The organism is Hallerella porci, from assembly GCF_003148885.1.
GTDB lineage: Bacteria > Fibrobacterota > Fibrobacteria > Fibrobacterales > Fibrobacteraceae > Hallerella > Hallerella porci.
In genome coordinates this window covers 1-57,671 of sequence record NZ_QGHD01000005.1, presented here as the reverse complement: position 1 = coordinate 57,671, position 57,671 = coordinate 1, and the positions used below count along the sequence as shown (strand labels likewise).

General features: G+C 45.5%; 55 protein-coding genes and 1 tRNA gene (1 of these 56 running past the window's edge). 15 read left to right on the top strand and 41 right to left on the bottom strand.

Annotated elements, in window-relative coordinates; all coding sequences use genetic code 11:
• The 4 genes in view from recJ to B0H50_RS04025 are tightly spaced (at most 9 nt apart) and all read right to left on the bottom strand, a layout consistent with a single transcriptional unit that may run on beyond the window.
• On the bottom strand, positions 1-1,260 hold the 5' portion of the coding sequence (gene recJ / locus B0H50_RS04040; protein WP_109587284.1) for a single-stranded-DNA-specific exonuclease RecJ. The gene continues 432 nt to the left of window position 1, outside the view; only the first 1,260 of its 1,692 coding nucleotides appear in the window; it begins with the start codon at positions 1,258-1,260; its stop codon lies beyond the left edge, outside the window.
• Entirely contained in the window at positions 1,257-2,378 is a 1,122-nt protein-coding gene (locus B0H50_RS04035; protein ID WP_106198065.1) for a DNA polymerase III subunit delta', read from the bottom strand. Before B0H50_RS04035 ends, recJ begins: the two co-directional genes overlap by 4 nt.
• Positions 2,375-3,595 (bottom strand): murein hydrolase activator EnvC family protein, encoded by a 1,221-nt coding sequence (locus B0H50_RS04030; protein ID WP_106198013.1) that lies wholly within the window; start codon positions 3,593-3,595, stop codon positions 2,375-2,377. Before B0H50_RS04030 ends, B0H50_RS04035 begins: the two co-directional genes overlap by 4 nt.
• Before the next feature lie 9 nt (positions 3,596-3,604).
• Positions 3,605-4,489 carry a cell division protein FtsX gene (locus B0H50_RS04025; RefSeq protein WP_109587283.1) on the bottom strand — a complete coding sequence of 295 codons (885 nt, stop codon included), beginning with the start codon at positions 4,487-4,489 and terminating at the stop codon, positions 3,605-3,607.
• A 76-nt stretch (positions 4,490-4,565) separates the two neighbouring features.
• Between B0H50_RS04025 and B0H50_RS04020 the strand changes: the two genes are divergently transcribed.
• Entirely contained in the window at positions 4,566-5,399 is an 834-nt protein-coding gene (locus B0H50_RS04020; protein WP_106198015.1) for a prepilin peptidase, read from the top strand.
• Here B0H50_RS04020 and B0H50_RS04015 read toward each other — a convergent pair.
• Positions 5,372-6,211, bottom strand: coding sequence for a Gfo/Idh/MocA family protein (locus B0H50_RS04015; protein ID WP_106198016.1), 840 nt, complete (start codon positions 6,209-6,211; stop codon positions 5,372-5,374). The two genes, B0H50_RS04020 and B0H50_RS04015, sit on opposite strands and share 28 nt — an antisense overlap.
• A gap of 40 nt (positions 6,212-6,251) precedes the next feature.
• On the opposite strand from B0H50_RS04015, the gene B0H50_RS04010 reads away from it, so the two are divergent.
• The 5 genes from B0H50_RS04010 to B0H50_RS03990 all read left to right on the top strand — a co-directional run bounded on the left by B0H50_RS04010 (position 6,252) and on the right by B0H50_RS03990 (position 9,422).
• Complete coding sequence (locus tag B0H50_RS04010; protein WP_106198017.1) at positions 6,252-7,196, top strand: FISUMP domain-containing protein; 945 nt, start codon at positions 6,252-6,254, stop codon at positions 7,194-7,196.
• Positions 7,186-7,887, top strand: coding sequence for a 2-C-methyl-D-erythritol 4-phosphate cytidylyltransferase (ispD, locus tag B0H50_RS04005; protein WP_109587282.1), 702 nt, complete (start codon positions 7,186-7,188; stop codon positions 7,885-7,887). Before B0H50_RS04010 ends, ispD begins: the two co-directional genes overlap by 11 nt.
• The gene (locus B0H50_RS04000) at positions 7,888-8,748 is read left to right on the top strand and encodes an NAD(P)H-hydrate dehydratase (protein ID WP_106198019.1); all 861 of its coding nucleotides are present in this window, start codon (positions 7,888-7,890) and stop codon (positions 8,746-8,748) included. It begins immediately after the preceding gene.
• A gap of 9 nt (positions 8,749-8,757) precedes the next feature.
• On the top strand, positions 8,758-9,276 hold the full coding sequence (locus B0H50_RS03995; RefSeq protein ID WP_106198020.1) for a hypothetical protein: 519 nt from the start codon (positions 8,758-8,760) through the stop codon (positions 9,274-9,276).
• A 72-nt stretch (positions 9,277-9,348) separates the two neighbouring features.
• A tRNA-Val gene (locus B0H50_RS03990) sits at positions 9,349-9,422 on the top strand.
• 473 nt (positions 9,423-9,895) lie between these two features.
• Here the strand turns inward: B0H50_RS03990 and B0H50_RS03985 are convergent.
• The 11 genes from B0H50_RS03985 to uvrB form a co-directional block, all read right to left on the bottom strand.
• Positions 9,896-11,512: an SLC13 family permease gene (locus B0H50_RS03985; RefSeq protein WP_106198021.1), complete on the bottom strand. Its 1,617-nt coding sequence runs from the start codon at positions 11,510-11,512 to the stop codon at positions 9,896-9,898.
• 103 nt (positions 11,513-11,615) lie between these two features.
• The gene (locus B0H50_RS03980; RefSeq protein ID WP_109587281.1) at positions 11,616-14,186 is read right to left on the bottom strand and encodes a DEAD/DEAH box helicase; all 2,571 of its coding nucleotides are present in this window, start codon (positions 14,184-14,186) and stop codon (positions 11,616-11,618) included.
• Positions 14,187-14,273: 87 nt separating this feature from the next.
• Positions 14,274-14,540: an RNA recognition motif domain-containing protein gene (locus tag B0H50_RS03975; RefSeq protein WP_106198023.1), complete on the bottom strand. Its 267-nt coding sequence runs from the start codon at positions 14,538-14,540 to the stop codon at positions 14,274-14,276.
• 140 nt (positions 14,541-14,680) lie between these two features.
• On the bottom strand, positions 14,681-14,983 hold the full coding sequence (locus B0H50_RS03970; protein ID WP_106198024.1) for a hypothetical protein: 303 nt from the start codon (positions 14,981-14,983) through the stop codon (positions 14,681-14,683).
• Positions 14,983-15,216, bottom strand: coding sequence for a DUF4258 domain-containing protein (locus tag B0H50_RS03965; protein WP_109587279.1), 234 nt, complete (start codon positions 15,214-15,216; stop codon positions 14,983-14,985). The genes B0H50_RS03970 and B0H50_RS03965 overlap by 1 nt, the downstream gene beginning before the upstream one ends.
• 42 nt (positions 15,217-15,258) lie before the next feature.
• Entirely contained in the window at positions 15,259-16,161 is a 903-nt protein-coding gene (locus tag B0H50_RS03960; protein ID WP_106198026.1) for a radical SAM protein, read from the bottom strand.
• Between the two features lie 93 nt (positions 16,162-16,254).
• Positions 16,255-17,241: a hypothetical protein gene (locus tag B0H50_RS03955; RefSeq protein ID WP_106198027.1), complete on the bottom strand. Its 987-nt coding sequence runs from the start codon at positions 17,239-17,241 to the stop codon at positions 16,255-16,257.
• 142 nt (positions 17,242-17,383) lie between these two features.
• Positions 17,384-17,689 (bottom strand): hypothetical protein, encoded by a 306-nt coding sequence (locus B0H50_RS03950; protein WP_106198028.1) that lies wholly within the window; start codon positions 17,687-17,689, stop codon positions 17,384-17,386.
• On the bottom strand, positions 17,674-17,922 hold the full coding sequence (locus B0H50_RS03945; RefSeq protein ID WP_106198029.1) for a DUF4258 domain-containing protein: 249 nt from the start codon (positions 17,920-17,922) through the stop codon (positions 17,674-17,676). Before B0H50_RS03945 ends, B0H50_RS03950 begins: the two co-directional genes overlap by 16 nt.
• Positions 17,923-18,033: 111 nt before the next feature.
• The gene (gene gpmI, locus B0H50_RS03940; RefSeq protein WP_106198030.1) at positions 18,034-19,668 is read right to left on the bottom strand and encodes a 2,3-bisphosphoglycerate-independent phosphoglycerate mutase; all 1,635 of its coding nucleotides are present in this window, start codon (positions 19,666-19,668) and stop codon (positions 18,034-18,036) included.
• A 92-nt stretch (positions 19,669-19,760) separates the two neighbouring features.
• Positions 19,761-21,917: an excinuclease ABC subunit UvrB gene (uvrB, locus tag B0H50_RS03935; protein WP_109587278.1), complete on the bottom strand. Its 2,157-nt coding sequence runs from the start codon at positions 21,915-21,917 to the stop codon at positions 19,761-19,763.
• A gap of 170 nt (positions 21,918-22,087) precedes the next feature.
• Between uvrB and B0H50_RS03930 the strand changes: the two genes are divergently transcribed.
• A complete protein-coding gene (locus B0H50_RS03930) occupies positions 22,088-22,570 on the top strand; it encodes a hypothetical protein (protein WP_106198032.1) in 483 nt (160 codons plus the stop codon).
• Here B0H50_RS03930 and recF read toward each other — a convergent pair whose 3' ends face one another.
• The 5 genes from recF to B0H50_RS03905 are packed head-to-tail and all read right to left on the bottom strand — an operon-like array spanning position 22,571 to position 27,571.
• Positions 22,571-23,680: a DNA replication/repair protein RecF gene (gene recF, locus B0H50_RS03925; RefSeq protein ID WP_106198033.1), complete on the bottom strand. Its 1,110-nt coding sequence runs from the start codon at positions 23,678-23,680 to the stop codon at positions 22,571-22,573.
• 1 nt (position 23,681) lies between these two features.
• Positions 23,682-24,341 (bottom strand): TetR/AcrR family transcriptional regulator, encoded by a 660-nt coding sequence (locus B0H50_RS03920; protein WP_106198034.1) that lies wholly within the window; start codon positions 24,339-24,341, stop codon positions 23,682-23,684.
• Between the two features lie 20 nt (positions 24,342-24,361).
• Positions 24,362-25,384 (bottom strand): hypothetical protein, encoded by a 1,023-nt coding sequence (locus tag B0H50_RS03915; RefSeq protein ID WP_106198035.1) that lies wholly within the window; start codon positions 25,382-25,384, stop codon positions 24,362-24,364.
• A gap of 1 nt (position 25,385) precedes the next feature.
• On the bottom strand, positions 25,386-26,969 hold the full coding sequence (locus B0H50_RS03910; protein ID WP_109587277.1) for a hypothetical protein: 1,584 nt from the start codon (positions 26,967-26,969) through the stop codon (positions 25,386-25,388).
• Between the two features lie 8 nt (positions 26,970-26,977).
• On the bottom strand, positions 26,978-27,571 hold the full coding sequence (locus tag B0H50_RS03905; protein ID WP_158275876.1) for a LolA family protein: 594 nt from the start codon (positions 27,569-27,571) through the stop codon (positions 26,978-26,980).
• Between the two features lie 134 nt (positions 27,572-27,705).
• Here B0H50_RS03905 and B0H50_RS03900 point away from each other — a divergent pair, with 134 nt between their 5' ends.
• Entirely contained in the window at positions 27,706-28,809 is a 1,104-nt protein-coding gene (locus B0H50_RS03900) for a hypothetical protein (RefSeq protein WP_146193671.1), read from the top strand.
• A 2-nt stretch (positions 28,810-28,811) separates the two neighbouring features.
• Entirely contained in the window at positions 28,812-29,870 is a 1,059-nt protein-coding gene (gene opgC / locus B0H50_RS03895; protein WP_109587275.1) for an OpgC domain-containing protein, read from the top strand.
• Here the strand turns inward: opgC and B0H50_RS03890 are convergent.
• The 13 genes from B0H50_RS03890 to B0H50_RS03830 all read right to left on the bottom strand — a co-directional run bounded on the left by B0H50_RS03890 (position 29,838) and on the right by B0H50_RS03830 (position 43,153).
• Complete coding sequence (locus tag B0H50_RS03890; RefSeq protein ID WP_146129137.1) at positions 29,838-31,286, bottom strand: DUF572 domain-containing protein; 1,449 nt, start codon at positions 31,284-31,286, stop codon at positions 29,838-29,840. The two genes, opgC and B0H50_RS03890, sit on opposite strands and share 33 nt — an antisense overlap.
• An 88-nt stretch (positions 31,287-31,374) precedes the next feature.
• Entirely contained in the window at positions 31,375-32,154 is a 780-nt protein-coding gene (locus B0H50_RS03885) for an SAM-dependent methyltransferase (protein WP_106198041.1), read from the bottom strand.
• 32 nt (positions 32,155-32,186) lie between these two features.
• The gene (locus tag B0H50_RS03880) at positions 32,187-33,026 is read right to left on the bottom strand and encodes a hypothetical protein (RefSeq protein WP_109587274.1); all 840 of its coding nucleotides are present in this window, start codon (positions 33,024-33,026) and stop codon (positions 32,187-32,189) included.
• Positions 33,026-33,715, bottom strand: coding sequence for a hypothetical protein (locus B0H50_RS03875; RefSeq protein ID WP_146129138.1), 690 nt, complete (start codon positions 33,713-33,715; stop codon positions 33,026-33,028). The genes B0H50_RS03880 and B0H50_RS03875 overlap by 1 nt, the downstream gene beginning before the upstream one ends.
• Before the next feature lie 114 nt (positions 33,716-33,829).
• Positions 33,830-35,098 carry a hypothetical protein gene (locus B0H50_RS03870; protein ID WP_106198044.1) on the bottom strand — a complete coding sequence of 423 codons (1,269 nt, stop codon included), beginning with the start codon at positions 35,096-35,098 and terminating at the stop codon, positions 33,830-33,832.
• A 224-nt stretch (positions 35,099-35,322) separates the two neighbouring features.
• A complete protein-coding gene (locus tag B0H50_RS03865) occupies positions 35,323-36,702 on the bottom strand; it encodes a mannose-1-phosphate guanylyltransferase/mannose-6-phosphate isomerase (RefSeq protein WP_109587304.1) in 1,380 nt (459 codons plus the stop codon).
• Positions 36,703-36,707: 5 nt separating this feature from the next.
• Complete coding sequence (locus B0H50_RS03860; protein ID WP_109587273.1) at positions 36,708-38,741, bottom strand: AAA family ATPase; 2,034 nt, start codon at positions 38,739-38,741, stop codon at positions 36,708-36,710.
• 11 nt (positions 38,742-38,752) lie between these two features.
• On the bottom strand, positions 38,753-39,205 hold the full coding sequence (locus tag B0H50_RS03855) for an arsenate reductase/protein-tyrosine-phosphatase family protein (protein ID WP_106198046.1): 453 nt from the start codon (positions 39,203-39,205) through the stop codon (positions 38,753-38,755).
• 27 nt (positions 39,206-39,232) lie between these two features.
• Positions 39,233-39,790, bottom strand: a complete 558-nt coding sequence (gene rfbC, locus B0H50_RS03850; protein WP_106198047.1) for a dTDP-4-dehydrorhamnose 3,5-epimerase — start codon at positions 39,788-39,790, stop codon at positions 39,233-39,235.
• Positions 39,791-39,795: 5 nt separating this feature from the next.
• Positions 39,796-40,929, bottom strand: a complete 1,134-nt coding sequence (locus B0H50_RS03845) for a dTDP-glucose 4,6-dehydratase (protein ID WP_106198067.1) — start codon at positions 40,927-40,929, stop codon at positions 39,796-39,798.
• Between the two features lie 22 nt (positions 40,930-40,951).
• Positions 40,952-41,836 carry a glucose-1-phosphate thymidylyltransferase RfbA gene (rfbA, locus tag B0H50_RS03840; protein ID WP_106198048.1) on the bottom strand — a complete coding sequence of 295 codons (885 nt, stop codon included), beginning with the start codon at positions 41,834-41,836 and terminating at the stop codon, positions 40,952-40,954.
• A 64-nt stretch (positions 41,837-41,900) separates the two neighbouring features.
• Positions 41,901-42,653 (bottom strand): acyl-[acyl-carrier-protein] thioesterase, encoded by a 753-nt coding sequence (locus tag B0H50_RS03835; RefSeq protein ID WP_106198049.1) that lies wholly within the window; start codon positions 42,651-42,653, stop codon positions 41,901-41,903.
• A 23-nt stretch (positions 42,654-42,676) separates the two neighbouring features.
• A complete protein-coding gene (locus B0H50_RS03830) occupies positions 42,677-43,153 on the bottom strand; it encodes a Crp/Fnr family transcriptional regulator (RefSeq protein WP_106198050.1) in 477 nt (158 codons plus the stop codon).
• A 47-nt stretch (positions 43,154-43,200) separates the two neighbouring features.
• Here B0H50_RS03830 and aroA point away from each other — a divergent pair, with 47 nt between their 5' ends.
• Together aroA and dacB are read left to right on the top strand one after the other, a co-directional pair.
• Entirely contained in the window at positions 43,201-44,541 is a 1,341-nt protein-coding gene (aroA, locus tag B0H50_RS03825) for a 3-phosphoshikimate 1-carboxyvinyltransferase (protein WP_106198051.1), read from the top strand.
• A complete protein-coding gene (dacB, locus tag B0H50_RS03820; RefSeq protein ID WP_106198052.1) occupies positions 44,538-46,721 on the top strand; it encodes a D-alanyl-D-alanine carboxypeptidase/D-alanyl-D-alanine endopeptidase in 2,184 nt (727 codons plus the stop codon). Before aroA ends, dacB begins: the two co-directional genes overlap by 4 nt.
• 6 nt (positions 46,722-46,727) lie before the next feature.
• Here dacB and B0H50_RS03815 read toward each other — a convergent pair whose 3' ends face one another.
• The 3 genes from B0H50_RS03815 to B0H50_RS03805 all read right to left on the bottom strand — a co-directional run bounded on the left by B0H50_RS03815 (position 46,728) and on the right by B0H50_RS03805 (position 48,172).
• Positions 46,728-47,147: a hypothetical protein gene (locus B0H50_RS03815; RefSeq protein ID WP_106198053.1), complete on the bottom strand. Its 420-nt coding sequence runs from the start codon at positions 47,145-47,147 to the stop codon at positions 46,728-46,730.
• 119 nt (positions 47,148-47,266) lie between these two features.
• Complete coding sequence (locus tag B0H50_RS03810) at positions 47,267-47,860, bottom strand: FISUMP domain-containing protein (RefSeq protein WP_106198054.1); 594 nt, start codon at positions 47,858-47,860, stop codon at positions 47,267-47,269.
• 18 nt (positions 47,861-47,878) lie between these two features.
• Positions 47,879-48,172 carry a hypothetical protein gene (locus tag B0H50_RS03805; RefSeq protein WP_106198055.1) on the bottom strand — a complete coding sequence of 98 codons (294 nt, stop codon included), beginning with the start codon at positions 48,170-48,172 and terminating at the stop codon, positions 47,879-47,881.
• A gap of 247 nt (positions 48,173-48,419) precedes the next feature.
• Between B0H50_RS03805 and dnaB the strand changes: the two genes are divergently transcribed.
• Genes dnaB through B0H50_RS03785 form a run of 4 tightly spaced genes read left to right on the top strand, consistent with a single transcriptional unit; the run spans position 48,420 to position 52,030 of the window.
• A complete protein-coding gene (dnaB, locus tag B0H50_RS03800) occupies positions 48,420-49,832 on the top strand; it encodes a replicative DNA helicase (RefSeq protein ID WP_106198056.1) in 1,413 nt (470 codons plus the stop codon).
• Positions 49,832-50,614, top strand: coding sequence for an MlaE family ABC transporter permease (locus B0H50_RS03795; protein WP_106198057.1), 783 nt, complete (start codon positions 49,832-49,834; stop codon positions 50,612-50,614). Before dnaB ends, B0H50_RS03795 begins: the two co-directional genes overlap by 1 nt.
• A gap of 10 nt (positions 50,615-50,624) precedes the next feature.
• A complete protein-coding gene (locus B0H50_RS03790) occupies positions 50,625-51,410 on the top strand; it encodes an ABC transporter ATP-binding protein (RefSeq protein WP_106198058.1) in 786 nt (261 codons plus the stop codon).
• Positions 51,411-51,424: 14 nt separating this feature from the next.
• Positions 51,425-52,030: a hypothetical protein gene (locus B0H50_RS03785; protein ID WP_146193670.1), complete on the top strand. Its 606-nt coding sequence runs from the start codon at positions 51,425-51,427 to the stop codon at positions 52,028-52,030.
• 67 nt (positions 52,031-52,097) lie between these two features.
• On the opposite strand, the gene B0H50_RS03780 is transcribed toward B0H50_RS03785, so the two are convergent.
• The 4 genes from B0H50_RS03780 to B0H50_RS03765 form a co-directional block, all read right to left on the bottom strand.
• The gene (locus B0H50_RS03780) at positions 52,098-54,629 is read right to left on the bottom strand and encodes an Ig-like domain-containing protein (protein WP_158256438.1); all 2,532 of its coding nucleotides are present in this window, start codon (positions 54,627-54,629) and stop codon (positions 52,098-52,100) included.
• A gap of 95 nt (positions 54,630-54,724) precedes the next feature.
• Positions 54,725-56,041, bottom strand: a complete 1,317-nt coding sequence (locus B0H50_RS03775) for a M23 family metallopeptidase (RefSeq protein WP_106198061.1) — start codon at positions 56,039-56,041, stop codon at positions 54,725-54,727.
• A 73-nt stretch (positions 56,042-56,114) separates the two neighbouring features.
• Positions 56,115-56,849, bottom strand: coding sequence for an FKBP-type peptidyl-prolyl cis-trans isomerase (locus B0H50_RS03770; RefSeq protein WP_106198068.1), 735 nt, complete (start codon positions 56,847-56,849; stop codon positions 56,115-56,117).
• A gap of 394 nt (positions 56,850-57,243) precedes the next feature.
• On the bottom strand, positions 57,244-57,671 hold a 428-nt coding region (locus B0H50_RS03765), incomplete at its 5' end, for an RNA-directed DNA polymerase (protein ID WP_146193669.1).

Here is a 57,671-nt window from a genome sequence, read left to right as displayed (position 1 = left end):
GAATCCGGCTGCGTTGGCGTGACCGCCCCACCGCAAAAATAAATCGCGGACTTCGAACAAAGCCTTGTGCCAATTAAATCCGGGAATTGCGCGCGCCGACGCTTGAGCAATGCCATTTTCAACGGTTAAAACTGCAGACGGGCGGTTAAATGTTTGCGCCACTTTTGCAGCGACAATTCCGATGACGCCGGGATGCCACGATTTTCCATCGACGACTAAAACATGCGGCAATTTTTCGCCGTAACGATCATTCACCCAATCAATTGCCGCTTTAGAAATATCGGCTTCCGTTTTTTTGCGCAAGTCATTATACTTCGAAAGATTGTCGAGCAAAGCGGACGCTTTTGCGGCATCATCGCAGAGGAGTAATTCCAAAGCGACGTCGGGCTTGTCCATACGACCGGGCGCATTCATTAACGGCGCAATGCGGAAGAGCACATCTTGCCCGCCGACATAAGGCGCATTTTCTAATTGACGGCGGCAAAGTTCACGCACTCCGGGCCACGCACTGGTTAAAAGTCGCGAAAGTCCGCTGCGGGTCAAGTAACGATTTTCCGGAGTCATTTCGACGAGATCGGCTAAGGTACCGAGCGCCACCAAATCCAAATATTTGTCCGCAGAACCTTTGCCTTCTTTTTGGAAAAGCGTATCGATGAATTTATACGAAACGCCGACGCCGCAAAGCGATTTATTCGGGTAAAGGCAATCGTCTTGACACGGATCTAAAAGCACATCGCTCGGCGGAAGTCCATCGCCCGAAGGTTCGTGGTGATCGATAATCATGACACGCATGCCTTTGGATTTCGCATATTCAATTTCGGCGTTCGCGGTAATTCCCGTATCGACCGTCAAAAGATAGCGGACATTTTCTGCGAGCATTTGATCGACGACATCGGTAGAAAGCCCATAGCCCGAGCCCATTCCAAAGCGACACGGCAAATGCCACGACGCGTCAATTCCGATTTCCGAAAGTCCGCGCTTTAATAAGGCTGTTCCGGTGAGACCGTCCATATCGTAATCACCAAAGATGCAAAGTTTTTCGCCCGAATTTTTTGCCTGAAGAATCCAATCTAATGCAGCGTCCATGCCGCACATCGGTTGCTTGGAATCGAGCGGATTTAAAACATCTTCGCGGGTACTGTGCACGCGAGCGTAAGCCTTGGAAACCGATTCACATCCGCGGGCAACTAAAATGCGAGCAATCAAATGCGGAATGCTTAATTTATGCGCAATCGAATTGGCGAGAAGTTCTGCGTTCATCGCTTATACCCCTCAAAAAGTCCAATCGAAAGAGTTTGGAGCGCAACGATAGCAGAATTTTTTCGCCCTGCAATATTTGAAGCTGCAGTCGTAATTTCGAGCAACGCTTTTTCTAAAGCTTCGGCGCCAAAACGTCCTAAATTCAAACTTTCAACATTCGCCCGTTCATCGGGAAGACGACAAGATTCACCCGCCAAAATACGCAGCGCATCGCCCACTAAAAATTCCAAAAAGTCGAGCATCATTACCGCAGTATCGGCTGCGCCTGCGCCCCGCGGAAAGAATTTTTCCAATTCAAAAAATAAATCCGAATAATTGCCTTCGACGCTATCTTTCAAAAAATCAAACGCGAGAGTTTCATTCTCTGCGATATTTTCGTTGTAATAAAGCGCCATTCCCGGAGAGCCGAGCGCCATGCCGAGCGCATCGGGAGAAAGTTCTTCGTCCGAATAGGAGCGGGCAATTTTTTGCACTTCGTCCGACGAAAGCGGTGGCAAACGCAGAGAAAGGCAACGGCTGCGAATCGTCTGTAGCAAGCGCCCCGCCGCCGAGGAAGTGAGAATGAAATATGTGTTCGGCGGGACTTCTTCGAGAGTTTTTAAAAGCGCATTCGCTGCGGATTCATTCATCCGATCTGCTTCGGCGATGATGACTACGCGAACGCCATCACTTGTCCGCGAAAATTGCGAAGTCATGCTGCGAATTTGATCAACGGAAATTTGCGCGACATTCGAAACGAACGAAACGGAATACGGATTTTCAAAAATTTTCTTGATATATTCCGCTTTGATTTCTTCGACGGTTTTTGCGGTGGAATTTTCTTTGACCGATGCCGCAGATTTCGCATTGGCTTCTGCCGTTTCAAGCGGAATAACCCAACCTTGCACATTTCCCGGATCCGAAGCCAATTTGCAGCCGAAACATTTTCCACAAGGTGCAATTTCGGAATCGGAACAAGAAAGAGTTTTGGCAAGTTCCATCGCCAACGCTTTTTTCCCGATGCCGCGTTCCCCTTCGATGAGGACCGCCTGCGGGAAGCGATTTTCGGCAAGCGCATTTTCTAAGAGCTGGCGTGCGCCCTTTTGCGATTCTGGACCTTGCAAACAAAACTTCGTCATTTTTTCTTTAACCATTTCAAAGGATCGACCGTATCGGTTCCTTCGCTAACTTGGAAATACAATTTAATTCCATTTAGCGATGCGATATCGCCGACCGTTCCAATATCTTCGCAATTTTTGACTTTATCGCCTTCTTTTACCCGAATTGCGCTCATGTGACCATAAACGGAGTAAACGCCGCCTTCGTGTTCGATAATCGTAGAAGGCCCACGGCCGTCAATTTCGGCGACCATCACGACCGTTCCCGCGGCCGCTGCTTTGACTTTTTGTCCTTTTTTGCCGCGGATTTCGACGCCGAGATTACGTGTCATAATGTGCAGCACCGGATGTTCGTGCATTCCATATTCCGCGATGATATTTCCGTTCAGCGGCATGCATTTGGGACCGACAGGCTTGACCGGAACTCGCGGAATTTTTTCTGCTTTTTTCGAAGACTTTTTCTGCTTTTGTTTTTTCTTTGCCTGCGCAATTTCTTGTTCACGCTTTTTTTCTAAGCGGCGAATAATCGAAAGCATTGTCCGCTGATTTTGTTCGATTTCTTGAATCGCTTTTTTCTGCAGACTTTTACTTTTTTGCACCGAAGCGAGAACTTCGCCTTGCGTTTGAATTTGATTTTTTAAGCCCGCTTCTTCCGCTGATTTTTTGGATTGTAAAGAATGCAATTCCGAAAGTCGCGCGGACGCTTCGCGTTTTTTGAGAGCGCGTTCCCGCAAAAGCCAAGAAAGCCTTTCCACTTTTTCGCGGTCTTCTGTGAGGAGTCGATTCACATAATAAATCTGGCGTTCGGGAGAACCTTCGCCGCGGAGAATTGCGAGAATTTCGCTGAGCGGACCTGCTTCGCCATGAATATAAAGTTCGCGAATTCGTTTCTGCATCGCTTCATTTCGCCGCGCAATTTCTTTGTCCAAAGAATCTAATGCTCTGCCGATTTCTGTGAGCGATGTTTTTACCGTCGATTCATTTTTCGCGAGCAGTTGCACATATTCTCGGGTGCGACTTAAATTTTCATCGAGAAGCGCAATCGTATTCAAAACGCCTTTTTCTTCGGATTCCAAAAGTTTGACTTTTTTGCGTTGCTTCGCTAAATTTTCTTCCAAATTTTTCAGTTCAGCGCGCTGCTTTGCCAACTGCGAACTCGTCGATTTTTTTGCAGCAAAAGCCGGCGACGCGACCAAAAGAAAGACGAAAAATCCGATGAGCCAAAAGCGAAATTTCATGCGATTTCATTACCTTTCGACGGCATCGCGATTTAAGAAAGTTCGCACGCTGCGGAAACTCGAATACACCGAAACCAAAGTCACCGCCACGACGACGAGCAAAAGCAAATAGTCAAAGCCCGATAAATAATAACTGAGCACGGGAATTTGACGGCTGAGAGATTTTTCGGCAAAGAGAAGCAAAAATGCAGCTGCGCCGCTCGCCGAAATTCCTTGCATAATTCCTTCGAGCAAAAACGGAAACTCGATGAAGAAAGAAGAACCGCCGGCGTAGCGAATATTTTCGACCAACAATTTTCGTGAAAATAAAGAAAGCCTCACCGCATTTCCGATGATTAAGAAAAGCGTGACAAAGATGAGAATCGTCGTTGCAACGGGCCAAAAGATAAGCGGAAATTTCCATTCTGCAATGCGATCGACAAAATCCGTCGGCGCTTCGACCGCATCAAAAGCTTCATTCGTTTGAAGTTGCAAAACCAATTCGTGTAAAATCGAAGGTTCGCGGTAACGCGGAGAAATCGTGAGCACAAAAGAAGCGGGCAACGGATTTCCGTTTACAAGCGAAAGCATTTCGTGCGAAAATCTTTTTTGAAAATCCGCCATCGCTGAATCGGGACTTTTATAAACGACAGATTCGAATTGTTTAATTTGCCACAATTCCGTTTCTAAACTTTTTATAGAATCCGCGGGGACCGAATTTTTCAAAAAGACTTCAATTTGATACAAGCGATTTTCGACATGCGAAAGCCGATACGCTCCGAGCAAAAATGCGCCCGAAAGTCCAAGCAAAACCGCGCAAAGAAAAATCGTCACCAGCGACGGAAATACAACTGTCCGATGTTCTTTCCACCCGCGAAAAGCTTCGGAAATTAAATAACGAATCAAACTAAACACGAATGGAATATAGTTTTTTTACGCTGAAAAGAATTTTTGCGTTCGGCGCACGCGTTGCAAAAACTATTTTTGTTTTATGCAAGAAATTCCTCTTTGGTATGCGGCGATTTTATTCGCCATTTTAGGCGCCTGCACAGGCAGCTTTTACAACGTCATCGTCTATCGAATGCCGCGAGGAATTTCGTTAATTTCTCCGCCGTCTTTTTGTCCGCATTGCAAAAAGCATATTCCGATTTGGTTCAATTTGCCGGTCATCGGGTGGTTGATTTTACGCGGAAAAAGTGCGTGCTGTCATCAGCCGATTAGTATTCGTTATCCGATCGGCGAAGCGCTCTGCGGACTTCTCGGAGCGTTTGCGCTTTTACTTGCGAATTTTCCTTTTCAAGATGCTTCGCTTTTTTCGTTTACTGCACCGGTTGCGCATTGGGCAGATTCCTTCGCGCTCTTCTGGCTTTTGCTTGCGATTTATCCGATTTCCGCTGTCGATTTTGAATTTAAACTCATCCCCGATTCGATGAGCATCGGCGGCATCGTCATCGGCATTTTACTTTCTTTTTTCCCAGGCGGAATTACTCCGTTACAAAGTTTTCTCGGCGCAATTTTTGCGGGCGGCGGACTTTACCTCATCGGATTTATCGCTGGGAAAATTTTAAAGCGCGATGCGATGGGACTTGGAGACGTTAAATTAGTCGCAGGATTTGGAGCGCTCATGGGAATTGGAAACGCTTTCTTCGCCCTCGTTCTCGCTTCTCTTCTCGGCATTCTCGTAATGGTGCCGTATCGTCTCATCAAAAAAGAAAACAGCCAAGAAATTCCTTTCGGGCCGTTTTTAGCAATTGCCGCTCCGATTGTTTACCGTTTCGGCGATCTTTTTTTGAATTTTTATTTCGGTTTATTCGGACTAGAATAATGATTGTAGCCAGCGGAATCGTTTAACTTTTCCGCTTCTTGCACGGCGAAAATGGCGCCCGCCAGTTGAGAGTTCATCGCTTCGAAACGTTCGGAATCTGGGAGTGCACGAATCCGCAAAAATTCTTGAATTTCCCGAGTAATTGCGTCCGATTCCATCGGCTGCGTTTCATTCAAATTGCAAGTGAGCACAAAGTCCACATCGTCCACTTGGAATGTCGCTTTAATTTCCCGCTTTGATTCTTCGGCTTCCCGCGATTCGTCAAAATAAATTTCCGTTTTTTCCGAATCCCAAGACGGCACCGCTTGTTTCATCGTGTAAAGCAAATCAAAATCGTGAACGCCCAAATCCCAAATCACCGAAACATCTTGACCGCGCGGAGTCGGTTTATTCCAACGGGTAAATTCAATTTTCCGCGGCGCAATTTTTGCCGCCGTTTCTTGGAATTTTTTCAAAAAATTTTGGAAGGCAAGACTGTATCTTTCACAATGTCCTGCAAACAATAACGCATGAGATTGTTTCGCAATCTTCAGCAAATCGTTCACTTCTGTCATCGAAAGGGCGATCGGTTTTTCGACGAAAACATCGAAGCCGTAAGCGAGAGCCAAGAACGCATAACTGCGATGCGACTGCGCCGGAGAAGCGACGAAAATCACTTCATTTTCTTCGGGGAAAAATTCAAGAATGCGACGATAACAATCTTCTTCCCCATCATAAGTTGTACAAGAAATGCCGAGGGCTTCTAAATGTTGCTGATGAAGATGCCCCATGTGACCATTGCCGAGAATGTATGCTTGAATTGATTTTTCCATGCATTGAAATTATTATTTTTCACGCCACGAGGAATGACTCATGAAAATTTTTGCCCTATTTTTTGCTCTGATTTTCGTTTCTTGCTCAACGCGAGAAGCGCCTGAGCCGGTGAAAAAGCAAAATATTTCGTCTGCGACAGAAATTTCTAGCGCGGAGTCTTCGTCGAGTTCTGTAAAAGCGCCCATTTCCGCTGCCGCGGATTCGCTTTCTTCGGCTACCGATTCATTGAGTTCGTCTTCGATTTCTTCGAGTTCTGCGCCATCGGAATTTCCACTGACAGTGAAAAATGCTTCGGGCTCAGGAATTTATGCGCCTAAGAAAAAAGTGTATTTGACAATCGATGCGAATAGCGATTTATGCTTCGCCGGTTGGAATGTATCGCCGTCATCGTTTGAAAAAAATTTGAAAATTCTCTCGGCGGATTCGGCGGAATTTTTTATGCCCGCAGACAGCGTTGAAATTTCTGCGACATTTAAATCATGCGTCGAAGGCGGATCCGTCACCGTCGGGAATCTCCGTTGGATGAAACGCAATTTGAATACGTGGACTTTTTCGGGTTCTGCGTGCTACAAAAACAAAAAGAAAAATTGTGAAAAATACGGACGCCTATACGACTTTAACACGGCGAAAAAAGTTTGCCCTAACGGTTGGCGCCTTCCATCGGACGAAGAATGGAGCCTTCTCGAAAAAGAATTGGGCGACGAAAATGGTTACAAATTAAAATCCAAAACGGGCTGGCAAGAAGACGAAGATAATTCGGGAAATGGTTCGGACTCGATTGGATTTGGTGGCGTTCCTTCGGGAATTGTTTACGAAGGCAATTTTATGTATGCGGAATCGCACGCATATTTTTGGACGGCGACGGAAAAAGATGCGAACAGCGCTTACTATCGCAGTCTCGATTACGATTCCCGCGACATTTATCGTTATCACAATTTTAAGTCGGCAGGTTATGCCGTTCGCTGCGTGCAAAATGTCAAATAATTCTGAAAAAAAATTTGCTGCGGTTCTCCCCGCTGGCGGTCTCGGCAAGCGCATGGGCGCTTCGCTTCCGAAGCAACTTTTAAAACTCGGCGAAAAACCGGTTTATCAATATGCGCTTGAAACTTTTGCGCAAATGCCCGAAATTCAAGAAGTTGTTCTCGCAGTTCCCACCGATTGGAAATCGCATTTCGAAGAAGAACTTTCACATTTTCCATTGGCAAAAAAAATTAAGATCGTCGTCGGTGGCAAAGAACGTTGGCAGTCCGTGCGAAACGGAATTGAAGCGCTTTCGCCCGATATTGATTTTGTTTTGGTGCACGATGTGGCGCGGCCATTCCTTTCTAAAGAATTGATTTTACAAGTCATGGAAACGCTGAAAAATCAAGGCGCCTGCTTAGTCGCAAAGCACGCAGTCGATACAGTAAAAATTGCGAAAGACGGAAAAGTGCTCCAGACAATTCCGCGCGAAACCGTTTACTTGGCGCAGACACCGCAAGCCGCATCCGTCAAAATTTTCCGATCCTTATATCAAAAAATCGATGCAAATCCGCTCGACTTTTTGCCGACCGATGAAGCTTCGATTTTGGAACATTTTTCCATTCCTGTTTTTATTGTGAACGGAAATTCTCAAAACGATAAGCTCACCACTCCCGACGATTTCAAAAAGTTTTTGGCAACATTGGAGGCGTAAATGTTACCAGCGCGCCCCGAAGATTCGAACAAAGCGACCTTCGGTCATGTCTTGAATATTGCGGGCTCTGTCAATTTTCGCGGCGCCGCTTATCTTTCGACAGTTTCAGCGTTACGCGTCGGCGCGGGCTATGCAATTCTCGCCGCAATTCCTCCTGTAATCGATGCGGTTTCCGCGCAACTTCCCGAAGCCGTTTATCTTCCACTTCCACAAGAAGGGAGTGCAATTTCTCCAAAAAGTTTTCCGCTTCTCGCTTCGCAAATTAAACCCGGAACCGTTTGCGCTTTGGGATGCGGCATTTCTGCGCTCGGCTGCGATTTAAAAATTTTTAATTCGTTTTTACACGATTTCATTTCTCTTCTCATCGCAAAAAAAATCCCGCTGGTTTTAGATGCAGACGGTTTAAATTGGCTCGCTCAATCCGGTGAAAATTTTCACTTTGACGGAAATTGCGTCATGACGCCGCATCCGATGGAACTCGCCCGCTTGCTCAAAACCGACGTCGAAAGCATTCAAAAAAATCGCGAACATTTTGCGCAAAAAGCTTCGGAAAAATTTCACGCCATCGTTCTTTTGAAAGGGCACCGCACCATCATCGCCGACGGAAAAAATTTGCACATCAACGAAACGGGAAATTCCGCACTCGCCAAAGCGGGAACTGGCGACTGTCTCACCGGAATGATTGCGGGCTTTTTAGCGCAGAAAATGTCCCCATTCGACGCAGCCGTTCTCGGAGCAAAAATTCACGGACTCGCCGGCGAATTTGCCGCAAAAGAATTTTCCGAATATGGCGTACTCGCTTCGGATTTACCAAAATACGCCGCGAAAATTTTGCGCGAATCCGAACTCGGAAATTTCTAATTTATTCTCGTGATTCGACTCTTTCTTTTACTTTTCATTTTTTTCATAGCGTGCAGCGACATCAACAGCGGCTGGAGCGTCTCGGGCGGCGGCTACATGAATCTGCGCATCAACGACACGAAAGCTTATACCGATAGCATTTTGGGCGAATGGAATCACAGCGACGAACTCAAATTGGACATTCATCCCGACGACGGCAATGTCAAATTACGCCCGAACAAACACTTCGTCACCTTCCTCGGAAAAAATGACGACGGCGACCGCCTACAAATCATGGTTTACAAGCCCGAGCTCGGCATGAACCGCCCGCAAACCAACATCAATTACACCTATTTAATCCTCGGAAACAGCAACCCCGCCCGCATCATCGACGCCGATTCTAGCTACGTCAAATTCGATCAACGCGACACGATTTGGAGCGCCGACCTGCGCCTCATCTTCAACCATTGCTACGGCGAAAATTGCGATTCCACCCGCGTCATCATCTCGGGGCGAATGCGTTACTGGGTCGACCCCGACGATCGTTAAAAATTTTCACTTTTCCGTCTCATTCCCCTTGACAGTTCAAAAAAAACTTTCTACTATTGGTTCACCCTAAACGGTCGATTAGCTCAGTTGGTTAGAGCGCTACCTTGACATGGTAGAGGTCACAGATTCGAGTTCTGTATCGACCACGAAAACTCCGCAAACCGCGGAGTTTTTCTTTTTTTGTAATCAATTTTTATAACGATTTTGGGGTCAAATCGCCTGAGTTCTTTACCCTAAAATTTCTCGGACAAGTCAATTGCTCGGGCTATTTTCGTTTTCCTTCGCCAAATTTCCGCATTCAAATTTTAGCGTTTTTCCGATTTCTCGGCGACGTTCCCTATCAAACACTTTTCTGCGAAATTTTGAAAACCCAATATGACCTCTACAATTCCTCATTGAATGCGTCAACGTATGATTATTTCTATTATTCATTTAAAATCCTTTGATTCATTGTAATGCAGTTGGCAGACCGCATATCAAAAGTAATCAAGGGATTTTTTATATCGAGGACGGAACGTCAGAAGGCGATATTTGACCACCGGCCCAGCCGGTGGTTTTGAAGAAATAAAAAAAACAAGGCTTCCCGAATCGGGAAGCCTTGTTTTTTGAAATATCTCAATTACTTTGCTGCAGAAGAATCGACAGCCACCGGAGCAGCAGAATCCACTTTTGCGCTATCTGCAACTTGAACCGCTGCAGCCGCTTCTGCGTTCAACTGCACCGTAGTATCTACCGGAGCAGAAACCGCTGGAGTCGAAATCACCGCAGCCGCTGCCGGAGCCGGCGCCACTGTCGGCTTCGGATCGCCGAAGAAGTGCAAACGAGCGAGCACAAACATCATCACGTAAACGAGGACAAGTCCGATAAGACCCAAAAGGATTCCCGACTTTGCCATTCCGTTCGTATCAACAAAACCCGTCGCATGAGCGAGTGCATTCGGCGGAGTCGAAATCGGCATACTCATCCCGAGAGAGCTTGCGAAAGCCACTGCCACGAGAAGAGCCGTAACGCCACCGAGAGGCGCCAAGTTATCTGCGCAGTTCATTCCGACCACAATCAAAATCGGAACGAGAAGTGCAGCCGTTGCCGAATGGCTCATGAAGTTCGCCATAAAGAGGCAGATAATGCCGCAGCCGACGAGAAGCGGGAATGCAGGCCAAGTATCAAACGGAATCGCTCCGATTAAATGCGCAGCAAGTCCAGTCTTTTGCAGACCAACGCCCAACGCAAAACCGCCTGCGACGAGCCAAAGAACGTCCCAGCTCATGCCGTTCAAATCTTTCTTGTTAATCACGCCCGTCAATGCGAACACAGCAATCGGAATCATCGCAATCGAGTAGTCGTTAATGCCGTGAACATTCTTACCGAGGAGCCAAAGAACAACGCAAAGTCCGAAAGTCGCATAAACGATGAGAGCGCGCGGGCTCTTGTCAAATCCATCAGCGCCTTCGATATTCAAATCCATCCGCTTTGCCGAAATCGGGTAAATCTTCATGATGATGAACCAAGCGATAAGCATCATGATAATCACATACGGAACGCCGAAAGCCATCCATTGTCCGAACGAAACGCTATAACCCGCTTCATTCAAAGCGCCGAGCGCAATCGTATTCGGAGGAGTTCCAATCGGAGTACCCATACCACCGATGTTTGCGCCGACCGGAATTGCGAGAGCAAATGCCGCTTTTCCTTTATCTTTTTCATCAAAGAGTTTGAGCACCGGAGCGAGAATTGCAAGCATCATCGCAGCCGTTGCCGTATTGCTCATAAACATCGAGAAGAGAGCCGTAATCATCATTAAGCCGATGAGAACGAACTTCGGATTGTGACCAAAAGGCTTCAAAAGAACGCGGGCAAGGTTCAAGTCCATTTTGTACTTGGTTGCAGCCGCAGCAAGGAAGAATCCGCCGAGGAACAGCATGATTGTCTGGTCGGACCAGGTATTCATAATGTCCTTGTATTTCATCGGTTCTACGCCTTCGACGCGGAACGGAAGGAATGCGGAATTTGAAAGCGTGAGAATCATCAACACAATGACCAATGTGGATGTTGTCCAAATTGGGAACGGTTGAAGAATCCAATAAAGAGCCGCCATCACAAAGATAGCGATCACGCGAATTTCAATGGGATTGAGGGTGTTCGGGCCGTCAATTCCGAGGGCTTCGTACGGGACGAAGAGAGCAACAATCGCAAGGACTGTTGCGATAATGAATTTGATGAGTTTAGCCTTTGTCATTTTTTTTCCAGAGTTAGGAATAGGGCGGGTCAGCCCTATCAAATGATGCGGCCAAATCTAGTTTTTTTAGCGTGGAATGTAAAGACGCAAAATTTTTCTGCGGTTACGAAACGGGCCCGATTCGATTCAATCGGAGAAGAGGCATTCCCGCTTCGCGGGCTTCGGCCAAAGGAATTGAAAAATCCACTTCCCAATCATTCAAATCTTCGTCATCTTGCAAAACTTGCTGAATTTGCAAATTTTCTCCCGACCACAGCGCAATCGTATGCTTTGCCGAACGGCCTTCTGCATCGAGCCTGAAATTTCCGTGTTCCGCGTGATATTCTTCTAAAATTTCTTCCATCCTTTTTTCGGTCCACGGCACATTTTCTGCATCGGCGAGAATTTCATTTTCGGGAATATCTTCGGCGAGCAAATCCAATGCGCCATCCAAATCGCGATTTCGCAAAAGCGAAAGGAGCGCGAAAATGCGCGAGCGCGAATTTGCCAAAAATTTTTTCTTGTCGAGAGTAACATCTTTCGTTGCATCTTCGGCGTGAAATGCTTTCTCCGGATTTTCTTCTGCCGCCACAAATTCTGGATTTTTCAAACGCTCCCATTCTTCGAGGAGGCTCGAATCCGTTCTGCGAATAACTTCGTCCAAGTAATTTTGAATTTCTAAAATTTCTTCGGTTTTCATCGTATCCGGAACGGTTTGCGAAAGCACTTTGTAAACGTAATTGATGTGCCGCAAAAGCAGCGCTTCCATTCGAGAAAGTCCGTATTTTTTCACGTAGCCGCTGAATGTATCAAAATTTTCAATCATTTCGCGGACAATGGATTTCGGTTCGACATTTAAATTTCCGACCCACGGATGTTCATCGGCAAATTCATTAAACGTCGTATAAATAAAATCGCGGAGCGGTTTCGGATATTCCACTTTATCCAATTCATCTTGAATTTTATTGTATTCTGCATGTTCCGCTTTGAGCGCCGCATAACGCGCGTCGCGCGCTTTCTTTAACTGCACGCGCAAAATCGGTTCGGGATTTTCCACAATCGATTCGATCAAAGAAATGACATCGAGCGCAAAGTCTGGACTTTCGGCATCTAACTTCAGAAGCGTATCCAAGAGATAAAGCGAAAGCGGTTCATTCATCGCAAAATCATTTTGCAAGTCTAAATTCACGCGGACGTGCGCCATTCCCGGCTGCGGATTTTCAATAAATTCCACGATGCGTTTTTCGACGAGAGAACGGAAAAGTTGAAACGCACGATGATTCAATTCTTTTTTGCGTTTGAGTGTTTCGTGCGAATCGCGGATAAGTTTCCGCATCGCTTGGCAGCCGTCCGTTTTCCGAGAAAGCACATTGATGAGCATTCCGTGCGAAACTTCAAATCGCGACGTGAGCGGCTCGGGCGGCGACGCAATTAAACGCTGATACGTACTTTCGTCCCACGGAACATATCCGCGTTCGGGCGGTTTCCGTTTGACAAATTTTTTCCCCGTCTGCGATGCCTTCGCGGCAAGTTTCGCATTTTCGATAACATGCTCCGGCGCTTGCGCGACGACAAAGCCGACATCATCAAAGCCTTTACGGCCTGCGCGTCCTGCGATCTGATGAAAATCGCGGGCAGCGAGAATCGCCGTTTTATCGCCCGAATATTTGCAAAGTTGCGTAAAGAGAACTGTTCGAATCGGCACATTCACGCCGACGCCCAACGTATCCGTTCCGCAAATCACTTTGAGAAGTCCGCGCTGCGAAAGCTTTTCAACGAGGATGCGATACTTCGGTAAAAGCCCCGCATGATGTAAACCGATTCCCGCTTTGAGAAAGCGTTTGAATTCTGGTCCGTATGGACTTGAAAATCGAAAGTGCGAAATTTCTTTGGCGAGTGCTGCTTTTTCTTCTTTGCTGCAAAGGTTTAAGCTCGTAAAATTTTGCGCATTTTCTGCCGCCGAGGCTTGCGTAAAATGAACGACATAAACCGGCGCTTTTCCTTCGTTCACAAGTCCTTGTACCGTCGTCGAAATTTCATTCATTGAATACGAAAATTCTAGCGGAACCGGACGCGTTTTACTCGAAACTGTCACGCTCGGTTTCCCATTCAAATTCGAAAGGACGCTTTCAAAGAAATCCGTTTTTCCCATCGTCGCCGACATCAAAAGGAATCGAGTCTGCGGAAGAGTGAGGAGCGGAACTTGCCAAGCGACGCCGCGTTCTTTGTCCGAGTAATAATGGAATTCGTCCATCACGACATCTTGGATATTTAAATTTTCCCCTTCCCCGAGCGCGCGATTTTCCAAAATTTCTGCGGTGCAACAAAGGATGGGAGCGTCCATATTCACCGTCGCATCGCCCGTCGAAAGTCCCACATTTTCTGGGCCAAATTCTTTGCAAAGCGCCATCCATTTTTCGTTCACCAATGCTTTGATCGGGCAAGTATAAGCCGAACGACGCCCAAGAGAAAGGCTCATAAAATGAAGTGCTTCGGCAACAAGAGATTTTCCACTTCCCGTCGGCGTATTTAAAATCACATTCTTATCGTCAAACAATTCGAGAATTGCATTTTCTTGCGCTTCATACAAATTCACGCCGCGTTCTTCCGTCCACGTTAAAAAACGTCCAAGCAAATCTTCGTTGGACAACTGTTCCCCTTTTTGCGGAAGAAAATACTGTAAATTTTTCATCATACCCTTAAAATAGAAAGTTTTGTTTGGCGAAATGAAAGCCGAAAAAGCATAAAAAAAGGCTGCAACCGATTGCAGCCTTTTCTTCTTTTAGAAACGGCGCGGACGCGGTTCTCTCGGGCGAGCCTCATTGACGCGGAGTGGACGACCGTTCACTTCCTTGCCATTCAGCTGTTCGACTGCGTTTGCTGCAACACCGTCGTCTTCGATTTCAACGAAGCCGAAACCTTTGCTGCGACCTGTATCGCGGTCCATGATGATCTTTGCGCTCTTGATTTCGCCAAATTCAGCGAAGAGGCCGGCGAGGTCGGCGTCGCGGAACGCAAAGGGGAGATTACCAACATAAATGCTTTTCATAATTTATCCAGGCTGTTAAATAAGCCTTTTCAAATAATAGCTCATTTTGGGGAAAAATGTTGAATATTTTTACTCGTTTTTCATTGAAAATCATCTCAAATGCAAAAAATGTGAATTTGGTCAATCCATGCGAAATTTTTTTACATTTTAATGATTTTCATCGTATTAGGCATACCCAAATGAGCTACTCGTTTTTTTAATTCTTCCACAACAGCAACATCCAAATTCGTCCCAATTTTAAGTTTGTTTTTTTCTTGACGTTTCAAATAAGCTTTATACTTTGTAGAAAGAATTTTTGATGCTTCGTTAAATGGAGTCGGACCTTTCACAACTAGATCATTTTTTTCTGCCCATTTGAGTTCCGCATCGGCTTCTTCTTCAGTTTGATTTTCATAATAAGAAGCAATACGTTCTATTTCTTCATCTGTCATTCTTTTTTTCATTATAGCCTCCTTACAGTAAAAGCCGTAACAATGGTATTTGAAGTTTCAGAATAAACGATTTTGCAAATTTTTCCAGAAGCTTCTGCAAAAATCAACGAACAAGATTCATCTTTTTGCGAAATAACCTTTTTTAAAATTTTGCATTTACCACACAAAACATCTACAACATCTTGCTCAGAAATTCCACAGCGAGCCATATGTTCTTTTGCATGATCACTTATCCTCAAACCCATAAGTAGAATATAGATTTTTTCTAAACTCTATCAAGATTCCAATCAATCTTTAACAATTTTCTTTAACAAAAATGAATTAAGTTGTTGAATATTTTTTGGAAACAAATGACAATTATCACATCGATTTTCAGAAGCGAGATGTTCACCGAAACGATTTTCGGGATCGGGACACGGTTCCGTTGAGCCGTCGGGAAGCACCCAAATTTCACGGCCGAGAAAGGGGCAATTTTTTTGTTGCCATTTTTCTTCGGGTTTTAAAAAAGTGCCTTCGATTTTTAGCGGTAAATTTTTCCATTTTTCGCTATCAAAAAATTCTTCGGAAGGAATCGCTTCGCGTTTTTTTAATTCTTCTGCTTGCGAAAGAAAAACAGCCCGATTTAACTTGACCCGATTGCATCCCAATTCTAACGCCCATTCCAATACGCGTTCCACATCATCGCGATTCGTTTTGCAAACCGCCATCTGCAAAGAAATTTTTGAAAGTTCTTCAAATTTTTCGGCAAGTTCATTTCGCACTTGCAAAAATTCTCGGAGATTTTTTTTGTACTGCGAAACATCCATCCCGACGCATAAATTTTTCCAAACTTTTTCGGAAAATCCCCAGCAGCTCACTTTGATATCGCTTGAAATCGGAAGCAATTCTTGCGCCCAAGCTCGCGCACCTTTCATCGGAAAACTTCCATTCGTCGTCACATTTAATTTCAAATGCAATTCGCGAACGAGCGCTTCTAATTTTTCAAAATGCGTATAAAGTAACGGTTCCCCCATTGTACTTGGAATGACTTCGCGGATTCCTTCAACGGCAAATTTTCGCACCGCTTTTTCCGCAATTTCCCAAGGCATTTCGCCTTTTCCGAATTGATGTCTGCGCTGTTTTAAAAAGCATAGCGCACATTGCAAATTGCAACGGTCCGGATTCGTCAAAAGAGTCATTCGCCACAACATGAGTTTTCCTGTTTCTTTTTATTTAGAAAATTTTCGGCCGGCATAAAAAAAGTTCCCGTCACCGGGAACTTTTGATAGAGAGAAAGAGAAATGTTACCAAACACCGAGAATGGTGAGAGTCATCGAAACGCTGCTTCCCGCTTCCTCTGCTTCGTGCGGAAGAATGACATAGAAGCCTTTTCCGGTGGTTTCATCATAAGACGGCGTTTTCACAATGAACGCAGTCGTTTCGAAATCAGTGACCGAATTCGTCGGCGTATCTTTGAAAGCGAAATCGCTCACATGCGCTGGTTTCGGATAGCTTAAATAGTCCGAAGCGCTCTTCGTTTCCGGGACAATTGTCGAAGCATTTGCCACTGCAAATTCAGTCAAATTGCCGTTGGTATAAAGAACCGGCGCTTTATTTTCGCGGGCTAAGTATAAGTCCAAAAGCGGAGCCGTTTCAGCAGAAATTTGTTGTTTGAAGTAAACTGTTTTGGAATCCAAATCGACAGCATTCGATTTCGTAGCACTCGTTGAAAGTTCAACTTCCCATGCGGTGAGAACAGGATCTTCAACGGCAACGCTTGAACTGCTTTCTTCCACAACGCAGCCCTTCGCAAACGGAATCGTATCAATTGCCACAAACGATTGCGTTAAGCTATGACCGTAAACGATTAAGTAAGCCGAAAGATTTCCGCAATCCTTAAACGAAGTCAAATCCAAAGCCGGAGAAAGTTTAATCAAATTCAAATTTGCCGTCGGCGCAGTCAACTGCGTAAAGGTAAAGGACGAAGTAATTTGTCCGCCGGTTTCATTTCCCAATTTAAAGTTAATCGAATCGATTACCGCCGAAGTATCCGCATCCAAATTTGTCGAAACAGAACCCGTGAAAATAATCGAAGTCGCACCGCTTGGCGATGCATTCATGCTGGTAAATTTCACCAAAGAATCACCGTTCGTTTCAGGGAGAACGATTGGCGCTGAGCTGCTGCTCGAAAGATCTTCTGGATCGGCACCCGAAGAAGAATCGCTGCTGCACGCAGCAAGACCGAAAGAGGCAACAAGCCCAAAAGCAGTCATCACTTTTTTAAAATTCATATCAATCCTCTGAAAATGTCTTGTTTGAAAATACACTTTTTTGAATCAAAAAGAACATTCTCTGCTATGTATTTTTTAGCGTCACTTCATCCAAGTCAAAAAGCCTCCTTCAAGGAGGCTTCCTTTTGAAAATTTCAGCGAATTATTCCGCAGCAGCGACCGCGTCTAAAATGGCGTTCACATAAGTTTGATACGGAACATTCGCCTTTTTCGCTTTGAGCTTAATTTTATCCACAGTTGAAGTTTTTAGTCGAAAGGAATACATTTTCTTTTTGTGTTCCATTCTTTCTTTTACAACTGCAATAGCCTTTTCTAAAACACCTTCACCAGAAAACAACAAGCCTTCTGTTTTTGCCTTTTGAAAATCTTCCCATTCTTCTTCTTCGGTTTGATTTTCAAACTTAGCAGCAAGTTCTTCTATGTATTTTTCAGCTAAATTTGTTTCCATTTTTCACCTCTTAAAAAATAAGCCGTAGCCACTGTTTCTGTAGTTACAGAATAAACAATTTTGCAAAGTCTTTCTCTAATTACTGCAAAAAGCTCAACGCAGTCGGAATCTTTGTCGGATGGTCTAGAAAATTTTGCTTTATTTTTGCCAGAAAACACATCTAAGACCTCTTGTTCCGAAATTCCACGTTTCACTAATTGTTCTTTTGCATGATTGCTTATTCTCAAACTCATATTTTAAATATACAACTGCAAATACATCAAGTCAATACAAATTGTTAAGAATTTTATTTTTTGCCATACAAAAAGCCCGCCGAAGGCGGGCTTTTTGCGTTGATTTTCCAATTACTTGATGAGGAGCATCGAATCGTCCCAAGATTCGTGTTTTTCGAATCCGAGAAGATTTGCCGTGGTCGCTGCCAAGTTAGAAAGCCCCCAAGAGCCTTCCTTCAAAGAAAGACGACCGCCGGTGACGTTATCGTACAAGATACACGGAACCGGATTCAATGTATGCGAAGTCTTTGCCTTGATGGAACCATCTTTGTTGGTTTTCGGAAGACCAGTCTTCTTATCGACATCATACATTTCGTCGGCGTTACCATGGTCAGCGGTAATGATTGCCACGCCGCCCATCGCATCGATCACCGGAAGGAGACGAGCAAGTCCCAAGTCCACAGCTTCAACAGCCATCGTTGCAGCGCGGAGGCTACCGGTATGGCCAACCATATCGCCGTTCGGGAAGTTGCAGCGGAGAACATTGTACTTGCCGCTTGCAACAGCATCGATCATCGAGTCGGTAATTTCTGCAGACTTCATCCACGGACGCTGTTCAAACGGAACAACATCCGACGGAATTTCGAGGTAAGTTTCACCATCGAATTTGCTAGAACGGTTACCATTCCAGAAGTAGGTCACGTGACCGTATTTCTGCGTTTCGGAGCAAGCAAACTGTTTGAGGCCCGCTTTGCTGAACCATTCGCCGCTCGTATTTTCAATCGCCGGAGGCGGAACGAGGAAACGCTTCGGAAGCTTCAAGTCGCCATCGTACTGAAGCATGCCCGCATACGTTACCTTCGGGAAACGAACGCGGTCAAATTCTACGAAATGTTCTTCTTCAAATGCGCGGGTAATTTCGATGGAGCGGTCGCCGCGGAAGTTAAAGTAAACAACGGAATCGCCGTCTTGAATTGTTCCAACCGGAGCGCCATCTTTTGCGATGACAAACGGCGGAAGATCTTGGTCAATCGCCTTGGTTTCGGCGCGGAGAGTGTTAATCGCTTCTGTCGTATTGGCAAAATAGCGGCCTTCGCCGAGGACGTGAGTCTTCCAACCGAGTTCCACCATTTTCCAGTTTGCATTGTAGCGGTCCATCGTAATCTTCATACGTCCACCGCCCGAAGCGATGCAAACGTCAAATTCCGGAGAGCGCAATTCGTCGAGGAATTTTTCAAACGGTCCCACATAATCGAGCGCCGAAGTTTCGGGCACGTCACGACCGTCGAGCAAAACGTGAACGCGTACTTTTGCGATGCCTTCTTTCTTTGCTTCAGCGATCATCGCTTTCAAATGTTCGATATTACTGTGCACATTGCCATCGCTAAAGAGGCCGAGGAAATGTAATGTGCTCTTTTTCGCACGGACATTTTCTGTAATTTCTTTCCAAGCGTCGCGCTTAAAAATTTCACCCGTTTGAATGGACTTTGCAACGAGAGCTGCGCCCTGTTCGTAAACTTGGCCAGCACCGATTGCGTTGTGTCCCACTTCGGAGTTTCCCATGTCTGCATCGCTCGGCATACCGACTGCGGTTCCGTGCGCCTTGAGCAAAACATGGCTGTATTTTTTCATCAAAGAATCGAGGTAAGGCTTGCGAGCTTGCGCAACAGCGTTGCCTTCTTCTTTCGGGCTGTAACCGACACCGTCCATCACGATGGTAACGATTGGGCCTTTGATACCTTCAAATGCAGAAAGTTTCTTCAGCATAATTTTCTCCTAATTTGTTTCGAGAAGCAATTTAAAAATTTTACCAGAAAGAAACCAAGAAAAGCGGGAAAAGTTTTGAAAATTTCAGCCTTCTAACTTTTCCTGGAAAGGATGATATCGCGCAACCGAGCGGCTTCTTCAAAATCTAACCGCGCGGCTGCCGCTTTCATCTTCGCTTCCAATTCTTCCACGGATGCATCCATATCGGGATCGTCGGCTTCGGGCGGTAAATTCTGCGTCGGTTTTTTGCCACGCTTCGGCTTCTTTCCTTTATTCATGATGTCGCCGAGCGGATCTGCGACTTCCAAATCATCGTCTAATTTACGGCTCACCGATTTCGGAACAATACCGTGTTCAGCATTAAACTCTTCTTGTAATGCACGGCGGCGATGCGTTTCGGCAAGAGCTTTGTCTAAGCTATCCGTCATCACATCCGCAAAGAGAATTACCGTTCCGTGTACATTGCGACTCGCACGTCCCATCGTTTGAATGAGGCTGCGATAATTGCGCAAGAATCCTTCTTTGTCCGCATCGAGAATGGCGACGAGCGAAACTTCGGGCAAGTCCAAGCCTTCGCGGAGAAGGTTAATTCCCACTAAAACATCAAAGTCGCCTTTGCGCAAACCTTGCAATAATTTATGACGTTCTAATGTTTTAATATCGCTGTGCAAATAACGCGCTTTAATTCCGACCGAGATTAAAAAATCCGTTAAATCTTGCGCCATTTTTTTGGTAAGAGTCGTCACCAAAACGCGTTCATTTTTTGCGGTTACTTCGGAAATGCGTTTTAGCAAAACATCCATTTGACCTTTGACCGGATACATTTCTATCTGCGGATCCAAAAGTCCTGTGGGACGGTTAATTTGTTCGACAATTGCACCGCCCGTTTTTTCTAATTCATATTCTCCCGGTGTCGCGCTGACAAATAAAACTTGCTGCGGATAAGCGACTTCGAATTCTTGAAAATTCATCGGGCGGTTATCGAGCGCACACGGCAACCGAAATCCGTATTGCACCAAATTGGTTTTGCGAGCTTTATCGCCTTCGCTCATGCCACCGATTTGCGGAACGCTCACATGACTTTCATCGATCATCAAAAGCCAATCGTCGCCGAAGTAATCGAGAAGGGTAAACGGTCGCGTTCCCGGCATCCGTTCTTCGACGATTCGAGAATAATTTTCAATGCCCGAGCAAATTCCCGTCGCCCGAATCATTTCCATGTCATAATGCGTTCGGCTTTCGAGACGAGCCCGCGCAAGAACGCGCGCATCCGCTTCGGAAGTGTTTCCGCTTTTTCGAAACGCCGCTTCTTCTTTTGTCAATTCTTCTAAGCGATCGTTCAATTCGAGCTGAATATTTTGCGCAATTTTTTCCCGAGAATCTTCGCGGGTTACAAAATGTTTTGCGGGAGCAATTCGCACATCTTTTAATTCTTCTTTGACTTCTCCCGTGACTAAATCGAATCGACAAATGCGATCAATTTCATCGCCAAAAAGTTCGATGCGAATGCCGACATCATCATAGCTCGGATAAATTTCAATGACGTCACCGCGCACGCGGAACGATCCGCGTTCTAAAGCAAAATCATTTCGCTGATATTGAATGTGCACAAGCTGCATCAATATCACATCGCGTTCCATCGTTTCGCCGACTTTGAGCCGCACCATTAAATCAAAATATTCCCGCGGACTTCCTAAACCGTAAATGCAACTCACCGATGCGACGATAATCGTGTCGCGACGCGTGAGTAAATTCGACGTTGCACGCAAACGCAACTTGTCAATTTCATCGTTAATCGATGCATCTTTTTCAATGTAAGTATCCGTGTGAACGATGTACGCTTCGGGCTGATAATAATCGTAATAACTGACGAAATATTCTACCGCATTATTCGGAAAAAATGTTTTGAATTCTTGATAAAGTTGCGCCGCTAATGTTTTGTTATGCGTTAAAACGAGAGTCGGCTTTCCCACATTTTTGATGACATTCGCCATCGTAAAAGTTTTTCCCGAACCAGTCACGCCGAGCAAACATTGAAAGCGTTCGCCGTGTTCAAAATTTTCGCTCAACGCACGAATTGCTGCCGGCTGATCGCCCGCCGCCGCATAAGCGCTATGCAAATCAAAATTTGCCCGAGTCGGTTCTAAAAATTGGGGTAAAATTCCCGGCTTACTTTGTTCCGGAGAAAGTTTTTTGATAAACGGTTTCTGATACGGATCAGGACGAATCGATTTACGTGCACGTGCCATGCGATAAAATTAGAAATTAGGAGTTTAGGATTCGAAATATCGCAGCGTTTGCGATGAAGTTTTCATCATCAAAAGCGAACAAAAAATTCTTTCTAAAATTTTTTTGTATTTTTATTTCACATGATGCGTTACATAGATTCCCTATGTGACGCTTTTTTTATGGAGTCATCATGTTTGAAAATTTTCCTGTCCGTGAATACTTGGGCAATTTGAATCTTTGGAATGTTTCCAAAATGGCGTTTTTTGCGTCGCGCAATTCTAGCGAAATGGAAAAAGAAAAAATCCGCTGTTGGGGACGGAATCAAGCGAAAAATGGCGTCTGCTTTATCGGGACTTTTCATTCCGATGCCGAGAAAGCATTATTGCATACCGCATTAAAAAACGGCGGCAGTGCCGTTTGGATTTTGGGAAAATCGATTCCGGTAGAACTTTCCCACGTCGAAGGAAAAGCGCTTGACGAAGACCGTCTTCTCATCCTTTCTTGCCATCAGCGTTTGCATTATTCGACAGCCACTTCCCGCTTTGCCAATCACATTTCTGCTCTTCACGCCGACACGGTCGTCTTCGCATCGATTTCTCGTGAGAGTTTGCTTTATCCCTTTTACAGACTGCTGCACGGCAGGCGCACAAGTGAAATTATCCGCGTAAAATAATTAAGCGTTCAATTCAATTGTTTCGTCAGCGGTAAACGGCAAATCTTCTGCGCGCGGAGTTGCGACAAATACTTGACATTTCTTGTCACGGATAACGTCAGCGACAGCCCCGCGGCGATTCTTGTCGAGTTCTGCAAAAATATCGTCCAAGAGCAAAACCGGTTTTACCAGATGCACGCTCGCTAAATCCGACGATGCTAAACGAAGCGCAATCGCTGCACTGCGACATTGTCCCTGCGAACCAGAAGTCCGCATTTCGTGACGATGAAGAGACAAGTACAAATCATCTTTATGCGGTCCCGCCAGGGTCATTCCTTGCATACGTTCTGACAAATCTACATTGTCCAATTTATACGCAAATGAATTTCGCAATTTTTCTTCGGTAAATTCTTTTTCGGGAGAATAATCAAACGCTGAACTGCGATACGAGACGAAAACGTCATCGGATTTTCCTGCGAGCATTTCGTAGTAATTGACAATTAACGGAGAAATTTCTTTGACAAGCGCGATGCGCTCCATCCACAATTTAGCCCCGAGATCCATCAACTGCTGCGTGAGCACCGTGTATAAATCTTCACCGCCGACCGCTCGCCCTAATTTATTTTGGCGAAGCCACTGATTGCGTTCTGCGAGCACACGACGATAACGCCGAAGTAGGTCAGCGTTGCGGACATTTTTAAAGCACAATAATTCGTCCAAATAACGTCTGCGACTTTCGGGTGCGCCGTGCACCATTTCCATGTCAGCGGGCTGCATAATGACCGCTGGCAAATCGCCAAAAAATGCTGCGGGACTTTTACAAACGACGCCGTCTTTTTTAACAGTCATTCCCGAATTTCGATTGAGAGAAAGTGCCCGCGTAAAAACGCGTCCCGATTCTGCGGAATTCGCAAGTTCTCCGCGGAGAATCATCTCGGGCGCATTCCATGTCGTGAGTTCTGCAAGAGAATGCGTCCGAAAAGAAAATCCTTCGCAAAGCAAATGAATTGCTTCTAAAAGCGTTGTCTTCCCCACTCCATTTTTTCCGCAGACAACGGTAATGCCGTCGCCAAATTCCCAACGGCCCTCGGTTAAATTTCGAAAAGACGAAAGGAATAACGAACGAATCATTTTATTTCACTTTTAAAATACCGTGGAGAATGATATTCAACAAATGATCTTTAAATGCATCCATTGAGATGTTATTCTTTTGCGCTAATTTAAAAGAATGCGCATCGATAACCGCTCCGTGACAAGTGGCAAAAATCATATACGTCGTCGCATTGACATCGGCAATTTGGAAATCGCCTTTCTTGATGCCGTACATGAGCACTTGCAAAATAAATGTATAAGTCGGATTCAAAATGCGTTTGAAGTAAAAGTCGGCGAGTTCCGGGAAATTCGAAACTTCGGAAATGATGAGTTTGGGAATGCCCGAAATTTTACTGCCCGAGCCGACAGCTTCCCACCATTTATCCAAAAGAATTTTCACCAAACCTTCGGAAGTGCCTTCATACGATTCCAAAATGGCGTTGCCTTCGTCAAAAATTTGACTGAGAGTTTTCATCACCACTTCTTGTAAAATCGCTTCTTTGTTTTTGAAGTAAACGTATAAAGTTCCCGGAGTGACTCCCGCTTTGCGCGCAATTTGACTGACCTTGGTCGCAGAAAATCCTTGATCCACAAAAAGTTCAATGGCGGCGTCCAAAATTTCTTGAGGACGATCGTCTTTTTTACGCTGCCAGCGCGGAGTTTTCGGCGCAGAAGTTTTTAAATCTTGATATTCCGACATGATAAAATAAATTTAACAAATTAAATCCAACCTCTAAAGCCGAAGCTAAGAGGGTTCCACAATTCCGCTTCGGATTCGTAAACGAGAGCGTAATCGATTTGGAAACGATACAGACTTTTGCCAAATCGTAGTGTAAAATTGTAGCCAAGTCCGAATGTATAATTGCGGTCGTCAAAGCCCAAGCGCACGAGCGCGCCTTCTAACGCTTCCCATTCCATGCCAAAGCGACCTGTCCAAACATGATAATCCGAATCAAAGCGGATAAATGCATCAGCGACTTGATAATCTAACGCTTCCATCCAAACGGAAATCGGACGCGTTAAAAGTTTTGTGTGATAGCCTAAACCGATTTGCAAAATTTTCGGGCGAATGCCTTCGCTCTGTTCTACCGAATTATCGTTTGACGCATTGCGCGTCCACTTGGCGGTTAAATTTTTGCTGAAACTTAAATTGCGAATGACGACTGCGGTGGACCAATGTTCATTCCATTCGCGAAGCCAACCCAAATTGAGAACGACGGGACTTTGATACGAATCCACCAAATCCGCTTCTTCATAATCGCCAGCGATATCCAAATTATCGTAGCTGAACGAAAGCGCAAAACCGATACCGTCTTTTCGCGTTAAACGATAACCGACGCCGAGATAAGTCGTCATAAAATACGGCTGCGCATTTCCCACCGTTTCGTCATCGCTATTGATGACTTTAAAATCCAAGTCGGTGCGGTAAAGAACTGCAGCGCCGATGCCCATGCGATTACCGATTTTTGTTTCGAGGCCAAGGGCTCCGCCTGCGCGATCCAAATCGCGTTTTTCTGCGGCAAGCGAATAACCGACGCTACTGCGGAAGCCGAGAATTGCAGGGTTGAAATAAGCCGCAGGCATTGCTGCGGTATCGGCTGCGCCAACGTTTCCGCGACCGAGTTCTCTGCCGCCTGTTCCCATACGTTCTACGAAACCGTCCATGCCGCCTAAGTTTGCTTTTTTTCCGGCGAAGGAATACGCACAAAGTAACGCGAGGAAAAGAAGAATGCTGCGTTTCATATTATTTTCCTCCGAGGGTAATCGCTTTACCCCAACCGACATGTCCGTGATTATCTTTCACACGGATATAATAAATTCCCATCGTCACGGCACGCCCCGCATCATCGCGGCCATTCCAAAAATCTTCTGTCGCTAATGTGCTGCGCGTTGAACTCGCGGGGCGTTCTGCGCTCTTCACAATCGTCCGCACTTTTCGCATATCGTAACTGAAAACTTCAATTGTAATCTTTGACGGTTTGCTTACTTTATACGAAACGAGAGATTGATTATCGGCACCGATAACCGATGGAATCATTCGAATTGAACCGAGATCATTTTTTACCGCAGTTTGATTCATGATATGCGTCCACGTTTTTCCCGTATCCGCCGAGACCGAAATGCCCGCGCCATTTGTCGTCGCCACAAGTCCTGTGATTTTTTTCGTCAGCGGGAACGCTGCGATTCCCGTAATTTCTACGCTGCGATCGACAACGCCTGCGTTCAATCCATAAAGCCACGGATCATCGTCATCAAAAGGAATGGCTCCGAGACTATCGAGTTTTAAAATGCCGCTCGCGCTGCCTTCCACCGCTTGCACCGAGAGAAATGCTTTGTCCCCGATAAAAGCAACATCACTTGTCGTAAAATCATTTTTGTCGTAAATATTTTTCTGCGCTTTTCCTGCGGTATCGCGGAAGACAACTTCGGCAAATTTTTTCCCCGCATACGAACGCCACAATTTATCTTCGGTGCTCGATTTATTCCGCTTGCTCGTTTCAACGATGATTTGTTCTGGTTCACCGCCAATCCAAACTCCCGTCACGCGCGAAGTATCCAAACCTTTTACACCCGATTTAGTTAATTTATTTGTAAATTCATCCCAAATGAAAAGCCCGCCCGATGTCGCCAAATAAAATTTTCCCTCCGAATTTTTTGCCATTCCAAATACCATCGGATTTTTCGTCGTATCGATTACCGTCGCCGATTTTAAAGAATCTAAACGGCCTTCTTTTTTATTCACAAATAAATGCGAACGCTTGGGCGAATTGATGCCGCCGCTGATATCTTCTTTTGAAATGCCGTAAACGCCACGCGCCATCCAAAGCACGCTCGAAACCGAATCGTAAACAAAAGCCGAAACTCCGTGCGCCATCGTGGAAAGTTCTGGAAATTCTCCTTTCGGAGTCGGCAATTCTTTGAGCGAAACCGTATTCGCTGCCCGCGCGCTCACGTAGCCATAAGGATTCCAAAATCCCGAATCGCTTTCTGCAATTAACGGCACCACAAATCCCAACTTGCCCGCTTTCACAAAAGGCGTCCGCCGATGTTCTGCAGTCACATCGGTAAAAATACCATCTTGCACAGGCGTTAACGAATCCGGAAATAATTCGGTGAAGACAATCGAATGCGAAACGGCACCCGATGTCGGCGTTAAATTCACCAGTGTGACGCCACTTCCCGCGGTGCCGCGACTCACGACCCAAATGCTTCCCGTCGAAGGTCCCGGGCCCGCAGCATACGTAAAATTACTCACAAAGCTTTCGTCTTTTGCAAAAGCTATCGACGAAAAAATCGCGGAGAAAAGAACTGCTTTCAAAAGTCGCATGAAAACTCCTAACGCATGTCGATGACATCGACACCCTTTTCCGGCTTTAAGACAAAGTCATCTTTGTTCACTTTATTTTGCCGTTTCAAATTCGAAATTTCATAAGTGGAAACATTACCTAAACGGTCTTCGGTAATGAGCCGCATTGGCGATGCATCTTTTGCCGAAAGCCACACTTCCATCGCTGAAAATTCTTTGTCATATTTTGACGCATCTAAAACGATGACATTCGCCGTTTGATTATTCCACTTTTCTTGCTTCATCGAAATCGGTTTGCACTGCAAATATTTAAACAGCAATTCCGACGGATGCATATTGCTTTCCATATCTTCTAACAATTTAAGCAGTACTTGTTTTTGCTCTTTATTCCACTGCCAAAAATTTTTTCCGTCCGAATAAATTGCCATTCCCGTCATCCGCAACCGAAACATATCGCCTTGCGTGACGAGCAAATCGCCCGCTTGAAATCCCGATTCCGGAGAGCCCGCATAATCGATGCGCACACGAAAATTGAACGCCCACGCTTTGCCCGAGTCAAACCATTTTTTAGAAAGCGTCATCACCGAGTCTGCGGGAGACGCCCAAACCAAACTCAAAGACACAGCGCAAAACGCAAGAATTTTTCGAAATAATCCCATAATGCGGTTTAATTTACAAAAAAGCCCCTTCGCCGATGGACTCTTTCCTTTCATATTTCTATTTTGAAGCCCAAATGTGTTTTTACGCAAAGGAAACTATGAACAAGCACCTTAGCTTTTTTGTCCTCGCTTTAGCAGCTGCCTCTTTCGCAGTGGATGTAGAACTGCACGGAGACATCAACGCGGACTTCGCATCTTATTGGGATAAAGATTTTAGCCCGACAAATGCCGCGAACCAAGATCTTAAACTCGAAGGCAAAGTTTTGCTTGACGAAAATGTTTCTGTGAGCATTTTTGGACGTTCGCACAGTAATTATGTAACCGAAGATAGCACAACCGAAACTTCGATGGTTCGTCACGAAAATCGCGCAACACACATGGGCGACGAAGACAATCGTTGGACCGCATTTAATTTTGACGGCATCCAACTTGCGTGGCAGTTTACTCCGCTAGCCCGAGTCGTCTTCGGTGACCTCACTTATAACGCCGGCGCATTCTCGTATTATTATTGGCGAAATACCGAAGACTATGCGGTTATCCTTCGCGATCAAAGCATTCGCGGTGTGGGCTTCGAAGTGGAAAACGGTAAAGCTTACATCGGTGCAACCGATAACAATTCGCATTCTCTCGCCACTTTCATCACTTACAGCTTTGACTTGGTTTCGAGAACCGAAGAACGTTTCACGATTACGCCGAGCTTTGATTGGATTTTCGGAAAAGAAATCGGTCGTTCTTACACATACGCAATCGGTACCGAAGTGCAATATACGAAGAGCACGAATACTTTCAACTACGGCATTACAGCGACTTGGGGAACGCACCCGTATCAAGGTCACGGCGTTCACACCTTCCTCGTTGAACCTTCTTTGAATTATCGTTTTTTCAATCTTGCGGCAAGCTATTACCAAGCGCTTCTCGCCGACAAAGATTCTTCGGTCGTCGATCAGACTTTTAGCGAAGACGAACGGATGTTCTACATTGAACCGTCCTTGGATTTGCACAAGAAATTCTCGATGGGTATGGCTTATGAATTTCACGATCCGAGCACCGAAATCGATGGCGATAGCCGTCACTTCATCGGACCGTCGTTCTATTTATATCCGACAGTCGAAGCCGAAATCGTTTTCTGGATCGGCTACAATATCTGCGGGACAGGCGCGAATCACATGTCGATGGGCATGAGCGGGCACGTCGAATTCTAGAAGTGATTAAATCGCATCGCATTTCATTCCTCGATTCCATTCGAGGGATTCTTTTATTGCAGATGACGCTGGATCATTTTTCCAGTCCCATTTCGCATGTGCTATATCAATGCTTCGGATTTTTTTCTGCAGCCGAAGGATTCTTTTTCTTGTCGGGTTTCGTCGGAATGCTTGCAACCATCAGCAAAACCGCCCGCGGCGAAACAACTCGTTGGATGCAAAAACGCGCATTCCGCATTTGGATTTACCACATCGTTTCTCTTCTTTTTCTTGTAAGCGCAGCGCTTTTCTTTTTCCCGCGGATTCAGCATTTTTTTGTAGCACTTTACGCGCATCCTTTTCTCGGCGCAGGACTTTCTGCCGTTCTCGTTCACACTCCCGAATGGTTAGATGTTCTCCCGCTTTATGTCATTCTTCTCGCCCTAGCTTCTTTTATTTTTCCGCGGATGCTTCGCGGACATTTTCTGCAAACGTGGGCAATTTCTTTCGCCCTTTGGATACTCGCCCAATTTCATCTCCGCGAATTCATTCTGCAAATTTTCCCCGATTGGATTTACCCCGGATTCTTTGATTTTTTTGCGTGGCAATTCGTTTATATGACTGGCGCAAGCGCCGCGATTCTCTGGAAAAAGATGAACATTCTTTCTTCCGAAAATTCTTTTTTAGACCGTGCGTTTTTTGTCGCCCTTCCCTTCTGCATTTTCTGTTTTTGTCTGCGCCATTTTATCGATTCGCCCATTCTGCAGCCAAGTGAATTTCTCATTGCCAAAGATCACGTCGGCCTTTTACGCTTCGCCAATTTCCTCGCTTTCGTCTGCGTAATTTCTTTTCTCGTCAGGCACAAGCCCGCGCTTTTAGACTTTGGATTTTGCCGCATTCTCGGGCGACACAGCTTAGAAGTTTATTCGCTGCACACCATCGGCGTTTACCTGTGGATAGCAACGCCCGCAGCGATTCAATATCATTTGCCGTTTAATGTGCTCGCGCCGATTTTCTGCTGTTGCATTCTCGTCGGCGTCGCCGCTCTTTTAGAACGCCAGAACAAATCCCGTCACAAATAAGCCAACGCCTAAGATGCCAAAGCCCAAACCGATTAGCCCTTTGGTATCGCCGGAATCGTTCAAATCTTTATTCTTCTTGACGAGTTTCTGCGTATCGGCGCTTTCAAATGCGCTCTTATTGTAAGCGGTCTTCTTGTCGGCGGCATCGCTCCAATCGCGTTCAGCCAAATACCAGAAGACGCCTCCCGCGATAATCGGCGCAATCGAACTCCACAAAAGTCCGCGGCCAATATAACGACGAGTGCGTTCGCGGTCATATTCGCGTTGCATTTCGACGACGCTAGAATTATCAACCGCTTCCAATTCAACGTAAACCGGATTCGGCATAAACGCTTTCACTTCGACAGTCACTGCGGTATCCAAATAACCGACTTTGCGCAAGTACACCACTTTCTGCACCGACGGTTCTGTTTCAATCGAAACGTCCGTCAAATACTTCGGGAGAATACTTTCGTTCGGCTGTTCATCCATATAAACTTCGACGCCATCGGGAATCGTCGCAACGGTTAAACGCGTCGTAGGACGTTCCACTTCGATGCGAATTTTGTTCAAAGAATCCGCATCGATTTTTACCGTTTTCGTTCCCCACCAATCGACGCCTTTCAGCATTTTCCGCACCGAGATTGTGTATTTTCCCGGTTTGATTTTTCGAATCGTATCGGGCGCAAAAATTTCGAGAGATTCGCCGTTGATGAAAATTTCGCAACTATCGGGATACGAAGTCACTAAAACATTGGCGTTGCCCGCAGGATAAAGCGGTTCTTCTTCATCGGTCAATTCGGCGAACACAAAATCCGAAAGCGATAAATTCACCGCTTCGCCGTCTTCTAAATTCGTCATCCGTTTGAATTCGTATTTGAAAATTTTGATGTACTTTTCTTCGACCGGAATCGCCGCAATTTTGGCGAGAGAATCTTGTACTTCCGCAGCGCGAATGGAATCGTTCGCCGCTTGAATGGAATCGGCAATTGCTTTCTCGCGGGCGAGAGAATCTTCGCGAGCTTGATTTTCTTGAGCGAGAAGTGCCGCTTCAAAATCGTCTGCGCTATTTGCTTTGGCTAAACTATCCACTCGGGCGAGGGAATCGACGCGGGCGAGCGAATCGGCGACCATCGCAGAATCTTCTGCCGCTTCCACGGGATTTAACTCTTCTTGCACCGGTTCTTTTTCTTCGGCAAGAGAATCTTCTGCCGCCGCATTCGGATCGAGTTGATTCAAAAGCGCTTCATCTTGTTTTTGAATTTCTGCGACTTCCGACGAATCGAGCGGAAGCAGATAAACTGTATCCTTGGCAATTTTCACGAACTTGGCATCGTGTTCTGCCGCATCATTGAGCAGCACATAACGCACCGGAACTTCCCGCGCAAATGCCACTGCGCACAAAAGCAATAGCGATACAGAAAAAATTCTAAACATCTTCATAAGCTGTAAAATAATTTAAATCCATTCAAGAGAAATAGCAGAAATTTTTACGAGAACTGTTTTCGCCGAAAATTTCAAATTTTCACTCTTCCGACGTCAATTTTTCGAGCTTTGCGCAGTAAATCGGTCCGCGTCCGCCGCAACGATCCGGAAGCATTTGAAGTCCAAATTCCGTCACGTCCGTTCCCGCAATTTCAGGAGAGAGCGGCAAAACACGCACTTTTCCTTTTCGCTTTTTCAAAATTTTTCGCACGACTTCATCGTTTTCCGCTTGAGTGAGCGCACAAGTGCTGTAAATCATTTGTCCGCCCGGTTTTAGCGCATCAACTGCACTTGCAAGCAAAGCGCCCTGCGTAATCGCAATATGCGCAATCCGTTTCGGCGACCATTCCGCGAGATACTTTTCGCTTTCCATCACGTGACGTTCCGAAGAACACGGTGCATCGAGTAAAATGCGATCAAATTCATTTTTGCGGTACATGCCAAATCGAACGCCGTCGTAGCCCGAGACTTTAACTACAGCTGCCAATTCTTGCGGGAGAGTATTTTCCACATTATGCTGCAAACGCAAGCGCCTATCGGGAGAACGATCATTCGACTGTAAACTGCCCGAGCCCGCTAAAGCATTCGCCAAAACGAGAGTTTTTCCACCGGGAGCAGCGCACATATCGAGCACATTCATTCCTGGCTTTACCCCGAGAGAACGCGCCGCAAACGCCGACGCTTCATCTAAATAATACGGTTCTCGCCCCGGATGCTGAATGGTTTCGTAAACGATTTCTCCGCGAAGCGCGGGCAATAAACTTTCCCAACGTTCGCCAAAGTAATCGGCAAAATACGCAAAAAAATCAGAAGAAGCCATAGCGCAAAATTAGAAATTCGCTCGGCCCGATTTTATTCGCTCTTATATTGTTCACAGGTCACGGTGACTTCGTAGCCAGCACCATTTTGAGCGCGGACTTCGGGAGTTAAACTATCGCCCGGCGCCACTTGCGCTTTTGCTTCGGTCCAACCATTCGAAGTGACATTTTCTGACCAGAAAACTTTGCTTAGACCGGCATCGTTTTCACCGACGCAATTTTCCAAAGCCCAAACGACTTCCGTTTTATCATCGTAAGTATTCACCGATTTCTGATTGCATTCACAACCGAGAAGTTTTGGTTTGCGCACAGTAATTTCGGAACACGTAATCGTGTCACCGCCATCGATGGAAAGTTTTGCCGTAAAAACACCATCTTCGGGATAAGTTCCCGACACGACTGTTTTGCCTTTGCCCGAAGCTTTTTCTTCGTAAGTTCCCGGAATTTCCCAACGGAATTTTACCGTTTCGGCAAGGGATTCGTCCGCAGGACTTGTCTGCGTAAAAATCCACGATCCCAATTTTCCCATGACGATTGTATCTTGTTCCGGAGCGCAAGTGCCCAAAATTTTGAGCGCAGCCGACGACGAAGATTTCGCAGAACTGCTCGATTTTGCCTTTGAGCTAGAAGAGAAAGAACTCGACGATTTTTCGCTTACCAAAGAACTGATAGCCTCCGAAGAAGACGAGCCCGCAGAACTTGAATTGGCAGCAGAACTCGATTCCGCTGCCGAAGAAATTCCTTCCGAAGAACTAGACACAACCGCAGTACTACTCATCGGTGTATCGATGCCCGAAACCGCTTGCAAATTCGTATCGTCACATGCGAGAATTCCCAGGCTAAATGCGGCGACGCTTAAAATTTTTCTTTTCATTAGAACCTCACCGCCCAAAGAGTCAACTTGCCGCCGATATTCCACGCCCGCGCATCGCGTTCATTTTCATTCACGCGGAAAGTCATCGAGTGATTCAAATCGTAAGCACCATAAAGCGCCAAATCCAAGAAAATCGGTCCAAGCGGAATGCGGTAACCGAGTGCGAGTTCCAAAGGCACTTCCACTTGCGATTTTAATTCCCAATGAATGAATTTCGCCCCATGCATTCCTTCGCAAAGGGTAATGTTTTTCTTTAACGGAGCGAGCGCTGATGCGCCCAATTCCGTCCAAAATCCACGGTCATTTTCCAGTTGGAAACGCGCCGCCAAGCCGCCGCCTAAACGCCAAAAGCCTTCGTTAATCGTCGCAAAAGTTCCTTCGCTAATATAAACCGCTTGATATTTCCCAATGGCCGAAAGGCGTAGCGCAAAATGCCCGTAACCGACAAGAGTTGAAATGTCAAATCCAAATTGCGGAGCTCGAAGATGATCCTGATCGAGTTTAATATTCCACAGGCCAAAGCCCCCGCCAAAAGAAGCGCCCAAATCAACCGTCCACGCGGTCTGCAACGAATCCGCAGCACTTGAAGAATCGGGAGTTTGCTCTGCCACCGCAGGCGAAATTTCCTCGGCAAATGCCACCGCCGAGAAAACCGCTAAAAAGCTCAAAATGCGAAAAATCTTTTTCATTCCAACTTGGAATATAATTTCAATCGCCCGCAGAAAAAAGCAAAAAGAATTTAACGAAAAAGCCTCCTGCAAATTTTGCAAGAGGCTTTGATCTTAAATAGTTATAGATATTTATTATTGGCAACCCAAAGTTACTGCACCATCCACAGTAAAAGTAAATCCTTGTGTTGGCAAAGCACCAGACCAACTACCAAACATATCTGCAAATGAAATTGTATGCGAATTAGAAGACTTCGTTACTTCTTCACCACTAGCATTCGTATAAGTCAAAGTTCTTTCAGACCACTCTCCAGAGGCACTCAACGCAAATGGAGGCTGATAATATTGATTAGCTTGAGTACATGCATAATAAACAGTATATGTGCCCGCAGCTAAAGTAAATTGTCCACCCTTTTCAACAGAATATTCCGGAGCGCTCGAATCGACAGCTTTTACTTCTGCACACTTGAATTCTTGCTGGGTATTATCGTCATTTGCAACGACCACCGTCGGAGCAATGGCATCGCCTTTCTTCGAAAGAGTTGCTGTTGCAGTTTCACCCGTTCCGGTTGCACCCGTCCAAGTGTAGCCGGTAATCTTACCATCAGTTGTGCAACCCGAAACAGTCCACGTTGCAGAAGCTGCACCCGAAGCGACATCCACAGTAGGCGCCGTTGCAGCACATTCACAGCCCGTAATCGGAGCACCATTTACCTGAAGCGGCGAACATGTAATCTTGTTACCATCAACTGTGAGAGTTGCCGTGAACGAGCCCGATGCGGCGTAAGTCGCAGTCGCAGCGGTTCCACCTGCGCTACCCTTTGCGCTAAAAGAGCCTTCTGTTGAACCGGTCATCGTCCAATCAAAGATGGCGTTTTGCTGCTTGGTCATCCCAGCCATTCCCGCTGGCGAAAGTTTTGTAAACTTCCAAGTTGTCGAACCGCCCTTAGAAATCGTCGCCGGCACCGGAGCACAAGTTCCGTTCACCGTGCCATCGTCCACGATAGCTGCCGACGAAGTCGGGGTTACCACGCCTGCGCTCGAAGACGAAACCGCAACCGAAGAAAGATTCACAATCGGAGTCGAAGAACTACTCAGCGGCGTCGGAATCGAAGCCGAAGATGTCGGCGCTTGAGATTGAGAACTCGGTTCTGTCACCGGCGAATCCGCTGCACTCGAAGAAGTCGGTTCTACAATTTCGCTCGCATTTGCATTGCACTTCGGACTATCTTTGCAAGCGGTTACCGCTAAATCTTTTAAAGATCCATAATAAGCCGAATCATTCAAGAATGCGCTTGTATCGTCGTCGCTTGTCGTCCCCGATACATCGCCGTCACCGCAGGCAACAAAAAGACTGCCCGCAAACGCGGCTGCTGCAAGTCCATAGATAAACTTCTTTTGCATAAGAAAGGCCTCTTTCTTGTAAAATACAACTATACCCCTTGAATTTAAACATTTTTTTCCCCAGCAGGAAATTATTTCTCAGGTGCAGCCCGATTTTCTTTGGCGAACTTCATTTTCGCGTAATTCATCTTTCTTTCGTAAATTAAAATTTACAAGTCGTTTTAAAAGCAAAAACATTTTGCGCGAGGCAAAATGTTTTGTTATTCGCAAAATTCTTCTGCGATTTAATTCCGCTTAAAATCGTCTTCGATGCGGATAATGTCATCTTCGCCGGTGTATTCGCCGACTTGAACTTCGACGATGACGAGCGGAAGTTTGCCATCATTTTGCAAACGGTGAATTTCGCCCACTTTAATATAAGTGGATTCATTCGGACGCACGTAAAAAACTTTATCACCCACGGTGCAAGTCGCCGTTCCGCTGACAACGACCCAATGTTCCGAACGGTGCAAATGCTTTTGGAGCGAAAGGCGTTTGCCCGGTCTTACCACAATGCGCTTAATCTTGTAACGTTCATTGTCGTCCAAAACCGAATACGTTCCCCACGGACGCGCAACGGTCTGAGGCACATCGGTGAGCGGAGAATGCTTTAACTTCAGCGATTCGACAACTTTCTTTACCTTTTGACTCGACGAAAGCGGTGCGACGAGGAGAGCATCCGGCGTATCGACGACGAGCATTTTATCCAAATCAATTGTAGCGACTAAACGCTGCTGCCCGATGACCATTGAATTTTTGGTGCCCACCGGAAGATGCTTCGGGTTCACATTATTGCCCGCTTCATCGTGCGGATATTCGTTATACAAAGCGTCGAAAGACCCGAGATCCGACCAACCGATATCCGACGGGACGACTTTCACTTGATTCGATTTTTCCATGACCGCATAGTCGATGGAATTTGCCGGAATTTCCATCATGTCGTCGTATTGAACGCGGAGAAGTTCATTTTCCCGCTTGGCGCTGGTGAGCGCCGATTTGCATGCGACGAACATATCGGGGGCATATTTTTCAAGTTCGGTGAGGAACGTGGAAACTTTGAAGCAGAAAATGCCACTATTCCAGTAGAAATTCCCGCTGGCGAGGTATTCTTTTGCTTTTTCCAAATTCGGTTTTTCGACGAAGCGTTTGACATTTTCACCGTCCGCTTCAATGTAACCATAACCGGTTTCCGGACTTGTCGGCGTAATGCCAAAGGTGACGAGGTAACCGCTTTCGGCGAGTTTCTTCGCTTTTTCCAAAACTTTTAAGTAGGCATCTTTTTTGCGGATGACGTGATCCGACGGAGAAACGAGAACAACGGTATTCGGATCCAAAGTGAGACATGCGAGTGCGATTGCCGGCGCCGTATTGCGTCCCACCGGTTCGAGCATAAAGTGCGGGTTGTGCCCGCTTTCCGAAAGTTCCGAAAGTTGGTCTTTTGCTAAGAAGTATTGTTCTGCGTTGCTGATTACATATTGCGATTCGCAAGCGACAGAATTGGTGACGACCGTTCCTTGAAAAAGAGAACTGCCGTTAAAAAGTTTGGCAAATTGCTTGGGCATTAAAGTCCGGCTGACCGGCCAAAGACGCGTTCCACATCCACCACAAAGAATCAAATTGATCATCTTCATTACCCTCTTTTTTGTTTTATGATTTCACACTTGTTAAATGCGACAACTTTTGCCGGATAAGCGCCTTGGGGAAGTAACGCAAATCCGTCTTGAATGCTATCGAGCATGTGACGGCCCGATTCCAAAATCACGACAATTTCATCGGACACGCGACTGATAATCGATGCGTCCATCGCCTTTTGAAGCGGCAATGTATCGATGATAATGTAGTCGTAAAAATCCCGCGTCAGCTGAATGAAATTCGTAAATTTTTCTGCGCTAAAAACGCCTTCGGAACACATTAAATGTCTGCCCGAAGGAAGCACATCTAAGCCCGAAGTCGTCGAATGACAAACCGATTCTTGAATCGAAGCTTTGCCCGCGAGCACATCGATGAGCCCGAGATTCGTGTTCAGATTAAATTCTTTCGCAAGTTCTCCGTGCTGCAAATCCGCATCGATTAACAAAACTTTTTTTCCGGTTTCTGCGAAAAGTTTTGCGATGTGCGATGCGACAAAAGAACAGCCCACATGCGTTAAAAGCCCCGAGAAACAAAGGACGCGACTTTTCCCCGTCGATTCTAATTCTAACGAAAGTTGCAAAGTTTCAAGCCCGACTTGGGCATTCTTTTCGCCTTTTAAAATGCACGAGTAAACGCTTGAGCCGGTTGCGCGCGAAACTTCAAACGGATCCACGACGCCTTTGAGTTTTTTCCGTAACGAGATGAGGCAAATGGCGAAGAATGCGCCCGCAGCGATTGCGCCCGAGAAAAGCATTTTCTTTTTTGGTTTCACTTCTCTCGGAGTAATAATCGGCGGGTCGATAATTTTTGCGGATTCCGACGAGCCCGCGACCAAAAGCCGCATTTGTTCTACGCGTTTTAAAAGATCTGCATAAATATTTTGCGCAAATTGCACTTCGGAAGTCATCGTGAGAATTTTCTGCTGCGCTTCGGGAAGTTGCTTCGTTTGATAATCGCCTTTTGCAAGTTCTTTTTTCAACGCAGCGATTTGCTTATCTGTCGTCACGATGAACGGATGCGAAGCATCGAAAAGGCGCGCTTTTTCTTCGCGACTTTGTTGCAATTCAATAATTTTTTGCTGCAACCGCAGACGATTTTCCAAAGAAATTTTTGTTTCGCTCACAATGTCCACGGAGCCTTTCTTTTCGCGGTAATCGTTGAGCGCGGTCGAAAGACTATCCATTACGCGTTTCGCTTCGGGCAGTTGCGATTCCAAAAGTTCGAGAGTGCTCTTCATATCCGACGAACCAAATTCTGCGTTGACCTGCAAATACGCCGAAAGAAGAGAATCCAAAATGAGAGTGGCGCGGTCGCGGTAAATATCTTGATAAACGACTTGAACGATGCCCGTTTTCTTGCCTTGTTCTGCAAGCGCAAGTTTTCCGACGAGATCTTTTACCGCATAAACCATGAGCCGCTGCGAGACTTCAAATTTTTGACCCGCGCGGACTTTGAGAAGAGAAACTTGGATTTTAACCGAATCGCCTTGATACGGCACAGCGCAAAGTTCATTCGGAACGCAAGACAAAACTTTTTCACCCAAATCATCGTAAAGCGAAAAATGGATGCTATCGTCTGCGACTAAAGTCCACGGCTCAGAACGACGATCTACTGGCATGACCGAAGTATCGGGGAATTGCAAATAACGAATGTCTGCGCGCCCTTCACGATGTAAAAAACGATCTAAAATATTTGTCGGTTCCGCCACATTCTGAAGTCCGAGAGATTCGATAGCGCCTTCGACCACGCGGCGGCTTTGCATTAACTGCGATTCCGTTTCAGAAGAACTTCCCCCGATGCCGAGGAAACTGCCGACATCGCCGAGCATCGCCGAAAGCGAGCCGGATTTTGTCTTCACTTGAATCAAAGCGTTTGCTTCGTAAACCGGACGAATCCACTGACAAACGACTGCACCGACAATCGCTGATAATGCGACAATCGCAATCGCAAAAAATTTGTGCGCCCACACATCGCGGAATAAATCATTCCACGGATTTTGCGGTTTTTGCGGAGTCTTCTTGTCTAAAGCCATAGAGAATTCCTTCAATTCGAAGAATCTTTTGAGATTTTTTCGACTCTTTCCACCCAATACGGGGTTAATTTTTCCAAATAATTCCACGCCATTTGAAATGCATTTTCCAAATGACCATGCGGATCGGGAACATCCACTTTCATCGGTTCACCGTAGCGGAAAATTTTTCCTTTTAACCACGGATAACGCGAAAGGAGCCATTCTTCTTGTCCGCGCTCCATTACCAAAACAAGATCCGCCCATTTGAGCATATCCATTGTCACTTGCCGCGAACGATGCGTTGAAATATCTAAGCCATGTTCCTTAGCAACTTTTTGCGCAAGCGTTTCTGCGGGAGAATCGATGAGTGCTCCGATTCCTGCGCTTTGCACGATGACATCTTCACCGCATTTTTGACGCAGCAAAAACTCCGCAGTCGGGCTGCGGCAAACATTTCCAGTGCAAAGAACTAAGACTTTTTTCATGCGCTCAAAAGATAAAATTTTCAAGGCTTAAAAAGTCCAATCCAATTTATCGAGAGTCGGATTCTTCGTATCTTTTTCGCTGAGTAATGGCGTAAAGCCGTTTCCTACCGGCCATTGAATGCCGATTTGCGGTTCATTCCACATGAGTCCGCCTTCATCGCCGGGCGCATAGAAACGCGTGCATTTATAAACAAAAGTTGCCGTTTCGCTGAGGACGACGAAACCGTGCGCAAAGCCTTCGGGAATATAAAATTGCTTTTTGTTTTCTGCAGAAAGAGTCACGCCGACCCATTTTCCAAATGTTTTACTTTTTTTGCGCAAATCGACGGCGACATCAAACACTTCGCCTTCGATCACGCGGACGAGTTTTCCTTGCGGATTTTTCTTTTGAAAATGCAAGCCGCGGAGAACGCCTTTTTTCGAACGCGATTCGTTGTCTTGTACAAATTTCGCTGCGATGCCATTTTCTGCAAATTCTTTTTCGCTGTAGGTTTCCATAAAGTAACCGCGAGCGTCGCCGAAAACTGTGGGCTCGATGATTTTTACATCGTCAATTTCTGTCGAAATAAATTTGAATTTTCCCATAATGATTACTTGTTTTGATACATCGTTTCGTAGTATTTTTCGTAAGCGCCGCTGGTAATATTATCCAGCCATTCTTGATTTTCCAAATACCATTTTACTGTTTTTTCAATGCCTTCTTCAAATTGCAAAGACGGTTCCCAACCGAGTTCTTTTTGCAATTTCGTGCTGTCGATTGCATAGCGCGCATCGTGTCCCAAACGGTCGGTGACGTAAGTGATGAGATTTAAATCTTCGCCATCTTTTCGGTCGAGGAGACGATCCACCGTTTTAATTACCACTTTAATAATGTCGATATTTTTCCATTCATTAAAGCCGCCGATGTTATAAGTTTCCGCAATTTTTCCTTTGTGGAAAATCAAATCAATCGCCCGCGCGTGATCTTCAACAAAAAGCCAATCGCGGACATTTTCACCTTTTCCGTAAACGGGCAACGCTTTTTTGTGACGGATATTATTGATGAAAAGCGGAATCAATTTTTCGGGGAATTGATACGGCCCATAATTGTTACTGCAATTTGTTACAATCGTCGGAAGTCCGTATGTATCGTGGAAAGCGCGGACAAAATGATCCGAGCTCGCTTTCGATGCGGAATACGGAGAATGCGGATTATACTTCGTCGTTTCGTAGAAGAAATCTTCGCCGTAAGCCAAATGATGTTTTGCGCTCGACGCAGTCGTCGTAAACGGCGGCTGAATTCCTTCGGGATGCGTCATAGAAAGTGCGCCGTAAACTTCATCCGTCGAAATATGATAAAAGCGTTTTCCTTCAAATTTTTCGGGGAGAGATTCCCAGTAAAGTTTCGCCGCTTGCAAAAGCGAAAGCGTTCCCATCACATTGGTGCGCGCAAATGTAAACGGATCTTTGATGGAACGATCGACGTGACTTTCTGCAGCCAAATGAATAATGCCATCAACATGTTCGGTTTGCATCAATTTGTAAAATGCATCGAAATCGCAAATGTCCATTTTCACGAATTGATAATTCGGTTTATTTTCAATATCGCGTAAATTGGCGAGATTTCCCGCATAAGTTAATTTGTCTAAATTGATGATTTTATAATTCGGATATTTATTCACAAAAAGACGGACGACATGACTTCCGATAAAGCCCGCGCCGCCAGTGATGACAATCGTTTTCATTTTGATTTCCAAGGTTCAAATTTTAATAGTGAATTTTCCCATCGGCGACTTTTCGCAAATGCAAACCGTATGGCGATTTGCCATATTTTTCTGCCGATTCCAAAAGTTTTTCCCGCGTAATCCAACCGTTGATGAATGCGATTTCTTCGACTGCGCTAATCTGAATTCCTTGACGACTTTCAACCATTTTCACAAAATTTCCCGCTTCATTTAACGAGTCCATTGTGCCGGTATCGAGCCAAGCAAATCCGCGTCCGAGAAGTTTTACATCCAATTCGCCGCGTTCCAAATATGTCTTGTTCAAATCGGTAATTTCAAGTTCACCGCGAGCGCTCGGTTTTTGATTTTTTGCAAATTGCGAAGCGCGATGATCGTAAAAATATAATCCCGTAATCGCATAATTGCTTTTCGGTTCTTTCGGTTTTTCTTCGACCGAAATGACTTTTCCCGAATCATCAAATTCGACGACGCCAAAACGTTCTGGATCTTCGACGTAATAGCCGAACACGCTAGCGCGTCCGTTTTCCGCATTTTTCACCGCCGCTTTTAAAAGCGGACTAAAACCATTTCCGTAAAAAATATTATCGCCGAGAACCATGGCGCACGCATCGCCATCGATAAATTCTTCGCCCAAAATAAAAGCTTGCGCAAGTCCATCGGGACTCGGCTGCACTTGATAAGAAAGGTGAATTCCCATCGCCGAGCCGTCTCCTAAAAGACGCTCAAAATTAGGCAAATCCGACGGCGTTGAAATGATGAGAATGTCGCGAATTCCCGCGAGCATTAACGTCGAAAGCGGATAATAAATCATCGGTTTATCGTAAACAGGCAAAAGCTGTTTACTCGTTACCATCGTCAACGGGTAAAGTCTTGTTCCGGATCCTCCGGCGAGAACAATTCCTTTCATCGATTATCCATCCAACAAAAATTTTCTAAAGAAAATAAAAATTATTGATTCAAAAGAAAATTTTTTAATTGCCAGCGATACCAATTCGCGCTTGGAAATGCACTTTTTGCGGGTCATTTGCGTTGACACCAAAAATGAAAGCGTGATGATTCGAATTTTCAAAGCGGATTAAATTTACCGTTTCGCCGGGAGCAATTCCTGCGATATAATTAAATTGAATGGAACGCACTTCGCGATTTTTGAGTTCGGGATCTAACGCAAGCGCATCAAAAACCCAGTCCGCATAGCGGCAGTTGTTGACGTGGCGATTCATATCGATATCCGAATAGTATGCGGTTTTCTGCAAAATTATCTGCGGATTTTCACGGGCTTCGAGAAGTTCCAAATTTTCGGAAATCGCATTTTTTTCGGGATACAATTCGGGCAAAAATGGACTTTGTTCTGGATCTTCGGCGCGGCCCGTTTTCAAATTGACAAGCAACCACGACGAAGTCGCTTCGGCGATGATGTGAAAATTATCGTCTAAAATTGAATAATCCCGCAGCAAAACTTTGTGATTAAAAATGGATTTCGTCCACGTGGAAACATGCAATTTTTCGCCCCAACGCGGAAAATGATTGATGCGTAATTTTAAACGCGAAATCACCGAAGTGTAACCGTTCTGCACCATTTTCCAAATGCCGTAGCCATTTTTTTCGGCATCGAGAATCGCCGTTTCTTCCATAAAATCGAGAAACGCCGAAATGCGTAAACGACTCCGCGGATCACAATCCGAAAAGCGCACGGGGAATATATATTCTTCGATTTCTTTTTCCATAAAATTCTCCCTATCCGAGGAATTTAATTTGAGGCGACATGACGCAAAAACTGATCTGTATAACGCAAACGACTGCACAAAAGTTTTGCCAAATTGCGCATCACGATAAAGCCGATTTCGGGATGTTTGTTGCAGTATTTTAAAAACGGAGCGCTTTCAATTTTGATGACGCTCGAAGCTTCTTTTGCCATGACCCGCGCGGAATGCACATCATCTTCGAGAAGTGCCATTTCACCAACAGGCGAGCCTGTTTTGACGCGGCAAGCTTCCAAAAAATTCTTTTGTCCGGGCACCGAAAAATACACTTCGACATCGCCGGATTCGACGAGGTAAAAACAATCGCTGACCATTCCTTCTTCCATTAAAATTTCGCCCGCATCTAATTCTAAACGCGAAACGAATTTAATGATTTCTACCAACTGTTCGAGCTTGATAGAATGGAACATTTCAAAATCGCTGAGAGTGCAAAGAATCTGTAAATTTCCGTCCGTCTGTTTCATCGGTTCCTCTTTTGTCTTCTTCTATAAAATAATCTAAATTTGAAATTATGAATACGCATTCTTTGAATACAACTTTTTTGGATATTCCCTATTTAAACCATTTTCTGGGAGAACTTTGCCTTCCTGGCTCCAAAAGTATTACAAATCGAGCGCTTTTACTCGCAGCTCTTGCCCGCGGCACAACGCATTTGCACAATTTATTGTGGAGCGATGACACGCATTACATGGCGGAATCGTTAAAAAAATTGGGCATCGCCAACATGCGATTTTCAAACGATTTTAAAGACGCAGAAATTTCGGGCGCAAGCGGAAAATTTTCAAGCAAAAAGGCGGAACTTTTCATCGGAAATTCGGGAACTTCGATTCGCTTTTTAACCGCGGCAGCTTCTCTTGGAAACGGAGATTTTACACTCACCGGAATTGACCGCATGAAAGAACGCCCCATCCGCGATTTAGTGGATGCGCTCATTCAAGTCGGCGCCAAAATTGACTACGCCGAAAAAGAAGGATTTCCGCCCGTCGTCATTCACGCAAACGGTCTCGGCGGCGGCACGATGCACATCAAAGGAAATATTTCGAGCCAATATTTGACCGCAGTTCTTTTGGCTGCTCCTTGCATGGAAAATCCGCTGACCATTCTCGTCGATGGCGAACTCATTTCGAAGCCCTACGTTGCGATGACTCTTCGGATGATGCAAGAATTCGGCGTGCATGTTGAAAACGAAAATTTCCAAAAATTCTGCGTACCGAATACGGGCTACATTTCGCCGGGCGATTACACTGTCGAAGGCGATGCGTCGAGCGCAAGTTATGCTTTTGCTTCGGCTGCGATTGCAGGCGGTCCCGTTCGCTTATACGGCATCGATCAAAACAGCATGCAAGGCGATGTTTATTTTGCAGAAGTTTTGTCGCAAATGGGAGCAGAAATCGTTTACGGAAAAGGTTTCATCGATTGCAAGCGCGGCCAATTTCCGCTTCAAAAAATCGACTGCGATTTGTCTTCGATTCCCGATGCTGCGATGACCGTTGCAGCGCTTTGCCTTTTTGCTAATGGCACGAGCACAATCCGCGGCATAGGCAGTTGGAAAGTCAAAGAAACCGATCGTCTCGCAGCGATGAAAGCAGAACTTTCAAAAACCGGCGCAAAAATTTCGACGACAGAAAATTCGATTACGATTACACCGCCCGACGAATTTCTCCCCGCAGAATTTGAAACTTATAATGATCATCGAATGGCGATGTGCATGAGCCTTGCGGCTTTCGGCATTTCTCGTTCCCAAAAAATTCGCATTTTAGATCCGCTCTGCGTGAACAAAACTTATCCCGCTTACTGGAAAGATTTAAAAATGTTCAGCGGTGCAAATTTCGAAATTCCGAGTGCAAAATGAAGCCGATTTTCTTCACCATTTTGCTCATCGCATCCGCAATTTTTGCCAAAGAAAATGGGAAAGATTCGGTGGCGTTTACGCCGAAACTTTTTTTGAATTCTTCGGATTATCAAACCATCGCCGACTCGATGGTTCCGGGTTCTAAATTTGGCATTTCCATTCGGTCGCTGCATTCCGGAAACGAACTCATTTCCGTTCAATCGGATTCTTTTTTTACGCCGGCGAGTACATTAAAAACCGTCACAACGGCGGCGGCGCTTGATTTTTTACCGCTTCAATTTCGAGCAAAAACTTCGGTGCAATTAGCGGGCAGCATCAGCGGCAAAACTTTCCGCGGCGTTATCCGTTTACGCGGAGAAGGCGATCCCGGAATTTCGGGGCGTTTTTATGCAGAACCATTTTACATTTTGCATAGTCTCGCCGATTCAATTCGCGCCAAAGGAATTGACACGCTACAAATCCGCACGGAGCTAGACACCTCTTATTTCTCGGGTCCGCGAAAGCCAGAACATTGGCGGTCAAATTATTTCCTTTCGTGGTATGGCGCCGAGGTAACGCCACTTATTTTCAACGATAATTGCGCTCTCATTCATATCGATCCCGGTGAAAACGAAAATGATTCGGCGAAAATTACCGTGGAGCCTGACATTGGTTACGTACAAATTAACAACACATTAAAAACCGTCAACGGCAATCGTCGCAAATGGCGTTACGCTCTCGATCCGGATAAACCGATTTTCACCATTTCGGGAAGCATCGGAAAAAATGTGAAAAATGCAGCCGTCGTCATTCCGGTGCGCAATCCGAATCGCTATTTTGAAGCCGCATTTTTGCACGCATTAAAAGACCGCAATATTACCGTTGCAATCGATTCGACAATTCCGAGCGGCATTGAACTTGTTTCCTTTTCTTTTGAAGGCACGCCGCTTTTAAGTTTCCTCGATGAAATCAATCAGCGCAGTCAAAATTTACATGCCGAAGCGCTCTTTCGCAATTTTTCTGCCGTCAAATATCAAACGGGAAATGTGGAAAATGGACGCAAAGGCGTGAAAGAATTTTTGCAAAAACTGCATTTAAATCCCGATGATTTTGTGCTCTTTGACGGCTGCGGACTTTCGCCCGATAACAAACTCAAACCGTCTGCGGAAACGCAATTACTCGCAGCGATGGCGCGACATCCCAAAGGAAAATTTTACATTCAAAGTTTTGCGGGACCTGGAATCGGAAGCGGCGCAAAACGGATGCAGAATTTAGATTACGCGTGGTGCATTCGATTCAAAACCGGATTCATCAACGAAACGCACGGACTTGTCGGTTTTATGCCCACGATCGACGGCGACACTCTTCTCATCGCTTCGTATTTTAATAAGACTGGAAAAATTCCCGACAACGTTACCAAAGATGCGCTTGATTCAATTTGGTCTTGCATTTACCGCGCGGCAAATAACGGCTACAATTCTTTGCTCACGATGAAAGATTTGTATCATCAAGGAAGTTCGATTACGGGACTGGAAAATCGCATTCGATTTTTCTCCGAAAAATTTCTCGATATTCCTTACGGTCACGGCGGTCCCACTGGCGAAGGCTTCCGCGATTCCATTTCTCCGATGCCGATGATCAATACGGATTCTCTCGATTGCGTAACTTTCATTGAACACGTTCTCGCTCTCGCAAAAAGTCCAAGCGATGACAGCATTTTTAGCGTGTTACAAAAACTCCGTTACATCGACGGAAAAATTTCTTACCGTTTCCGCAAACATTATTTCGTCGTCGATTGGATTGGCGAAGGAAAATTCGCCCGTCAAATTGCGCTTCCGAACGATACTCTTGTCGAACGCATTATTTCGAAAAAAGAATTTTTCAAAACGAAAAATATCCAAGTTTCGGAGCCCGATACGAAATTATATCTGCGGTATTTGCCTCTCGAAAAAGCGATTGAATTTGCAGGCTCGCCGTGGCAAGGAGAACGCACCGTTCGCGGAATCGGATTCGTAAGCAAACTCAATTCTCTCGACATTGTGCACACGGGATTTTTAATTTTAGACCGCGGTAAACTTCCGATTTTGCGCGACGCTTCGTATAAATTCAACAAAGTCGTCGATCACGAATTAGTGGAATATTTAAATAGTTGGGTCGGAACCGGAAAAATTCCGGGCATTATTCTTTTTGAATTTTTATAAGAAAAATTAAAAAGCGAGAATTGCGGTCAATTCAAATTTACCGTCTTTTTCGCCTTCAAAAACGGTGAACGAATCTGGCGCCCAACCGTAAACATCCATCGTTAACGAATTGGAAATGATATTTTCTGCTTTTTCCACGTCGCCCCAAAAAATAGAACCCGACGAACGATAATAGCGAAGCATTCCAAGCGCCCGCGTACATTCTGGGAAATTATCGACCAACGCATAAGCGCATTTCATAAACGAAGTTCCCGAAATTTTGATGACCCGATAAAGTCGCCTCGGCGCCAAAAATTCTTGCAAATCATGAAAGTCCGGAGCGATCTGCGCCTTTTCCCCAAAGAATGTTAAAAGCTCTTGAAAAACAGCGGATTCTTCTTGTAAAAAAGGAGAACGTTTACGAATCATTTCAGAAACGGAAGCCATGCTGAAAATATAAAAAAAGCACCGTCAAACGATGCGTTTGAAAATAAAGAATGGCGGCTACGCCGCGTATAAAAACAGCGCGCCAAAGGCGCGCCGCATTCGTTATCAACAAATCATTATCAATTTTTCTGCGCCACTTGTGCGCTTTCATTTTTCACGCAGCGGAGCGAGCCTGCGATATTTTTATTAAAGTGTTCGAGTTTCACTTCGTTATCGTCGATGCGGACCAAGTAAGCTCTCGCGCCATCGTATTCCGAAGCAGTCCAGAATGTCGCATTCTTTCCCATGTCCACATACGAATCATCGTAATAGCGGAATCCGGATTTTAAGAATTGCAACGCCGAAGAATTCGGATCGGTTTGAAGAGCAGCCTCAAATTCGCTGACGGTCGGAATGTGCCAACCCGCAGGACATACGCCGCGATTCGAAGCATCCTTATTCATCGGATTGTATTCCATCGCAGCATCCCACGTGTAAAGGCGTCCAAACTCATTACACTTTTCAAAATCATCGCCGTAGCAGAAACTGAATTCTACCATGTAATCCAAATTTTCTGCAAGCCAAACTTTATCGCCAATCGTTTTCGTCTTATATGTTTTTTCGACGCAATGGAGAGTTTCGTTATCGGGATTGTAAATGCAAGAATGACTTTCATTGCAACCGAAGAAAACGAACGCAAGCGCCAAAAGAAACAGCGGATAAATCATTTTCATGATGAACTCCTCTGCAATTTACACCGCAAAGTTTTTCAACAATTCGTCCTTTGCATCGTATTTTTTATTGCGGTAATAAACCAACACATTGCACGAAACGATGACCAAGTTGAGCACGTAAATGGCGAGCACATAATTCCACGCATGCAGATAGCACTTCGCAAGGATTCCTGCGATATAGCCAAAGATAATCAGCAAGTTAAAACGCATGCTCATATTTTTTGCCGTGTGCGATTTAATATTTTTCCACACGGAAATCGGCCAAGAAAGACCGAAACAAACAAGCATCGTGGCTTCAAGAAAATCAGGCATATTAGCTCCTTTTTTGAATGACGTGCAAAAGTTAGTCAGTCTACACTCATACGTCTAATATATTATTTCAATAAAATTTATCATTTTCAATGATTGATAAAATTTTGTGATAATTAGAAAATGATAGTCGAAAATGATGAGTGAATCGTGCGCAAGAAAATGAAAAACGAAAAATTTTTAGGTCTTTACCGCCTCGAAAAATTTCTTTGCAAAACACAAAAACGAAAAATTTCTATTATCTATTTTAATGGCTAAGAATAGCGAAAATTACGAATATAGCGGGCGAAGCGCTCCGCAAGCAGCCGAAGCAGAAGTCAATTTGCTCGGCGGCGTAATGCAAGATTCGAACGTTCTGTCCGATGTAATTTCTCTTCTCAATCCCGACGACTTTTATCAAGAACGGCACAAAATTATTTGGGAAGTTTTGCAGAAACTTTCGCAGATGAACACGCCGATTGACGAAGTTACTTTGCAAAATGCGCTCGAAAAAGAGGGCAAATTAGAAGCTGTCGGTGGCGTAGAATATTTGCTCAAGCTCATCGAATCGGTGGCGAGCGGCGCCAACGCGCGGTATCACGCAGAAATTATTCAGAAGAAAGCGGTTCTTCGCCGCCTCATCAATGTTTCGAACGAAGCGATTCGAGAAGCCGAAGACCCGACCGCAGAACCCGACGAAATTATTTCGAAAGTCGAAGGTTCTGTGATGTCACTCGCCGAAAAGCAGGTGAAAAATTCTCTGCGTCCTGCGGGCGATGTGGTGCAAGAAGTTTTAAAAGCGGTGGAAAATCGTCGCGATGGACTTTCCGGTTGTCCGACAGGATTTACGGATTTAGATCGTTTAACCAATGGGCTTCAGCCTTCCGATTTGATTATTCTCGCGGGGCGTCCGGGTATGGGAAAGTCAGCGTTTGCGCTCACTCTCGCTTCGAATTCTAGCATCAATTACGGAAAAAAAGTTGCGTTTTTCAGCCTCGAAATGGGCGCAGAACAGTTAATGCAGCGTATCATTTGTTCGATGGCTGGGCTTGAACTTTCCAAGTTCCGTGCAGGACATTTGAACCGCGATGAATTTGCAAAGCTCCCGGGCACAGCGAGCCGAATCGTCCAAGCGAATTCACTTTATGTGGACGACAATTTGGATTTAGGAATTATGGAATTACTTTCAAAATGCCGCAGTTTAAAACGCAAAGTCGGTTTAGACTTGGTCATCGTCGATTATTTACAGCTGATGAAAACGGGCAAAGAAGAAAACCGCGCTGTCGCCGTCGGCGCCATTTCGCGTGGTTTAAAAGTTCTCGCCAAAGATTTGAAAATCCCAGTCATCGCACTCGCTCAGCTTTCGCGTAAAACCGAAGACCGCGCAGACGCTGTCCGCGGAGGCAAAACGCGTCCGCAACTTTCGGACTTGCGTGAATCGGGCTCTATCGAACAAGACGCTGACATGGTTTGGTTTATCGAACGTCCGTTCTACCGCAGCCACGATGAAGCCGACAAAAATAAAGCGCAACTTCTCGTCGCCAAGCATCGTAACGGAGCGACTGCAGATATTGACCTCACGTGGATTCCGCAATACACAAAATTCGAAAATTACATTCCCGAAGAAGAAGCGGGAAATGGCGGCGGCTCGGACTTTGGGTCGCTCGATGACATCGGAGTGTAATGGTGAAAATTTTTGCGCCTTTGCAGTTCCTAGGAAAAATCGTCGTCGGAGGCATCTCGAGCGTTGGAGAACTTTGTTGCATTCTCTGCTTTACACTTCGTCAAGTGCCGTATGCTTTTCGCACTTGGGGACTTGTGTTAAAGCAAATGGTCTCGATTGGCGTTTCGTCGATGCCACTTCTTTTTGTGACTTCGATTTTTACAGGAATGGTCGCAACGGTGCAAGCATCGTTTCAATTCCGCGGACTCGTCGCCGATAAATGGGTCGGAACAGCTGCGTGCAAAATGGTTTTAATCGAACTCGGCCCTCTTTTAACCGCACTCGTTTTAGCAGGACGCGTCGGCAGTGCGCTCGCCGCAGAAATTGCCTCTATGCGAGAAAAAGAAGAACTCGATGCACACGAAGTTTTAGGGCTCGACCCTTACCGCTTTTTAGCGATGCCGCGATTCGTCGCTTTCTTTACAATGGTTCCTTGCTTAACGATTATTTCGAATTGCTTAGCGCTCATCGGCGGATGGATTGTCGCCGTTCTCGCTCTTGATATTTCTTCTTATACATTTTACACCGGAATGCAATATCTCTTTAATCCGCTCGACCTTGCCGGCGGAATTATCAAATCATTTGTCTTCGGCGTAGTCATTTTTTTACTGGGATGGTTTCACGGAATCAATGCAGCGCCCGGTGCCCGCGGCGTAGGACTTGCGACAAAAGATGCTGTGGTTTCTTGCTGTTTAATGATTCTCATCTTGGATTTAGCGACCGACGCTCTCCTTTTCCAATAGGATTTTGTTTATGCCCAATGTGAATATCGATCCGAATGATATTATGATTCAGCTCCGCGGGCTGCAAAAAAGTTTTGGTCCTCAAACTGTTTTAGCCGATGTTAACTTGGACATTCGTCGCGGTGAAACGATGGTCATCATCGGACAATCGGGCGGCGGAAAATCGGTGATTTTAAAACACATGATTGGGCTTCTCCAACCCGATGGCGGCGAAGTCATCGTCGACGGCGTTACGATTAGCACGCCAAAATCTTTTGACACGAGAACGATTCGCAAAAAAATGGGAATGCTTTTCCAAAGCGGTGCTCTTTTTGATAGTATGGATACCGGCGAAAATATCGCATTCGCTTTACGAGAACATCATCCCGAACTTTCTGAAAAACGCGTGCAAGAAATCGTCACCGAAAAATTGAAACTCATCAATCTCGTTCCCGAATTCCGCAGCAAAATGCCGAGCGAACTTTCGGGCGGTATGCGGAAACGCGTTGCCCTTGCCCGCGCCATTGCGCTCAATCCCGAAATTCTTCTTTACGATGAACCGACAACCGGTTTGGATCCGATTACAAGCGATGTCATCAACGATTTGATTTTAGACATGCAAAGTAAACTCGGCGTCACTTCTGTCGTCGTGACTCACGATATGGTGAGCGCGTTCAAAGTCGCCGATCGCATTGCGATGCTTTACAAAGGCCGCATTATCGAAGTCGGTACCGTTGACGAAATCAAAAATACCACAAATCCTTTCGTCAAACAATTTATTACGGGCAAGCGAAAAATCAATCCAGAAGAAGAATAAATTTGGAAGCTTCTATGAAAAAAGTTTTGGGATTTACAGGAATTTTCACTTCGAGTTTTTTCATCTCATGCGGCTCGGGTAGCGTTGCCGACATCGATTCCAACGATGACACTCTGCGTTATTTACAAGATGAAAATTATTATGCGGGACTAATCGATTCCGCAGTGAGCGCTTGTCAAGGAAACGCAGAATGCAAAGCAAACGGCGGCGGAAAAATTCCTTCGAGTTCAAACAGCGAAATTTCGTCAAGCGCGGAAAGTAGTTCTTCCCAAAAAAGTTCTAGCTCCGTGTCTTCGTCAAGCGCGGAAAGCAGTTCTTCCCAAAAAAGTTCTAGCTCCGTGTCTTCGTCGAGCGCGGAAAGTTCGAGCAGCGAACTGGAAAAAATTTCTTTAACCAAAGAAAATCTTCCGCTTTCTGCGGGCACTTACAGCCTCGCCGAAAATCAATGCGAAAATCCTGTAGCTTTACAATGCGGTGGCAGTTGCACCATCTTAGTAAACGACAAAGAAGTGTGGAATAAATCAGATTATACTTATAGCCAAGTTGAATCCAGTTTATTCCCCGCAGGCGCCACGATTGTGATTATCGGAAATGTTCAAACCTTCAAATGCGCTTGGTAAAAAATTTCGGTGAAAATGAAAAGCGGAGTTCTAAAAGAACTCCGTTTTTTGCAGGAAGAGAGAATGATTACGGAATAATTCGGCGAACGCCTTGTGCGCTATATTCGACGATAATCGCGCGCACATTTTGCAACTTGGGCTTTTGTTTCCCGGCATAAATCGGGCGACCTTGCAAATCAAATGCGCGATAGAAAACCGCAGCATTATGCGACAAGCGCAACTGACGCAAAATGGCTTCGGGAATTGTATCCGTTGCCGAAGACGAACTTGAAATTTCACTGCTCGATGAACTTGCATTCGGATCGGTCACCACGATTTTTCCAGACTTTTTAAAGGTGGAATCGTTTGCCGTAGCCGTGACCCTAAAACTAAATGAGCCCGCTTCTGTCGGCGTTCCGCTGATGGAAATTTTCCGATTTTCGTTATCGATTTCGGTCAAAATTCCTTTTGGGAAACCTTCGGCGATAACCGTTTCGGCGCCCGTCCACGTGTAACAAAAATCGGTAATGGCTTCGCCCAATGTAATCGCTTGCGAACTCGAACCGCCGCCGCATTTGGCAATGCTTGGATAACTTTCGCCTTCGACGCTAAACGTTACAAAGCCTGACATTTGCGTTAAATTCGAATTGTCCGTCGCGACGGCAACCGCAGAATATTCGCCCGCTTCAAGCCCCGAAACTTTGACTTGATAAGGCGCAGAATTTACAGAACCGACTAAAGTATTTCCGACATAAAAATCCACTTTTTGAACCGAGCCATCGTTATCTTTCGCCGTTGCCGATAAAGTCACTTCATCGCCTAAAGAAACTTTTGCATTCGAAACGGAAACGCTTACACTTGCCGCTTGATTGCTTTGTCCAAACGCTTGATCGTAAGAAGGCATTTTCCCATAACGCCCGCCCACGCCGGTAATATTTGGAAGTTCATTTGGTAAACTTGCGACATCGCGTTTTACAAAAGAATACTTCGGCGTAAATGTTTCCGCTTGCGGAATTCCACTTTGCACAGAACCATTGTAACGATGTTGTTTGCTCGTGTTATCTAAAGTAATCCCGCTAAAGTAAACGTAGCCGTTATCGCCCCATTCGGCTAAATAACCTTTGCCATTTTTAATGTAACTGTTTTCGTAACGCACGTATGCTTTTGCATTTGCGCTATGACCATTTGCGCCTGCGATAAAGAAGCGATTTCCATCAACGAATTGATTATACAAATGAACTTGCGAACCATCATTTTCTCCGGTGACTTTCGGAACGCGGCCGTATGTATTATGCCAATAATTATTCGCAAATGTTAAATGCGCATCTTCGACAAGTGACATATAAGGGTCTGTTCCCCAGCAATTATATTCGTTTGCACCGTCAAAATCCAAAAAGCTAATCGTCGCATTATCGACAAATTCCATATCGAGTCCATCGCTAATCCATTTATAGCTCACATGATCTGCCCAGAAATTTTTAATGTGCGAATCTTTATTGCCCGAAGTTTCAAGTCCATCGCCCGCTTCAATCAAATGCGGATTCACATCGTAAATCGCCAAGTTTCTGTAAATGTTATTGTGTCCGCCTTCGTATGCGCGATTGTTGAGCGAAGCCCCGCGCAAATTGGCGCCGCGCCCCATACCGATTAAACTTTTATTCGCTTTAATCGTAATCCAATTATCCCACTTTTTCAAATTTTCACTTTCTTGAACGATTTGCAAATTCGATTCGCCCAAAGACTGACACGAATTCGCTTCGAATGCGATGCGGTAAAATGTATTTGTTTTCCCGGTCACCGCATTTTTTTCGGAGCAAGTCGTTTTGCACCAAGTGCGATTTGCCTTTTTCGCTTCGGTCGCCGCATTGCGAAATTGACGAAAATCGTAAGTGCCTTCGGGAATTAAAATGGTGACCGCATCATTACTTTGCAAATATTTGCGGACTTCTAAAGAATCTTTCGCGATAACGATTTTTCCTTTATCGCCGCCCGTGGTGACAGCGCCAAAGCCTTCGGCTTGAATATTCAAATTGAAAAGCAAGACGGCATTTTTATCCGATTCCGAACCGCTCCAAATCCATTTCGCCTGCGTATTTTTGGCAAAGCCATTTAACGCGCCGCCGCTTGGCATTTTAGAATTTGCGTAAGAAAGTTCGGTCGCAGCGCCCCACTGCGATAAATCGCGACCTTTCTGTTTCCAGTTTGCATTTCCGACGCTCGGCTTTGCTTTCCACGAAGAGCCCGAATAATACGATTTATCCAAATCGTCGATTTGCACCAAAACGCCCGGCGCCCCCGAACCATTCACGCCCACAACGGAAATGGCATTTTCACCTGGCAAAAAAGTCATCGGAATAAATCGCACGCGCCCCGCTTGATTTTCTTCGGCAAGGAGAGCACCATTATGATACAAACGAAAACCGCCGTCCGCGACAATCCAAATTCCAGGGCCATTCCCCGCATTATAAGTCGCAGCGATCAACTGCGAACCCACGACATCGCCGCCGCCTAAATTCACATCAGAAGGAAGCGTAACCACTTCGGATTTGGGAACAGCAGCTTCGCCAATTCCAAACGCACAAGTCAGCAAAATGCCTGCAAAAATTTTTTGAAAACGCATAAAACCATCCCATTGTTTTTGAATAAATCTAACTCGTCAAAATGGGATTTCCGAAAAATTTCAAAAAGAGCGTTGTCCAAAAACAACGCCCACCGTTAAATTTTTCGCTGTTTGACTTTCACCGATGAGCCTTCAAATTCTCGCGGCGTTTCCGCTTCGGTTTTCAAAACATCTTCGCGGATGCGTTTCACTTGCGACTGTAACCGCGCAAGGCGTTCCCCTTGCAATTTCGGCGTCGCAATCATCGTCTTCGACTTCGGATTGATCCATTGTCCTTGCGCATTTTTAAATCCCAAATGCAAATGCGGACCCGTGCTCCGGCCAGTGCTTCCGACACGTCCAATCACCTGACCGCCCGTCACTTGCTGCCCCACGCCGACACCGCGCGAACTCAAATGCATATAATAACTCACCGAATTATCCGCATGCTTAATCGCAATTTTATTGCCACTATATTCATCATAACCCGAGACGATGACTTTTCCCTTCGCCACTGCATAAACCGGCGAACCCTTCGGACTACCGTAATCAATTCCGCTATGCATTTTGCGCTGTCCTGTCACCGGATGAATGCGCACGCCGAACGGACTCGTAATATGCAATCGATCGAGCGGATAACGCAAACCGTCAAAAATCAACGCTTCCCCCGATTCCGTATAATGCGCATTGTAAGTGCTCTTCGGATCGGGATCCGCATACAAAAATGCCTCGTGATGTCCGACAGTCCGCCCATCAAATTCTGCGTAAATTACTTTCCCCGCAATCCAAATACTGTCTTGATAAAAAGATTCCTCGAGCATAATCCGGAAACGGTCTCCCGGCTGCACACTCGAAAAAGGAATTTTGCATTGTAAAACTCCCGCGACAATTCCCGACATCCGCGCCGGAATTCCGACCGAAAGAAGAGTCTCGTGTAACGTTCCGCCCTTCGCAATAAAACCTTCAAAAACCGATTGTTTTACCACGAGCGGCTTCGCCACCAACTTGTAAACAAAGCCATCATTTTCTTTCAAAAGCAAATGCACCGTCGCCGGATTTGGCGCATAACGAAACACTTGCACATTTCCGAGCGAATCTTGCGCCACATGAAACGCTTGCCCCACCCGCAAATTCGAAAGCTCCACGCTATCTTGAATCGCAAGCACAATCGAACGCTTATCATTAAAATTCACCTGCAAACGTTCTAGCACTTGATACAAACCCTCGCCCGCTTTCACCGTATCGCTCAAAACCGAAAGCCGCTGCGGACGCTTCGCCACATAAGTCGCAAGACTTGTCTGCGCATTCGCCAACTGCAAATTCGCCTGCTGAATTTCACCATCTAACGATTCAATTTTTCCCGACTCAAAACACGCCGACAAAAAAATCGTCGCGCTAAAAAAAGCAAACCAAGAAATGCGCCAAAATTTCATTCGCCACCACGCAAAAAAATCCAATCAAAAAAAACAGCCCGCCAAAACAGCGGGCTGAAACCAAATGCAGCGATTACTTCGCAGCCGGCGCCTTAATCTCCAACAATTCCACTTCGAAAATGAGAAGGCTATTGCCCGGAATCATCGGCTGACGACCGCTCGGACCATAACCGAGAGCGCTCGGAATCCAAGCCTGCACCTTTCCGCCGACCTTCATCAACTTCAACAATTCCGTCCAGCCCGGAATCACAGCGCCCACCGGGAATTCTGCCGGCTGACCGCGCTTCACCGAACTATCAAATTCTTTGCCGTTCAAAAGAGTGCCCGTATAATGCACCGACACAATCGACGAATCCGTCGGAATCGCGCCATTGCCTTCGGTAATCACCTTATATTGCAAACCGCTTTCCGTCGTAATCACGCCTTCAGCCGTCTTATTCTTTGCGAGGAATTCTTCTTGTTCCGCGAGATTCTTTGCCGAAGCGATGCTATCCTTTTCCATTTTCTTCTTCTGCAAATCCTGCGAGAACGCATTCAAAGTCGCATAAACCAACGAATCATTCATCAAATAATTTGCGCTATCCGCCAAATAACGTTCCTTAAAACCTTGATAGAACGCATCCAAATCGAGCGCGACCGAATCGCGGGTCACCAACTGATAATGCGCCTGCGAACCGAAATTTGCGCCGAGCGCATAACTATACTTATCCTTTTCCGTCACAAGACTTGTCTTGCCCGATTTTGCACCAAGATCATTGCAACCCGCGAGCAAAGCCGCAGCCATACCAAGAGCCAAAAGTTTTTTCATAAAATTTCCTTTTTTGAATTTGCCCATAAAATAAAAATTTTCCTCGCAAAAGAAAAGAAAATAAAAACAAACAAGGGGGGAAGCCTCCCCCTCGCGTGAACCGCGCGATAAAATCAAAAATAAAATCCCCACCGCGCGTTTCCCGCTACCCCCTCTGCGGGGACACCCCGCAACGCCCCGAATTCCACATCTAAATCCCTCATTTTTTCGTGCAACGCTGCGAGAAACATTCAAATTGCTTTTGAACTCTTCATGCAACTCTGCATAGGCACTTCAAAAGGGTTTTGAACATTCCTGCAACTTTGCATAGACACTTCAAAAGGATTTGAGGCATTCGCATAGCAAAGCGGGCTTTCCCTTTTGCGGAAGCAAAAGGGAAACGAATTTCTCATTTTTAAAGCGCCTTGGGCGATTTAGGAATATCACTTCCCCGCAAAAGGTTAAAATTTTTATAGTGCGAAAGCATTCCTAAATACGACTGCAGAGAATTTTCTACGTCAACGTCTGTTCGATATGGCAAAAGCTTGAGTTTTTTCTGCATGCGTTTGAATGTCGAGTTTGCGATGTAATTTCTATAAGGCAGTAAAAATCCGCCCAAAAATTGAACTCCCCAATACGCATTTTCGATTTTTGTTTTTTGTGGATGCAGTTCAAGCCCGAGCTCATTTTTCAAAAAATTTTGAATCGGAAAAATCAAATTTTCAAGTTCGGTTTTACTTGATGAAACGATAAACGAATCATCGACGTAGCGCCCGTAATGTTTACATTTCAAAGTGCGTTTTACAAATTGATCCAATGCATTCATATAAACATTGCTAAATA

What these genes read in the sequence shown, in the direction of transcription:
- B0H50_RS04035 (WP_106198065.1), bottom strand. Translation starts at nt 2,378, where the DNA reads ATGACGAAGTTTTGTTTGCAAGGTCCAGAATCGCAAAAGGGCGCACGC.
- B0H50_RS04030 (WP_106198013.1), bottom strand. Translation starts at nt 3,595, where the DNA reads ATGAAATTTCGCTTTTGGCTCATCGGATTTTTCGTCTTTCTTTTGGTC.
- B0H50_RS04020 (WP_106198015.1), top strand. Translation starts at nt 4,566, where the DNA reads ATGCAAGAAATTCCTCTTTGGTATGCGGCGATTTTATTCGCCATTTTA.
- B0H50_RS04015 (WP_106198016.1), bottom strand. Translation starts at nt 6,211, where the DNA reads ATGGAAAAATCAATTCAAGCATACATTCTCGGCAATGGTCACATGGGG.
- B0H50_RS04010 (WP_106198017.1), top strand. Translation starts at nt 6,252, where the DNA reads ATGAAAATTTTTGCCCTATTTTTTGCTCTGATTTTCGTTTCTTGCTCA.
- ispD (WP_109587282.1), top strand. Translation starts at nt 7,186, where the DNA reads ATGTCAAATAATTCTGAAAAAAAATTTGCTGCGGTTCTCCCCGCTGGC.
- B0H50_RS04000 (WP_106198019.1), top strand. Translation starts at nt 7,888, where the DNA reads ATGTTACCAGCGCGCCCCGAAGATTCGAACAAAGCGACCTTCGGTCAT.
- B0H50_RS03985 (WP_106198021.1), bottom strand. Translation starts at nt 11,512, where the DNA reads ATGACAAAGGCTAAACTCATCAAATTCATTATCGCAACAGTCCTTGCG.
- B0H50_RS03980 (WP_109587281.1), bottom strand. Translation starts at nt 14,186, where the DNA reads ATGATGAAAAATTTACAGTATTTTCTTCCGCAAAAAGGGGAACAGTTG.
- B0H50_RS03975 (WP_106198023.1), bottom strand. Translation starts at nt 14,540, where the DNA reads ATGAAAAGCATTTATGTTGGTAATCTCCCCTTTGCGTTCCGCGACGCC.
- B0H50_RS03970 (WP_106198024.1), bottom strand. Translation starts at nt 14,983, where the DNA reads ATGAAAAAAAGAATGACAGATGAAGAAATAGAACGTATTGCTTCTTAT.
- B0H50_RS03965 (WP_109587279.1), bottom strand. Translation starts at nt 15,216, where the DNA reads ATGGGTTTGAGGATAAGTGATCATGCAAAAGAACATATGGCTCGCTGT.
- B0H50_RS03960 (WP_106198026.1), bottom strand. Translation starts at nt 16,161, where the DNA reads ATGTTGTGGCGAATGACTCTTTTGACGAATCCGGACCGTTGCAATTTG.
- B0H50_RS03955 (WP_106198027.1), bottom strand. Translation starts at nt 17,241, where the DNA reads ATGAATTTTAAAAAAGTGATGACTGCTTTTGGGCTTGTTGCCTCTTTC.
- B0H50_RS03950 (WP_106198028.1), bottom strand. Translation starts at nt 17,689, where the DNA reads ATGGAAACAAATTTAGCTGAAAAATACATAGAAGAACTTGCTGCTAAG.
- B0H50_RS03945 (WP_106198029.1), bottom strand. Translation starts at nt 17,922, where the DNA reads ATGAGTTTGAGAATAAGCAATCATGCAAAAGAACAATTAGTGAAACGT.
- gpmI (WP_106198030.1), bottom strand. Translation starts at nt 19,668, where the DNA reads ATGCTGAAGAAACTTTCTGCATTTGAAGGTATCAAAGGCCCAATCGTT.
- uvrB (WP_109587278.1), bottom strand. Translation starts at nt 21,917, where the DNA reads ATGGCACGTGCACGTAAATCGATTCGTCCTGATCCGTATCAGAAACCG.
- B0H50_RS03930 (WP_106198032.1), top strand. Translation starts at nt 22,088, where the DNA reads ATGTTTGAAAATTTTCCTGTCCGTGAATACTTGGGCAATTTGAATCTT.
- recF (WP_106198033.1), bottom strand. Translation starts at nt 23,680, where the DNA reads ATGATTCGTTCGTTATTCCTTTCGTCTTTTCGAAATTTAACCGAGGGC.
- B0H50_RS03920 (WP_106198034.1), bottom strand. Translation starts at nt 24,341, where the DNA reads ATGTCGGAATATCAAGATTTAAAAACTTCTGCGCCGAAAACTCCGCGC.
- B0H50_RS03915 (WP_106198035.1), bottom strand. Translation starts at nt 25,384, where the DNA reads ATGAAACGCAGCATTCTTCTTTTCCTCGCGTTACTTTGTGCGTATTCC.
- B0H50_RS03910 (WP_109587277.1), bottom strand. Translation starts at nt 26,969, where the DNA reads ATGCGACTTTTGAAAGCAGTTCTTTTCTCCGCGATTTTTTCGTCGATA.
- B0H50_RS03900 (WP_146193671.1), top strand. Translation starts at nt 27,706, where the DNA reads ATGAACAAGCACCTTAGCTTTTTTGTCCTCGCTTTAGCAGCTGCCTCT.
- B0H50_RS03890 (WP_146129137.1), bottom strand. Translation starts at nt 31,286, where the DNA reads ATGTTTAGAATTTTTTCTGTATCGCTATTGCTTTTGTGCGCAGTGGCA.
- B0H50_RS03885 (WP_106198041.1), bottom strand. Translation starts at nt 32,154, where the DNA reads ATGGCTTCTTCTGATTTTTTTGCGTATTTTGCCGATTACTTTGGCGAA.
- B0H50_RS03880 (WP_109587274.1), bottom strand. Translation starts at nt 33,026, where the DNA reads ATGAAAAGAAAAATTTTAAGCGTCGCCGCATTTAGCCTGGGAATTCTC.
- B0H50_RS03875 (WP_146129138.1), bottom strand. Translation starts at nt 33,715, where the DNA reads ATGAAAAAGATTTTTCGCATTTTGAGCTTTTTAGCGGTTTTCTCGGCG.
- B0H50_RS03870 (WP_106198044.1), bottom strand. Translation starts at nt 35,098, where the DNA reads ATGCAAAAGAAGTTTATCTATGGACTTGCAGCAGCCGCGTTTGCGGGC.
- B0H50_RS03865 (WP_109587304.1), bottom strand. Translation starts at nt 36,702, where the DNA reads ATGATCAATTTGATTCTTTGTGGTGGATGTGGAACGCGTCTTTGGCCG.
- B0H50_RS03860 (WP_109587273.1), bottom strand. Translation starts at nt 38,741, where the DNA reads ATGGCTTTAGACAAGAAGACTCCGCAAAAACCGCAAAATCCGTGGAAT.
- B0H50_RS03855 (WP_106198046.1), bottom strand. Translation starts at nt 39,205, where the DNA reads ATGAAAAAAGTCTTAGTTCTTTGCACTGGAAATGTTTGCCGCAGCCCG.
- rfbC (WP_106198047.1), bottom strand. Translation starts at nt 39,790, where the DNA reads ATGGGAAAATTCAAATTTATTTCGACAGAAATTGACGATGTAAAAATC.
- B0H50_RS03845 (WP_106198067.1), bottom strand. Translation starts at nt 40,929, where the DNA reads ATGAAAACGATTGTCATCACTGGCGGCGCGGGCTTTATCGGAAGTCAT.
- rfbA (WP_106198048.1), bottom strand. Translation starts at nt 41,836, where the DNA reads ATGAAAGGAATTGTTCTCGCCGGAGGATCCGGAACAAGACTTTACCCG.
- B0H50_RS03835 (WP_106198049.1), bottom strand. Translation starts at nt 42,653, where the DNA reads ATGGAAAAAGAAATCGAAGAATATATATTCCCCGTGCGCTTTTCGGAT.
- B0H50_RS03830 (WP_106198050.1), bottom strand. Translation starts at nt 43,153, where the DNA reads ATGAAACAGACGGACGGAAATTTACAGATTCTTTGCACTCTCAGCGAT.
- aroA (WP_106198051.1), top strand. Translation starts at nt 43,201, where the DNA reads ATGAATACGCATTCTTTGAATACAACTTTTTTGGATATTCCCTATTTA.
- dacB (WP_106198052.1), top strand. Translation starts at nt 44,538, where the DNA reads ATGAAGCCGATTTTCTTCACCATTTTGCTCATCGCATCCGCAATTTTT.
- B0H50_RS03815 (WP_106198053.1), bottom strand. Translation starts at nt 47,147, where the DNA reads ATGGCTTCCGTTTCTGAAATGATTCGTAAACGTTCTCCTTTTTTACAA.
- B0H50_RS03810 (WP_106198054.1), bottom strand. Translation starts at nt 47,860, where the DNA reads ATGAAAATGATTTATCCGCTGTTTCTTTTGGCGCTTGCGTTCGTTTTC.
- B0H50_RS03805 (WP_106198055.1), bottom strand. Translation starts at nt 48,172, where the DNA reads ATGCCTGATTTTCTTGAAGCCACGATGCTTGTTTGTTTCGGTCTTTCT.
- dnaB (WP_106198056.1), top strand. Translation starts at nt 48,420, where the DNA reads ATGGCTAAGAATAGCGAAAATTACGAATATAGCGGGCGAAGCGCTCCG.
- B0H50_RS03795 (WP_106198057.1), top strand. Translation starts at nt 49,832, where the DNA reads ATGGTGAAAATTTTTGCGCCTTTGCAGTTCCTAGGAAAAATCGTCGTC.
- B0H50_RS03790 (WP_106198058.1), top strand. Translation starts at nt 50,625, where the DNA reads ATGCCCAATGTGAATATCGATCCGAATGATATTATGATTCAGCTCCGC.
- B0H50_RS03785 (WP_146193670.1), top strand. Translation starts at nt 51,425, where the DNA reads ATGAAAAAAGTTTTGGGATTTACAGGAATTTTCACTTCGAGTTTTTTC.
- B0H50_RS03780 (WP_158256438.1), bottom strand. Translation starts at nt 54,629, where the DNA reads ATGCGTTTTCAAAAAATTTTTGCAGGCATTTTGCTGACTTGTGCGTTT.
- B0H50_RS03775 (WP_106198061.1), bottom strand. Translation starts at nt 56,041, where the DNA reads ATGAAATTTTGGCGCATTTCTTGGTTTGCTTTTTTTAGCGCGACGATT.
- B0H50_RS03770 (WP_106198068.1), bottom strand. Translation starts at nt 56,849, where the DNA reads ATGAAAAAACTTTTGGCTCTTGGTATGGCTGCGGCTTTGCTCGCGGGT.